General features: G+C 61.7%; 51 protein-coding genes and 1 pseudogene (2 of these 52 only partly in view). 15 read left to right on the forward strand and 37 right to left on the reverse strand.

Going from position 1 to position 57220, the window contains the following annotated elements:
- The 4 genes from VSR68_RS27485 to VSR68_RS27500 form a co-directional block, all read right to left on the reverse strand.
- On the reverse strand, positions 1-1481 hold the 5' portion of the coding sequence (locus tag VSR68_RS27485; RefSeq protein WP_342942861.1) for a polysaccharide biosynthesis tyrosine autokinase. The gene continues 745 nt to the left of window position 1, outside the view; only the first 1481 of its 2226 coding nucleotides appear in the window; its start codon is at positions 1479-1481; the stop codon falls past the left edge of the window.
- A gap of 112 nt (positions 1482-1593) precedes the next feature.
- Positions 1594-2769 (reverse strand): polysaccharide biosynthesis/export family protein, encoded by a 1176-nt coding sequence (locus VSR68_RS27490; RefSeq protein WP_342942862.1) that lies wholly within the window; start codon positions 2767-2769, stop codon positions 1594-1596.
- The gene (locus tag VSR68_RS27495) at positions 2763-3206 is read right to left on the reverse strand and encodes a low molecular weight phosphotyrosine protein phosphatase (protein WP_342942863.1); all 444 of its coding nucleotides are present in this window, start codon (positions 3204-3206) and stop codon (positions 2763-2765) included. The genes VSR68_RS27490 and VSR68_RS27495 overlap by 7 nt, the downstream gene beginning before the upstream one ends.
- A gap of 106 nt (positions 3207-3312) precedes the next feature.
- Positions 3313-4701, reverse strand: coding sequence for a UDP-glucose/GDP-mannose dehydrogenase family protein (locus VSR68_RS27500; protein WP_342942864.1), 1389 nt, complete (start codon positions 4699-4701; stop codon positions 3313-3315).
- A 537-nt stretch (positions 4702-5238) separates the two neighbouring features.
- On the opposite strand from VSR68_RS27500, the gene VSR68_RS27505 reads away from it, so the two are divergent.
- Positions 5239-6342 (forward strand): OpgC domain-containing protein, encoded by a 1104-nt coding sequence (locus tag VSR68_RS27505; RefSeq protein WP_342942865.1) that lies wholly within the window; start codon positions 5239-5241, stop codon positions 6340-6342.
- Between the two features lie 87 nt (positions 6343-6429).
- On the opposite strand, the gene VSR68_RS27510 is transcribed toward VSR68_RS27505, so the two are convergent.
- Entirely contained in the window at positions 6430-7515 is a 1086-nt protein-coding gene (locus VSR68_RS27510; RefSeq protein WP_342942866.1) for an AI-2E family transporter, read from the reverse strand.
- Between the two features lie 443 nt (positions 7516-7958).
- On the opposite strand from VSR68_RS27510, the gene VSR68_RS27515 reads away from it, so the two are divergent.
- On the forward strand, positions 7959-8273 hold the full coding sequence (locus VSR68_RS27515) for a DUF3331 domain-containing protein (RefSeq protein ID WP_342942867.1): 315 nt from the start codon (positions 7959-7961) through the stop codon (positions 8271-8273).
- A 98-nt stretch (positions 8274-8371) separates the two neighbouring features.
- Here VSR68_RS27515 and VSR68_RS27520 read toward each other — a convergent pair whose 3' ends face one another.
- The 5 genes from VSR68_RS27520 to VSR68_RS27540 all read right to left on the reverse strand — a co-directional run bounded on the left by VSR68_RS27520 (position 8372) and on the right by VSR68_RS27540 (position 12993).
- Positions 8372-9364, reverse strand: a complete 993-nt coding sequence (locus VSR68_RS27520; RefSeq protein WP_342942868.1) for an alpha/beta hydrolase — start codon at positions 9362-9364, stop codon at positions 8372-8374.
- Positions 9365-9416: 52 nt separating this feature from the next.
- A complete protein-coding gene (locus tag VSR68_RS27525) occupies positions 9417-9908 on the reverse strand; it encodes a thioesterase family protein (protein ID WP_342942869.1) in 492 nt (163 codons plus the stop codon).
- Between the two features lie 87 nt (positions 9909-9995).
- Complete coding sequence (locus VSR68_RS27530; protein WP_342942870.1) at positions 9996-10961, reverse strand: L-carnitine dehydrogenase; 966 nt, start codon at positions 10959-10961, stop codon at positions 9996-9998.
- Positions 10962-11003: 42 nt separating this feature from the next.
- Entirely contained in the window at positions 11004-11933 is a 930-nt protein-coding gene (locus VSR68_RS27535; RefSeq protein ID WP_342942871.1) for a 3-keto-5-aminohexanoate cleavage protein, read from the reverse strand.
- A gap of 97 nt (positions 11934-12030) precedes the next feature.
- Entirely contained in the window at positions 12031-12993 is a 963-nt protein-coding gene (locus VSR68_RS27540) for a choline ABC transporter substrate-binding protein (protein WP_342942872.1), read from the reverse strand.
- Positions 12994-13298: 305 nt separating this feature from the next.
- On the opposite strand from VSR68_RS27540, the gene VSR68_RS27545 reads away from it, so the two are divergent.
- Positions 13299-14291, forward strand: coding sequence for a GlxA family transcriptional regulator (locus VSR68_RS27545; protein ID WP_342942873.1), 993 nt, complete (start codon positions 13299-13301; stop codon positions 14289-14291).
- 67 nt (positions 14292-14358) lie between these two features.
- Here VSR68_RS27545 and VSR68_RS27550 read toward each other — a convergent pair whose 3' ends face one another.
- The 3 genes from VSR68_RS27550 to betC all read right to left on the reverse strand — a co-directional run bounded on the left by VSR68_RS27550 (position 14359) and on the right by betC (position 18287).
- Positions 14359-15501, reverse strand: coding sequence for a porin (locus VSR68_RS27550; protein ID WP_342942874.1), 1143 nt, complete (start codon positions 15499-15501; stop codon positions 14359-14361).
- Between the two features lie 230 nt (positions 15502-15731).
- Positions 15732-16697 (reverse strand): choline ABC transporter substrate-binding protein, encoded by a 966-nt coding sequence (locus VSR68_RS27555; protein WP_342942875.1) that lies wholly within the window; start codon positions 16695-16697, stop codon positions 15732-15734.
- A gap of 48 nt (positions 16698-16745) precedes the next feature.
- Entirely contained in the window at positions 16746-18287 is a 1542-nt protein-coding gene (gene betC, locus VSR68_RS27560) for a choline-sulfatase (protein WP_342942876.1), read from the reverse strand.
- Positions 18288-18431: 144 nt separating this feature from the next.
- On the opposite strand from betC, the gene VSR68_RS27565 reads away from it, so the two are divergent.
- Both VSR68_RS27565 and purU read left to right on the forward strand, forming a co-directional pair.
- Entirely contained in the window at positions 18432-19358 is a 927-nt protein-coding gene (locus tag VSR68_RS27565) for a choline sulfate utilization transcriptional regulator (protein ID WP_342942877.1), read from the forward strand.
- A 150-nt stretch (positions 19359-19508) separates the two neighbouring features.
- A complete protein-coding gene (gene purU / locus VSR68_RS27570) occupies positions 19509-20393 on the forward strand; it encodes a formyltetrahydrofolate deformylase (RefSeq protein ID WP_342942878.1) in 885 nt (294 codons plus the stop codon).
- Positions 20394-20506: 113 nt separating this feature from the next.
- Here purU and VSR68_RS27575 read toward each other — a convergent pair whose 3' ends face one another.
- The 11 genes from VSR68_RS27575 to VSR68_RS27625 form a co-directional block, all read right to left on the reverse strand.
- Positions 20507-22162: an APC family permease gene (locus VSR68_RS27575; protein ID WP_342942879.1), complete on the reverse strand. Its 1656-nt coding sequence runs from the start codon at positions 22160-22162 to the stop codon at positions 20507-20509.
- 135 nt (positions 22163-22297) lie between these two features.
- On the reverse strand, positions 22298-23161 hold the full coding sequence (locus VSR68_RS27580; protein WP_342942880.1) for a glycine betaine ABC transporter substrate-binding protein: 864 nt from the start codon (positions 23159-23161) through the stop codon (positions 22298-22300).
- 832 nt (positions 23162-23993) lie between these two features.
- Entirely contained in the window at positions 23994-25163 is a 1170-nt protein-coding gene (locus tag VSR68_RS27585) for a hybrid-cluster NAD(P)-dependent oxidoreductase (protein ID WP_342942881.1), read from the reverse strand.
- A gap of 60 nt (positions 25164-25223) precedes the next feature.
- Entirely contained in the window at positions 25224-26504 is a 1281-nt protein-coding gene (locus VSR68_RS27590) for an aromatic ring-hydroxylating dioxygenase subunit alpha (protein ID WP_342942882.1), read from the reverse strand.
- 39 nt (positions 26505-26543) lie between these two features.
- Complete coding sequence (locus VSR68_RS27595) at positions 26544-27323, reverse strand: electron transfer flavoprotein subunit beta/FixA family protein (RefSeq protein WP_342942883.1); 780 nt, start codon at positions 27321-27323, stop codon at positions 26544-26546.
- The gene (locus VSR68_RS27600) at positions 27320-28498 is read right to left on the reverse strand and encodes an electron transfer flavoprotein subunit alpha/FixB family protein (protein ID WP_342942884.1); all 1179 of its coding nucleotides are present in this window, start codon (positions 28496-28498) and stop codon (positions 27320-27322) included. Before VSR68_RS27600 ends, VSR68_RS27595 begins: the two co-directional genes overlap by 4 nt.
- A 3-nt stretch (positions 28499-28501) precedes the next feature.
- Positions 28502-30421 carry a (Fe-S)-binding protein gene (locus VSR68_RS27605; protein ID WP_342942885.1) on the reverse strand — a complete coding sequence of 640 codons (1920 nt, stop codon included), beginning with the start codon at positions 30419-30421 and terminating at the stop codon, positions 28502-28504.
- 2 nt (positions 30422-30423) lie between these two features.
- Positions 30424-32487, reverse strand: a complete 2064-nt coding sequence (locus VSR68_RS27610) for an NADH:flavin oxidoreductase (protein WP_342933199.1) — start codon at positions 32485-32487, stop codon at positions 30424-30426.
- Positions 32488-32539: 52 nt separating this feature from the next.
- Positions 32540-33073 (reverse strand): DUF5943 domain-containing protein, encoded by a 534-nt coding sequence (locus tag VSR68_RS27615; RefSeq protein WP_342942886.1) that lies wholly within the window; start codon positions 33071-33073, stop codon positions 32540-32542.
- Positions 33074-33103: 30 nt separating this feature from the next.
- A complete protein-coding gene (locus VSR68_RS27620) occupies positions 33104-34075 on the reverse strand; it encodes a dipeptidase (protein WP_342942887.1) in 972 nt (323 codons plus the stop codon).
- A gap of 48 nt (positions 34076-34123) precedes the next feature.
- A complete protein-coding gene (locus VSR68_RS27625) occupies positions 34124-35398 on the reverse strand; it encodes a serine hydroxymethyltransferase (protein ID WP_342942888.1) in 1275 nt (424 codons plus the stop codon).
- Positions 35399-35948: 550 nt separating this feature from the next.
- Here VSR68_RS27625 and VSR68_RS27630 point away from each other — a divergent pair.
- Together VSR68_RS27630 and VSR68_RS27635 are read left to right on the forward strand one after the other, a co-directional pair.
- Entirely contained in the window at positions 35949-36965 is a 1017-nt protein-coding gene (locus VSR68_RS27630) for a GlxA family transcriptional regulator (protein ID WP_342942889.1), read from the forward strand.
- Positions 36966-37141: 176 nt separating this feature from the next.
- Positions 37142-39685, forward strand: a complete 2544-nt coding sequence (locus VSR68_RS27635; RefSeq protein ID WP_342942890.1) for an adenosylcobalamin-dependent ribonucleoside-diphosphate reductase — start codon at positions 37142-37144, stop codon at positions 39683-39685.
- A 284-nt stretch (positions 39686-39969) separates the two neighbouring features.
- On the opposite strand, the gene VSR68_RS27640 is transcribed toward VSR68_RS27635, so the two are convergent.
- Complete coding sequence (locus VSR68_RS27640; protein WP_342942891.1) at positions 39970-41334, reverse strand: hypothetical protein; 1365 nt, start codon at positions 41332-41334, stop codon at positions 39970-39972.
- Positions 41335-41592: 258 nt separating this feature from the next.
- On the opposite strand from VSR68_RS27640, the gene VSR68_RS27645 reads away from it, so the two are divergent.
- Positions 41593-41811, forward strand: coding sequence for a hypothetical protein (locus tag VSR68_RS27645; RefSeq protein WP_342942892.1), 219 nt, complete (start codon positions 41593-41595; stop codon positions 41809-41811).
- Positions 41812-41889: 78 nt separating this feature from the next.
- A complete protein-coding gene (locus VSR68_RS27650) occupies positions 41890-43815 on the forward strand; it encodes a potassium transporter Kup (RefSeq protein WP_342942893.1) in 1926 nt (641 codons plus the stop codon).
- Positions 43816-43907: 92 nt separating this feature from the next.
- Here the strand turns inward: VSR68_RS27650 and VSR68_RS27655 are convergent, their stop codons facing one another.
- Positions 43908-44450, reverse strand: coding sequence for a DUF488 domain-containing protein (locus VSR68_RS27655; RefSeq protein ID WP_342942894.1), 543 nt, complete (start codon positions 44448-44450; stop codon positions 43908-43910).
- 142 nt (positions 44451-44592) lie between these two features.
- Positions 44593-45174: a hemerythrin domain-containing protein gene (locus tag VSR68_RS27660; protein WP_342942895.1), complete on the reverse strand. Its 582-nt coding sequence runs from the start codon at positions 45172-45174 to the stop codon at positions 44593-44595.
- Here VSR68_RS27660 and VSR68_RS27665 point away from each other — a divergent pair.
- Positions 45156-45572 (forward strand): hypothetical protein, encoded by a 417-nt coding sequence (locus VSR68_RS27665; RefSeq protein WP_342942896.1) that lies wholly within the window; start codon positions 45156-45158, stop codon positions 45570-45572. The two genes, VSR68_RS27660 and VSR68_RS27665, sit on opposite strands and share 19 nt — an antisense overlap.
- A gap of 319 nt (positions 45573-45891) precedes the next feature.
- Entirely contained in the window at positions 45892-46185 is a 294-nt protein-coding gene (locus VSR68_RS27670; RefSeq protein ID WP_342942897.1) for a hypothetical protein, read from the forward strand.
- A 140-nt stretch (positions 46186-46325) separates the two neighbouring features.
- Here the strand turns inward: VSR68_RS27670 and VSR68_RS27675 are convergent, their stop codons facing one another.
- Together VSR68_RS27675 and VSR68_RS27680 are read right to left on the reverse strand one after the other, a co-directional pair.
- Positions 46326-46970 (reverse strand): FMN-dependent NADH-azoreductase, encoded by a 645-nt coding sequence (locus tag VSR68_RS27675; protein ID WP_342942898.1) that lies wholly within the window; start codon positions 46968-46970, stop codon positions 46326-46328.
- Positions 46967-47404, reverse strand: coding sequence for a GNAT family N-acetyltransferase (locus VSR68_RS27680; RefSeq protein WP_342942899.1), 438 nt, complete (start codon positions 47402-47404; stop codon positions 46967-46969). The genes VSR68_RS27675 and VSR68_RS27680 overlap by 4 nt, the downstream gene beginning before the upstream one ends.
- A gap of 90 nt (positions 47405-47494) precedes the next feature.
- Between VSR68_RS27680 and VSR68_RS27685 the strand changes: the two genes are divergently transcribed.
- Positions 47495-48928: a PLP-dependent aminotransferase family protein gene (locus VSR68_RS27685; RefSeq protein ID WP_342942900.1), complete on the forward strand. Its 1434-nt coding sequence runs from the start codon at positions 47495-47497 to the stop codon at positions 48926-48928.
- A 77-nt stretch (positions 48929-49005) separates the two neighbouring features.
- On the opposite strand, the gene VSR68_RS27690 is transcribed toward VSR68_RS27685, so the two are convergent.
- The 6 genes and pseudogenes from VSR68_RS27690 to VSR68_RS27715 all read right to left on the reverse strand — a co-directional run bounded on the left by VSR68_RS27690 (position 49006) and on the right by VSR68_RS27715 (position 52677).
- On the reverse strand, positions 49006-49467 hold the full coding sequence (locus tag VSR68_RS27690; RefSeq protein ID WP_342942901.1) for a DUF3331 domain-containing protein: 462 nt from the start codon (positions 49465-49467) through the stop codon (positions 49006-49008).
- Positions 49468-49685: 218 nt separating this feature from the next.
- Positions 49686-50396 carry an SDR family NAD(P)-dependent oxidoreductase gene (locus VSR68_RS27695; protein ID WP_342942902.1) on the reverse strand — a complete coding sequence of 237 codons (711 nt, stop codon included), beginning with the start codon at positions 50394-50396 and terminating at the stop codon, positions 49686-49688.
- Between the two features lie 248 nt (positions 50397-50644).
- Positions 50645-51190 carry a carboxymuconolactone decarboxylase family protein gene (locus tag VSR68_RS27700; RefSeq protein WP_342942903.1) on the reverse strand — a complete coding sequence of 182 codons (546 nt, stop codon included), beginning with the start codon at positions 51188-51190 and terminating at the stop codon, positions 50645-50647.
- Between the two features lie 36 nt (positions 51191-51226).
- Entirely contained in the window at positions 51227-51862 is a 636-nt protein-coding gene (locus tag VSR68_RS27705; protein WP_342942904.1) for a nitroreductase family protein, read from the reverse strand.
- A 127-nt stretch (positions 51863-51989) separates the two neighbouring features.
- A pseudogene (locus VSR68_RS27710) lies at positions 51990-52097 on the reverse strand (carboxymuconolactone decarboxylase family protein); the annotation flags it as partial.
- A gap of 274 nt (positions 52098-52371) precedes the next feature.
- Positions 52372-52677 carry a carboxymuconolactone decarboxylase family protein gene (locus VSR68_RS27715; RefSeq protein WP_342942905.1) on the reverse strand — a complete coding sequence of 102 codons (306 nt, stop codon included), beginning with the start codon at positions 52675-52677 and terminating at the stop codon, positions 52372-52374.
- Between the two features lie 85 nt (positions 52678-52762).
- Between VSR68_RS27715 and VSR68_RS27720 the strand changes: the two genes are divergently transcribed.
- Together VSR68_RS27720 and VSR68_RS27725 are read left to right on the forward strand one after the other, a co-directional pair.
- On the forward strand, positions 52763-53725 hold the full coding sequence (locus VSR68_RS27720) for an AraC family transcriptional regulator (protein ID WP_342942906.1): 963 nt from the start codon (positions 52763-52765) through the stop codon (positions 53723-53725).
- Between the two features lie 225 nt (positions 53726-53950).
- Positions 53951-55357, forward strand: coding sequence for a PLP-dependent aminotransferase family protein (locus tag VSR68_RS27725; RefSeq protein ID WP_342942907.1), 1407 nt, complete (start codon positions 53951-53953; stop codon positions 55355-55357).
- A gap of 168 nt (positions 55358-55525) precedes the next feature.
- Here the strand turns inward: VSR68_RS27725 and VSR68_RS27730 are convergent, their stop codons facing one another.
- Positions 55526-56146 (reverse strand): hypothetical protein, encoded by a 621-nt coding sequence (locus VSR68_RS27730; protein WP_342942908.1) that lies wholly within the window; start codon positions 56144-56146, stop codon positions 55526-55528.
- Positions 56147-56380: 234 nt separating this feature from the next.
- On the opposite strand from VSR68_RS27730, the gene VSR68_RS27735 reads away from it, so the two are divergent.
- Complete coding sequence (locus tag VSR68_RS27735) at positions 56381-56914, forward strand: hypothetical protein (protein ID WP_342942909.1); 534 nt, start codon at positions 56381-56383, stop codon at positions 56912-56914.
- Between the two features lie 176 nt (positions 56915-57090).
- Here VSR68_RS27735 and fdhA read toward each other — a convergent pair whose 3' ends face one another.
- On the reverse strand, positions 57091-57220 hold the end of the coding sequence (fdhA, locus tag VSR68_RS27740) for a formaldehyde dehydrogenase, glutathione-independent (protein ID WP_342942910.1). The gene runs 1070 nt beyond the window's last position; only the last 130 of its 1200 coding nucleotides appear in the window; its start codon lies beyond the right edge, outside the window — the gene reads right to left on this strand; it ends in the stop codon at positions 57091-57093.

Raw genomic sequence — 57220 nt, forward strand, 5'->3', positions numbered from 1 at the left:
ACCATTCCGCAAATCGGCAGCTGGAACAGACGTTCGATCTCTTCAGGATCTTCGATTCCCTTGAAAAGCTTCCTTCGAACAAGGATCACCGCAACACCAAGAATCAGACCCAATATGGTTGCAGCAGACAAGATCGATGGCTTTTTCGGCTTAACCGGAGTACCGGGCCGAAGTGCCATGTCCATGATCTGCGCATTCCCTCCAGTGCCCGCCTTTTGAACCGACAGTTCTTGCTCGCGCGTAAGCACCAGTTCGTAAATCTCAGCAGCCACCTTGGCGTCACGCTGCAACTGCACAGCGCGCACTTCGGCCTCCGGCAAACCGCGAAATCGATCTGCATAGCGGTCACGCTGTGCTACGAGTTGAGTAATCTGTTCACGCGCTGCTTTTAGTACCGGATGGTCATCGCCAAAACGCTGGCGAAGTGCCGCCATTTGCAAACGCATTGCCGAAATCTGCTGTTCGTATTCCACGCTCCCCATGAGATAAACCTTAGCTTCCTCTTCAGCGCTAATCGAACCTGCTTGCCGCTGATACTGCGCCAGCGCGATTTCTGCCTTATCCAGATCGGCCTTCAGTCGAGGCTCTTCGGCCTTCAGAAACGACAGCATATTTTGAGCATTGATCTGCTTGCTCTGCACGTGCCCCCTGAGATACGTCTGCGCCAACTCATTAGCTACGTCTGCTGCGAACCTCGGGTCCGCGCTTTCCACGAACACGTTAACGAGTCCCGTCAGCTTTCCCTGTTCCTCCACATCCACAGACTTCTGAAACGTGTCGACCGCGTCAACGTCATTCAAACGCGTAACGGAAAATCGGGAGCCCGGTCGTGCGATAAGTCGCTTAACGAGAATCGTGACGCCATTAGCGCTCGCGGCCTGTCCGATCTTGCCATGGACCAACAAATTGTCATCTGGATCTCGGAATTCGTATTGCCCGCCATCTCGGGCGATCAGGGTCAAACTTTTACCCTCAAGCACAGGTGGCACTTCGACCTTCTCCACGTCGACCACTTCGCCTCCCCACGTAAAGGAAGACAAACCAAACCATGCATGCGCGGGCTTCCCGGGGCTTGCGAGCCCGGAAACAAATCGACCGATAACTGGAACCAGTTTCGGTTCTACAGTGAAATCGAGCTTGAACTTCTTGACAACAGCGCCCATTACATCACGGCTTTCAATGATCGCAATCTCCGCGTCGGTTGGAAGCGGCGCCATCGCACTCGCGACACCACTCAACTGCGTCAATGCTTGAGCCGTGTCGTCGGCCTGTTCGATTTTTATCAATGCGTTCGCCCGGTAGACCGGTTTTACGACCAGCAAGTAAAGTCCGACGAAAGTGATCGTCACGATCGCAATGCCGACGAGCCACCAGACATCTTCGACGATGACACGTACCAGATCACCAAGAATGATCTCTTCCTCCGCATCAATGCGCGCTTCGGGATTCGAATTTCCATTCCTTCGTACTTCGTTATTCACAGCTTCATCCAAATGGATTGCGATTGGGAGGTCAGCGGGGTGCGTCGACTTTTCGGATCAGCAGCATGCACTGGCTCGTTTCAACCACAACCCAGTACGATAATCAGAACGCTTAGCGCGTAAGCTGCTTCAGATAGAAAAGCGTTTGCAATGTCGGCAATACCTGCTGCAAAACGCGATTGAACGTGGTCGATGCTGCCGTTCCAACATAGACGACATCCATTGACTGAAGCTGCAACTGTGTCGACAGCATGACAGATTCAGGCTGCGTCATATCCAGGCGATATACTTCCGGCGTTGTAGGCCTCTCTTTCATGCCTCGCATCACATAAATCTGGTGAGGGTTTGCGTCGGAATCCAGAATTCCTCCAGCCTGCGTAAGTGCGTCGGCGATTGTCATGCGCCCTCGATACATGGGTAACGGCGTCGGTGTTTTTACCTCGCCCATAACGAACACGCGGCTGTCGATGCGGTCCGGGACATTGATGACATCGCCTGCCTGCAGCCTGACGTCCTGTGTCATATCGCCTTGATCGAGCATCCTGTTTGCGTCGAGCACGTAGAGACGCTTCTTTCGCACGAGGCGGACTCGCTGCAGATCGGCGTCCGCAGCAGTGCCACCCGAGCGCGTGATCGCGTCGACTAAAGTAAGCGGCACGTCGCTGATGGCCAATGGCCCAGGTGCTTTCACCTGTCCTGTCACTTGCACCTTCTGGCTGCGGAAAGAAAGAACACGAACATCGACCTGCGGATTCCTGACGAAGGGGACCAGGCTCGCTGCTATCTGATCGCGAATCTGACCAACCGACTTTCCGGCGACGTGCAAACGGCCTGCAAATGGAATAAAGACGGTTCCATCAGCCGCGACGGTCTGCCCGTAAGGATCTGCTTGACCCGGTAGCGCGGTGGTATATGGTTGCTGTAATGCACCGGCAAGCGTTTGAGTCGTGTTACCGCCGGAAGAGAACGTGGTCGCCATCGGCGTGGTAAGTTCCGGGTGATCCCACACTGAAATTCCAAGAATATCCGGCGATGCAATGCGATAAACGTAGTGATCCGATGTTGCGAGCGGGTCGACACCCGCGCTCTGCGTACGCTCGGCTTCCAGGCGTTGCTGAGCCTGCTCGCTGACCACCTCCGCATCGATTATCTTCACTGGATACACCTCAGCAGGTTGGCCGGACGTTTGCGTTTCGAGGCGCGAGGTGTCGATATAGTTTCCCGGCGCGGTCACGCAACCCGACAGAAGAGGCACGGCGACGAGGCCAACAAGATATCGTTTCAACATATACGGTCAATCCAACCCGCCGCCAATCGTTCAATCAATGACAAGGTCTCGCGATATGACGATTCAGCTTTTCCATGAGGATCATTAACATCGACCCTTTCCCAATTGCCCAGTGCAAACACCTTCCCACGAGAGGTACGCTCCAGAGCTTCAATCTGCGCGATCTGACGCCGCTCCGCGACGAGTACGAGATCCGCGTCGCGAACCATCGCGGCGCTCAGACGCCGTGAGTGGTGCTTGCCAATGGGTAGTCCACGCTCGATCAGCAAGCTTTCCATTACTGCATCCATTCGCATTCCATCGAAAGCGCGAATGCCAGCCGAGCGATAGACCACGCGTTTGCTGGAAGTTCGTTCATGCAATGCCTTGAAAACCACCTCTGCCGCAGGTGAACGACAAATGTTTGCGTAACACACAATCAATACATTGGAAAACATGGACTTTGCTTACTGCTCAACTCAAGATCGACTGACACGTGGCGGAGCAGAAGTCAAGAAATCAACTCCTTACTTGTCTGATTAGATAGTTACTTAATGATCCTAACTATGTACTGCAAGTGACGCGCGGCCGCCCAATTGCGTGGTACTCGATCCCCGCATCGAATGCCACAAATGGTTCGTAAAGGTTGCGGCCGTCGAAGATCAACGGCGTCTTCAGTTCGGCCTTCATATGCACGAAGTCCGGGCTCTTGAATTCCTTCCATTCCGTGACGATGACGAGGGCATCGGCGCCCGCCAGCGTCTCGTCCTGCGTGCTCGTGAAGTGCAGCCGTGCCTGCTGGTCGGGCACGCCGGCGAGATCGAGCGCAAAGACGCGCTTCGCTTCCGCCGTCGCAACGGGGTCGTATGCGCGCACCGTCGCGCCGCGCGCGAGCAGTTGCGCGATCACGCGGCGGCTCGGCGCCTCGCGCATGTCGTCGGTGTTCGGCTTGAACGACAGGCCCCATACGGCGAACGTGCGGGCGCTCAGATCGTCGCCGAGCGCTGCCGTGATCTTGCGCACGAGCACTTCCTTCTGTTCGTGATTCACCTCTTCGACGGCTTCCAGAATGCGCAGGTTGTGCCCCATCTCGTTCCCCGTGCGGATCAGCGCCTGCACGTCCTTCGGGAAGCACGAGCCGCCGTAGCCGACGCCCGCATACAGGAAGTGATAGCCGATGCGCGGGTCCGAGCCGATGCCGTGGCGCACGGCCTCGATGTCCGCGCCGACCGTGTCGGCCAGATTCGCCATTTCGTTCATGAACGAGATGCGCGTGGCGAGCATCGCGTTGGCCGCGTACTTCGTGAATTCGGCCGAGCGCACGTCCATGTACAGCGTGCGGTCGTGGTTCCGGTTGAACGGCGCGTAAAGACGGCGCATCTTCTCGCGTGCCTTGTTGCCGTCTGCGTCGTTGTCGATGCCGACCACGATGCGGTCGGGCCGCATGAAGTCGTCGACGGCGGCGCCCTCTTTGAGGAATTCCGGGTTCGAAACGATCGAGAAGCGGTGCTGCGGGCTGCCCGCGAGGCCGCGCTTGTGCAGCTCTTCGTCGATGACAGCACGCACGCGCTGCGCGGTGCCGACTGGCACCGTCGACTTGTCGACGATCACCTTGAAGCTGTTCATCGTGCGGCCGATATTGCGCGCCGCTTCGAGCACGTATTGCAGGTCGGCGGAACCGTCCTCGTCGGGCGGCGTGCCCACCGCGATGAACTGGACCTCGCCGTGCGCGACGCTCGCCTCGACATCCGTCGAAAACGTGATGCGTCCCGCCGCGCGCGAACGCGCGATGATCTCGCGCAGACCCGGCTCGTGAATCGGCATGCCGCCGTTATTCAGGATGTCGATCTTGCGTGGGTCCACGTCCAGACAGAAAACGTCGTTGCCGACCTCGGCAAGACATGCGCCTGTGACGAGACCTACGTAACCCGTGCCGATAATGGTGATTTTCATACGCGCCCAGCCACCCCTTGCATTCATAGCGACGCCAACAATGCAAGCAGATCGCTCGTCCACTTCTCAGACAGAAAAAAGCCCGAACCTTTGCCCGCGCCAACGCGTTCGACTTCGCAGCCTATGGCAGGTTGACGAACTGCACTCCACACAACCTCAAAGCGGCGCCAAGCGTACCTCGTCCCGCCCCATCCTTCCGGCCAATACCCGAACCGTTTTCGCCAATCCCATCTCGATTTTTGCGAACCCGCCCCACCACTTCTCCAACAAAACCGCAACCAGGAGGAACTCTGAGAGATAATGGCGGTCCATTTCGGGTCGTGCAGGCGATTCAGTGGCCGGTGCCCAATGCTGAAAGAGGTCAGCGGAGCCGCCACGAACAGCCGCGCAAACGCGCAAAAACGCGCCATCAGGCCATGCCGCGAACGCGCGCCAGGCGCGCGCACGCAAGCACACCCCACCCATTTCCCGCCTCACCGAAACCGCGCTGCGCGCCGCCCGCGCACCGTTTCGCGGAGGCGCTTTGCCATCACACGCATGCAGACATCAAGAAACCGTCTGATCGAGCTGGACTTCTTCCGAGGACTGGTTCTTCTTTTCATCGTCGTCGACCATATCGGCGGCAGCATTCTGTCGCGCGCCACGCTGCATGCGTACGCGCTGTGCGACGCAGCCGAAGTCTTCGTCTTCCTCGGCGGGTTCGCGACGGCGACGGCCTATGCGTCGCTCGCGAAGCGCCACACGGAAGCCGACGCGCGCAACCGTTTCTTCCGGCGCTCGTTCGAGCTGTATAGGGCATTTCTGATCACGGCTGTCCTGATGCTCATCGCGAGCGCGGTGATGAGCGCGTTCAGCATCGACGCGCCCAACATGACCACGACCGATCTCGACGACATGATGGACACGCCCACGACCGTGCTGCGCGACATCCTGCTGTTCCGCCGTCAGCCTTATCTGGCGTCGGTACTGCCGATGTACGCGCTCTTCGCGTTCGCCGTGCCCGTGGTGTTGCCGCTTGCACGCAGCAAGCCGTGGCTGCTGCTCGCGGGCAGCCTCGCCTTGTGGTCGATTGCGCCGTGGATGCTGCCGCATCTGCCCGTCGCCGAAGACGCGCAATGGGACTTCAACCCATTCGCATGGCAGTTGATATTCGTGACTGGTGTGATCGCGCAGACGCAGCCCGTCTATCAGCGCGCAAGCGCGCATCGCTATGGCTGGATCGTGACGGCGCTCGCGTGCGCCGTGGTCGGCGCGGCCGCCTGGTACAAGCTGTTTGTCGAAGCGGCTCCGCTCGATGGCAGTCTCAAGCAGAATCTGTCGTGGCTGCGCGCCGCGAACTTTCTCGCGATCGCGTGGCTCGCCGCGAACATGGTGCGCATCGGCTGGGCAAAGACGATCGCGCAGCGCCTGCCGTGGATCGGGCTTGTGGGCCGCAAAGGTCTGCTGTGCTTCATCGCGGGCACGGTAATCTCGCTGGTCGTCGACTCGCTCCTGTACACAGCCACCGACGGCTATCTGAACGTCCCGCTTGGCCTCATCGCCGATGCCGTCGCGATCGGTTCGCTGTTCGCAGTCGCGAGAGTGTCGGTGCCGATCTCGCGCGTGCTGACCTTGCGTCTACGCCGCTCGGGGCCCGCATGACTGGACCGATCACGCGGTCAAGCAAGTCACCGGCTAAAGCGGCATCGCAAAAGCACGCGCCATAAAGCGCAGAAGCGAATCGCTGGCTCATCGCTCGATCCACTCGGTCCACAGCACCATCAGCACTGTCATCAGTGCGGGGCCGACGAACAGACCCAGCAGGCCGAACGTCTCCGTGCCGCCGAGAATCCCGAACAGCACCAGCAGAAACGGCAGCCGCGTCGAATTGCCGATCAGCATGGGGCGCACGAAGTGTTCGGCGATGAACACGACGATAAAGCCGAACACGGCAAGTGCAATTGCAGGGACGATCGTCCCCTGGATGATGAAGAGCCACAGCGCCGCGCCGCAGAACACGACGGGCGCGCAAAACGGCAGCATCGCGGCGATCGCCGTGACGAACCCGAGCAGTGCTGCGTGCGGCACGCCCGTCAACATATACGCGACGAACAGCAGCGCGCCCTCGCCGATGCCGACGACCACGAGTCCCGACACCGTCCCGCGCACGGCCGCCGCCATCCGCTCGACGAGATGCAGCCCTTCGTGGCCGAACGCGCGCTGGACACCCTTCATCAGCGAGCCGGACAGCCTCGGACCTGCCTGAAAGATCACGAACAGCGTGACGAGCATGAAGCCGAACAGCATCAACGCATGCGCGGCGCGCGCGCCGAAATGCCGGCCGAACGTCACGACGGCGTCGCCGTGCAGGCCTTTGATCGCGGGCGAGTCGCGCAGCGGCTGCGCGAGATTCGACTCCCACCACGCGCCGATCTGCGCCGCGCCGAACGGCAGATGCAGGACGAAATCCGGCACGGGAATGCCGTTCTCGTGCACGGTGCGCATCCACTCGATCACGTCGTGCGCTTCGTTCGCGGCCTGCGCGATGCCGATCCCGACGGGCAACAGGAACAGCAATCCAATGACAATGGTCAGCACGGTCGCGATCAGCGTCGTACGCCCCTTGAAGAAGTCGTGCTGTTCGACCCGATGAAACGCCGGCCACAGCGCGATCGCGATCACGCAAGCCCACGCGATCGCGGGCACGAAGTCGCGTATGACCCAGATCGCCAGCACCACCATCGCGGCATAGAGCGTGGCCGAGGCGACGCGCTGCATCTTGCGGCGATCGGGCGTGTCGGCCCCGGACGGGACATCTGGCGGACGTTGATTCATGTGACCTCGTAGAATGAGCGGACTGCGTGGGCCGCCCGCATGAGTGGCCCGCCCGCTCAAAGATAGCGCGAATGGATGACGGACCCGGATGAAAGACCAAGGTGACGGCCCCGGGACGGACCATCGCAGCGAGCACGCGGGATACCTGCATCGTGCCCGCGTCGTGCGCGACGCCGCCCCGTCGAGGCGCACATCATAATGGATGCCGCGCGCGCCCATCCACGCTGTCCGGCGATGCCGCCCTTTTCTGCCGCTGGTACAACAGTTCGTTGCGGATTTGCATGTAATGGCAATGACAGCCCGCAAAGCGGCCTGTTACCGTCCGCGTAAACGCCAACCATCAGATTATTGCGGAATCGGGAACAGTGTTTCTACGCGGGCACAATGGCTCTCACGCGCGCGCGGGACTAAATTCGGCACACACCACAACTACGGAGCCGACCATGACGACCTTGGAGTGTTTACCGTTGATGGGCGCCAACGGGTTGCGCATCGAGATACTCGAGCACTCTGACACAACGCTGATCATTCGCTGGGTCGAGCCGGGCCGCTGTCATTATGGCGAGCAGCGCTGGCGCCGCCGCTCGGCGCACTCGTCGGGCACCTGCGCCGTGTCGCGCCGCAAGATCCGCCGCGGCGACGCCGTCTTCAAGCCCGCCGAGCGCCCCGCTCCCGCCAATGCATCCGCGATGATCGCGGCCGAAGTGCTCGAACACGCACTCGCCGCCGAAGAACTCGAACACGCGCTCGCCGCATAACCAACGTTTCAGGCAACAATCGAACTCACGGGTTCTTGCTCAGAACAAGCCGCATCGCACGCTAAAGGATCGCGTGCGACAGGCCGTTGTTGTATCCGCTAGCCTGCTGCGTGGTCGGCAAGGAAACGGCACACCTCGCCGTGCATCCATTGCACGCCGGGACTGGTCGCCAGCGCGCGCCACGAGCCATGCACAAGGCCATTGCCGACAGGTGCATGCGCCTGCCCGCCCGCCGCGCGGATGCGTTCCGCGAACACGCGCGCATCGTCGCGCAACGGATCGTGCTCGACGCCGATTGCAAGCGTCGGCGGCAATCCATCATAACGTGATGCTTCGAGTGGAATCGTCCACGCAATGCGCGCCGAAACGCTTGCGCGCATGCCGTCAATGCCGCTGTTCGCGTTGAGCGCTTCCGTGCCCGCTTGATCGCCCCAATACAACGCGCTGTAGCGCCGCACATCGGCGAGCGTGAGCATCGGCGCATCGGCTTGCGTCTCGCGCGCGGGCGATTGTGGTTCTACACCCAGCATCGGATAAACCAGCGCGAGACCGCGAACGCCCTTCACGCCGTCGTCGCGCAACCGCATTGCGACACTCGCCGCGAGCGTCGCGCCCGCGCTGTCACCCGCGAGTTGCAGCGATGTCGGCAGCGGACCGAACGGCAAGCGGCCATCGAGCGCGGCGCGCGTGACGGCCAGGCAATCGTCGTGAGCGGCGGGCGCGGGATGCTCGGGCGCGAGCCGGTAATCGACGGCGATGACGCACAGGCCCGTGTCCGCCGCGATGCGCGCAGTGATCAGATCGTGGCTCGCGAGCGAGCCGACGACGAATCCCCCGCCGTGAAAATAAAGCACCGTGCCCGGCGAGCGCTCGCGTTCGAAGGGCACATACAGGCGCAACGTGAACGTGTGCCCATCGGGCGACGTGAACGGCGCATCGTGCGTGCGCACGCCATCGGGTAACGGCGGCGTGAATGCGGCGGCGAGGCGCTCGTACATCGCCCGCTGCTCGACGATCGTCGATGCCGCGCGGTCGCTCGGATAAAGCGCTTTCGTCCGTTCAACGAATGCCACGATTTCAGGTTCGAGCATGACGTGCACTCCGTTTGTGCGTTGCCCGATTATGCCCGCGAATGCCAGCGCATTACTTGCGGGTCGGCACGGGCAAAGCGATCACACGGCCAGCGTATTGCGCGGCGGGCAACGCGGCCTGCACATCGACGAGCGCACGCACGCGCACCTCGACATCGCTATCGAACACAGCAGAACGCGGCCCGCTCGTATCGACGTGCAGCAGCATCTGCTCGCCCGCCGCGACGGGTTCGTCGCGCTCGTCCGCGAACATTTCGAGGTACAGGTGCATGCGCTTCGCGTCGTGCGCGAGCACGCGCATTTCGACTCTCACTTGCGCGCCTTCCTTGATTTCATGCAGGTAATTGATGTGCGCTTCGAGCGTGTAGATCGAGCGGCCGCGCGCGTTGCGCACAGTGTCGTCGAGGCCGATCTGGTCGATCAGCGCATCGGTGGCGAAGCTGAAGATCAGCATATAGAACGCGTCGCGCAGATGGCCGTTGTAGTCGACCCATTCGGCGCGCACGACGTCGTGATATGCAGGCAATTCCGCGTGTCGCGGCATGGCGGTTGTCTCCGTCGCGTGAACGTTTTTCGTCAGCGCGGGGAATCTCGCATCGATGCCCCGCACGTGCAGCCATATTACGCGACGTTATTCGTCGGGATGCAAGCCGTGCCGCGCTTTCGCTTCGGCGATCGCGGACAGCACGTTCGTGATGCAGTCGTCGCGATAGCGTTCGAGCTGCTTGATCGAGCGCGGACCGAGCTGCTCCGCCGTGCCGTCGACGACACGATCGATCAGCTCATCCGTCAGCTTCGGCGCGACGAGCTTGGTCCACGGCAATTCGAGCGCAGGCCCGAATTGCTGCATGAAATGACGCATGCCCGCGTCGCCGCCCGCAAGCGTATAAGTGAGGAAGCTCCCCATGAACGACCAGCGGATGCCCGCACCGAAGCGGATCGCATCGTCGATTTCGCCCGTCGTCGCGACGCCTTCGTCGACGAGATGCAGCGCCTCGCGCCACAGCGCTTCGAGCAAACGATCAGCGATAAAGCCGGGCACTTCCTTGCGCACATGCAGCGGCCGCATGCCGAGCGAACGATAGATGCTCGACGCCGCATCGATGGTCGAAGGCGCCGTGCACTCGCCGCCCACCACTTCGACGAGCGGCAACAGGTACACGGGATTGAACGGATGCCCGACGATGCAGCGCTCGGGATGCAATGCTCGCGCATAGAAGTCGGTCGGCAACAGCCCCGACGTCGACGACGCGATGATCGCATCGGGCTTCGCCGCGCGGCTGATCTGCTCGTGCAGCGCGAGCTTCAGTTCTTCGCGCTCGGGCGCGCTTTCCTGAATGAAGTCGGCATCCGCGACGCACGCTTCGATCGTCTTCACGAAACGCAGGCGATCCTGCGAAGCGCCCTCCGCGAGCCCGACGCGTTCGAGCGCGGGCCATGCGTTCGCGACGTTGTCGCGCAACTGCTTCTCCGCGCCCGGAGCCGGGTCCCACGCCACCACGTCGAGTCCGTGCGCGAGCGCACGCGCGACCCAACCGCTGCCGATCACACCCGCGCCGATTGCTGCAAATGTCTTGATGTTGGTGATGACTGCCATTGCCGACGATCCTCTGTAATTGTGCAAAGCCTTATCTGAACTTCACGCGAACTGTTCGACGGCGCGCTTTTCGAGCAGCCGTTCGCCGCGCGCGGGCAAGCCGAGCTTCTTGCGGCCTTCGGCAGGCGTGAGCGCACGGCCGCCCAATCGCTCGATGACCTCGACTGCGCGCGTGACGAGCGAACCGTTGCTCGCGGGAACACCTTTGTCCAGCCAGATGTTGTCTTCGAGACCGACGCGCACGTGGCCGCCCAGCAGCATCGCTTGCGCGACCATCGGCATCTGCATGCGCCCGATGCCGAAGCCCGCCCATTGCGCACCGTCCGGCAGGTTGTCGACCATCGCTTTCATCGTCGTCGTGTCGGCGGGCGCGCCCCACGGAATGCCGAGACACAACTGGAACAGCGGCGGCGCGTCGAGCAGCCCTTCCTGTAGCAATTGCCTGGCGAACCACAAATGGCCCGTATCGAAGATCTCCAGTTCGGGTTTCACACCCAATTCCTGAATGCGCTTTGCGCCCGCACGCAATTGAGCGGGCGTCGATACGTAGATATAGTCGCCGTCGCCGAAATTGAGCGTGCCGCAATCCAGCGTGCAGATCTCCGGCAACAGTTCTTCCACGTGCGCAAGACGCGTGAGGCCGCCCACGAGATCGGTATTTGCGCCGAAGCGCATCGGATCTTCGCCGGGCCCGATCTCCAGATCGCCGCCCATGCCCGCCGTCAAATTGATGATGACGTCCGTGTTAGCCGAGCGAATGCGGTCGACGACTTCCCGATACAGATTCGGATCGCGGCTGCCGCGTCCCGTTTTCGGATCGCGCACATGGCAATGGGCGACTGTCGCGCCCGCTTTGGCGGCTTCGATTGCCGCATCGGCGATCTGTTTCGGCGTGACGGGAATGGCGGGATGCTTGCCGACGGTGTCGCCTGCGCCCGTGACGGCGCAGGTCACGATCACTTCATGGTTCATGCGTGCAAATTCCTGTTAGAACGAAAGAGTCGGAATGAAAAGTACTTGTCTTGCTCTAAAGACGAAGCTTTAGCAATCGAGCTTTAAAAACGTTGGCTCAAAGACCCAGATAAGCCTTGACGGCGGGCAAGCCGTCCTTGCCGTCATACGTCTTTACGCCGGCGAGCCATTGATCGAGTACTTGCGGGTTCTGTTTCAGATAGGCCTTCGCGACGTCGGCAGGCTTCTCCTTTTTCATCACCGACTGCATCACGACGTTTTCGATCTGCGTCGTAAAGCGAAGATTGCTGACGAGCTTTCCCGCGTTCGGGCAACGCGTCAGGAAGTCGGGCGACGTGAGCGTATAGACGCGCGCTTCGCCGTCGTTGGGACCGAATACGCCTTCGCTGCCGCTCAGGTACTTCATGTCGATCTGAATGTTCATCGGATGCGGCTGCCAGCCGAGGAATACGACCCACTTCTTCTCGCGCACCGCGCGCTCGACGGTGACGAGCATGCCCGCCTCGCTCGATTCGATCAGCTTGAAGCCGCCGAGTCCGAACTGATTGGTCGCGATCATCTTCTGGATCGCGGCATTCGCGCTGCTGCCCGGCTCGATGCCGTAGATCTTGCCGTCGAGTTCCGCGCGATGCTTTGCGATATCGGCAAAGGTCTTCAGTCCCGCGTCGTATTCATAGGTCGGCACGGCGAACGTGGCTTTCGCGCCCGTCAGATTCGGCGGCTGCAACACGTTGATCGATTTCGACTCGATGAACGGCGCGATTGCTTTTTCCTGCACGGGCCACCAGTACCCGAGCGAAACGTCGAGCTGCTTGCTCTTCAGTCCGGCAAATGAAATCGGCACGGAGGCGACCGTCGTCACGGGCTGATAACCCAGCCCTTCGAATACCGTCGACGCAAGCGCCGTCGTCGACGTGATATCCGTCCAGCCGATGTCGGCGAAATGGACGGCGCGGCAACTCGCCGGGTCTTGCGCGAGCGCGGGCTGCGAGAGCGTCGCGAGAAGGCCCGTGACAAGGCCGGCAATACATGCGGTAACGACTTTGATGCGCAACTTCATGACGATCCCCTTCGACACGATTCGCAGCGTGTCCTCTAGCTGGTGAGACGACCGGAAAACAACTGGTGTGAAGCAAAGGTACAGGTCCATATTCCCCCAAAATCGACCCCTAGCGACCCGTTCTTGCTTGCGCGCGACCATGAGGGAAAACCAGCATGCAACTTGCGGTGCGTGCGGCGGGCGCCCGTTTGTGCGCCGCGCAATCGCGATGCGGATTTTTGGCGCGGCTTGCCGCATAGCACGACACTTGCTACGCTCGCCGGATTCGACGAATCCGCTTCACCTGACATCGAGAAGATCGAGCGATGCCCGAAGACATTTCGTTCCTGCTATTGCCGGGCTTTTCGGCCATCGGCTTCATGTCGGCCATCGAGCCTTTGCGCGTCGCGAACCGCTTTCGCGAGAACCTGTATCGCTGGCACATACTGAGCACTGACGGCGCGCCCGTCGCCGCGAGCAACGGCATTTCGCTGAACGCGGAAAGTGCATTCGCCGATGTCGATCACGCGCAAACGGTCTTCGTGGTCGCGGGTTTCGAGCCGCTTGTCTGCTACAGCCGCGCGCTCGGCGACTGGCTCAAGCGTCTGGACCGCGCGCACGCGACGCTCGGCGGCATCGACACCGGCGCGTTCATCCTGGCGGAAGCGGGCCTGCTGCGCCCGACCGACAGCGTAACCCTGCATTGGGAAGCGCTCTCCGCGTTTCGCGAGCGCTATCCGGCCGTCCAGGCGAGCGAAGAGCTATTCGAAATCGGCGAGCGGCGCATTACGTGCGCGGGCGGCACGGCATCGATCGACATGATGCTCGACCTCATTGCGCGCAGCCACGGCGCGGCGCTCGCCTCGTCGATCTCCGAGCAGTTCGTGGTGAGCCGCATACGGCAGCGCTCCGATCATCAGCGAATGGAAATTGCCGCGCGTTATGGCGTGCACAACCGCAAGCTGATTCAGGTAATCGGCGTGATGGAACAGAATATGGAAGAGCCGCTGACGCCCGCCGACCTCGCACAGGAAATCGGCGTTACGCGCAGACAGTTGGAGCGGCTTTTCTGCTCGTCGCTCAAGGACACGCCGACGCATTTCTATCTGCAATTGCGGCTCGATCGCGCGCGAGAGCTTTTGCGGCAAACGGATATGTCGATTACGGCGATCTGTGTCGCGTGTGGCTTCGAATCGCCGTCGCATTTCTCGCGCACGTATCGCACGAGGTTCGGAGCAAGCCCGCGCGATGATCGCAGGCCCGTGCGTCCCAGTGCGGGTGGCGTGGTAAGTACGACGCGGGAGAATGCTTTGCCTTGAAGCAGGCTTACGTCCGCGACGGTCTATAAGGTCGTTAAAAGAAAAGGCCGTCGCGGAATAAATGGATTTAGAACGAATGCCTCATGCCGATCCGCACATCGGCTTGTGTCGTCGTTGTCGATGGCGTGAAGCTATAGCCGATCACCGCATCGACGCCATTCGAAGCCTTCAGATAGTCGCCCGAGATATACACGTCCGTCCGCTTCGACAGCAGATAATGCGCGCCGAGCGAGCCCTGGTTCCAGTGATGGCCTTCGAAGTTCGTGTACTGATAGCCGCCGATCACGCTGAACGCCGGCGTGACCTGCCAGTCCGCGCCGCCTTCCGCTACCTTCATATGCGACGTGACGCCAAGCCCTTTGATCGTCGTGTACGTGAAGTTGCCCATCAGCGTCACGTTGCCGATCGCATAGCTGGAGCCAACGCCGAAAGCGCCCTGCTTGTCGACTGGAAACGGATTGCTTGAAAAGAGATCTGTTCGCGCTCCTGTCGCCGGATCGACGGTGACCACTGGCTGGCCCAGGAACGTATGCACGCCGATCATCGCGTACGGGTCGAACGCGTAGATGCCGTGCGGATTGTTCAGTTGCGTATAGGCCGCGCCCGCTGTGAACGAGCCGTTCGCATAATGCGCGCCGACGCTCCACGCGCTGTCCTGATGGAAATTGCCCGCGACATTGCCGAACGAGTACATGCCGCCGAACATGAACCCCGCGAATTCATTCGACAGGAACTTCACCGAATTGGGCAAACGGTCGCCGTTGAAACGATCGAAGTCGCCCTGGTGAATCGCATAGCCGCTCGCCCATGCCGAGACGTTGTACAGGTACACCATCTCTTCCGTCATATCCAGCTGATTGCCGAACGACAGCGTGCCCCACTGGTTCTTCAGTCCCACATAAGCCTGGCGCCCGAACATCGTGCTGCCAAAGCCCAATTGACCATTGCCGAGGTGAAAGCCATTCTCAAGCACGAATACCGCTTGCAAGCCGCCGCCCAGATCCTCCGTTCCTTTGATGCCGAAGCGGTTGCCATACGAGATGCCATCGTCAAACTTCACGACGTGCGAGCCGCCTGTGTTGTTCACGTACGTGATGCCCGCGTCGATGATTCCATACAACGTGACGCTGCTTTGTGCGTGACTCGCATTCGAAACTCCGGCGAGCGCGAACGCGACGCCTGTCAGTGCTGCGGCATTCAGCTTTTTCATTGTGTCGTTCTCTCTTGCCTGGCTATGAGGATATAGGGGTATAGGAATGCGAAGCGAACTCCGCGTCGTGTGCCAATTGCACGACGATCAACGCACAGTACAAATCCATATTTCGAGCAACTCGACCAAACACGACACACTTTGTTCCCGCAGCGACATGCGCGACAAAACAAAAGCGCGCGTCCCATTGCAGAACTGCGCGCCTCTATTCGAGTGCAGAAAATGCCGCTTTAGTGAATGCCAAGTTGTGCCTGCACGGCCTGCAATCCATCGGCGCCGCTTGTCGTCGTCACGCCTTTGAGCCACGTGCTTAACAATGCGGGGTTGCCTTTCAGCGCAGTCATCGCCGCCGTATTCACATCGACCTTGTTTTGCAGCACATTCGCAATGATCTGGTTTTCTATGTCGACGTTGAACGTCATCTGCTGAAAGAGCTTCGCGAGATTCGTGCACTGCCCCGCGAAGCCCGCGCGCGTGACCGTGTTCACCGTTGCGCCGCCATAGTTCGGGCCGAAGTACGCATCGCCGCCTGACAGATAGGTCAAATGGAACTTCGTGTTCATCACATGCGGTTCCCATGCAAGGAATACGATCCACTGCTTGTCGCGTACCGCGCGCTCGACCTGCGTGAGCATGCCCGTTTCACTCGATTCGACGATCTTCCAGTCGCCGAGTCCGAATGCCTTGTCGGCGATCATCTTCTTGATGTTCTGATTGGCGGGCGCGCCCGGCTCGATCCCATAGATCTTTCCGTTGAACTGATCCGCATGCTTGACGAGATCGGCGAACGAATGCACGCCCGCTGCCGCGACATAATCCGGCACGGCCAGCGTGAACTTCGCATTGACCAGATTCGCGTGCAGCACGTCGATCGAATGCTCGTCGACGAACGGCTTGACCAGCGGACCTTGCGCCGGCATCCAGTTGCCGAGAAACACGTCGATCTGCCCTTTCTTCAAGCCCTGGTACGTGATCGGAACGGATAGATTCGACACGTTCTGCTGATAGCCCAATGCCTTGAGCAGCACTCCCGCCACGGCATTCGTCGCGTCGATGTCGGTCCAGCCGGGATCGGCCATGCGGACCTGCGTGCAGGTTTGCGGCTCTGCGGCATGCGACGATCCCGTCAAGGCTGCGCCGAACGCTGCTAGCGTCAGCGCGGCCTTCACAAGCGAACTTCTCCAGCGTCTGTTCATCGTGGGCTCCCGTAGTGAGTGTGTCGTGTTCGGTCGTGCTGAGTCCCGTCAACGCGCGACGACGCGCGGATAACGCGCCATTGCCTCGAGCGTGTCGAGTTCGATGTGATTGCGCATATAGCGCTGGCTCGCGTCGGTGAATGGCTGCCAGTCCCATGAGCGAATCGCGCCTTGCGTAGTCGCTTCGAAATGAAAGCGCCGGCGCCGCTGGCTCGCGAGCACCGATCGATGCAGCGCAGGCACGTCCCAGCGCTGCGCGATTTCCTGGCGAAATGCGTCGATCAATTCGGCCGCCACAGGTTCTTGCGCAAGGTTTACGCGCTCGTGCGGATCGTCTGCGAGGTCATAGAGCTGATCGGGATCGACGGGCGTATGAATGAACTTGTACCTGCCGCGACGGATCATCAGCAGCGGTGCAATCGCGCCTTCTGCGAAGTACTCGACTATCGCTTCGTCGTGCCCGCCGTCGTCTTGCAGATGCGGCACCAGGCTGCGTCCGTCGACGGGATCGGGCCATTCGGTCGCGCGCGCGCCCGTCGCCAGTTCGACGAGCGTCGGCAGCAGATCGACATGCGACACCGACGCGGCCACGCGATGCGCGCGGTACTGCTTCGGCGCATGCACGATCAGCGGCACGCGCACGCCGCCTTCGAAGCACGTCATCTTGTACCAGAGCCCGCGCTCGCCGAGCATTTCGCCGTGATCCGACGTGACGATGACGATCGTGTCGTCGGCGAGCCCGGTTGCGCTGAGCGTATCGAGAATCGCGCCGAACTGCGCGTCGACATACGACAGCGCGCCGTAATACGCGTGCCGCGCATTGCGAATCTGCTGCTCCGTCGGCGGCGTCAGGTCAGCCTCATAGACATCGCGCAGACGTTTCGAATGCGGATCGCTCTCTTCACGCGTCAGTGTCACGCGCGGCATGTCGATCTGCTCGTCGCGATACAAGTCCCAGTACTGCCGCGGGATCGCATACGGATCGTGCGGATGCGTGAGCGACGCGACCATGCAGAAGGGCCGCGCATCGCCGCCCGCCTCGCGCTCACGCACGATGTCATACAGCTTCTGGCGCGCCGTGTACGTCACTTCGTCGTCGAAATCGAGCTGGTTCGTGCGCACGCACGGGCCCGCATCGAGCACCGAGCTCATGTTGTGATACCAGCTCGGCCGCACATCCGGGTGTTCCCAATCGGGCACCCAGCCGAAATCGGCGGGATAGATATCGGTCGTCAGGCGCTCTTCGAATCCGTGCAACTGATCAGGACCGCAGAAATGCATCTTGCCGGAGAGAATCGTCCGGTAGCCCGCTGCACGCAGATAATGTGCAAACGTCAGCGTTTGCGCGGGCAATTCGGCGGCGTTATCGTAAGCACCGATTGCGGCGGGCAGCTTGCCCGCCATCATTGAAAAACGCGCGGGCGCGCACAGCGGGCTCGCGCAATAAGCCGAGTCGAATACGACGCCTTCATTCGCGAGCGCATCGATGCGCGGCGTCAGCGAAACCTGATTGCCATACGCGCGCAGTGCAAACGGCGTCATCTGATCGGCCATCAGGATAAGGATATTCTGCTTTGTATTAAGGCTCATGGGCGGGGCGGATTAGAATCGAAGGATTGCGCTTTGTTGTACGGCGATGCATCAACGTAATGACTCGCCGCATGCACATCACTATTGCCGCTCATTAAATCCTTGTGAAGGCGGCGCACGCTTATCGGCCCATAAGGGAATGTTATGCCGGGACCAGACCGCCTTCCACCGATGCAAACGCTCACGGCGTTTGAATCGGCCGCGCGCCTCGCGAGCTTCACGGCCGCCGCGCGCGAACTCGGCTCGACGCAGCCCGCCGTCAGCCAGCGCATCGTGCAGCTCGAAGAAGAACTCGGCACGCCGCTCTTCGAGCGCGGCCATCGGGGCGTGACGCTCACGCCGGAAGGCACGCTGCTCTATCAGGCCGTGCGCAGCGGGCTCGATACGATCCGCGAAGCGACCGCCGACATCCGCGCGCGCCGCGCCACGGGCTCGTTGACGATCCTCACCGATGCGGGTTTCGCGACCTACTGGCTGATGCCGCGTCTCGCGCGTCTGAACACGTCGATGCCCGGCGTCAACGTGAAGATCGTCACGTCGCAACTCGGCTACGACCCGCACCGCGATCACGCCGACATCGCGATCGCGTTCGGCGACGGCCATTGGCCGCCCTGCACGTCGACGCGCCTTTTCCCCGAAGCGGTCACACCCGTCTGCTCGCCCGCGTTTCGCGACGCGCATCGGCCCGTCATGTGCGCCGAAGATCTCGCGAATCTGCCGCTGCTGCATGTGCAGCCCACCGAACCCGAACGCTGGCTCGCGTGGCACACATGGTTCGCCGCATACGGGCTGCCCGCGCCGGAACAAAGCCAGGGCATGATGTTCAACAGCTATTCGCTCGTCGTACAGGCCGCGCTGATGGGCCAGGGCGTCGCGCTTGGATGGACGCCTCTCACCGACGAACTCGTCGCGTCGGGCCAGCTCGTGCGCATGCTGGAGACGCCCGTCACCACGGAGCGCGGCTACTACCTCGTCTGCCCGCCCAGCCGTCCCGCGCCCGCCGCCGTGCCGCTTTTCCGGCGCTGGCTGTTCGATGAGCTGATCCATGTGATCGAGCACGCGCACGCCTGACGCTCCGATACTACGAGCACGGCGCATCGGTTCTATGCGCGCGCAAATTGGGCTGATTTACTTGATCATCCCGCTTGCTGCGCCGCGATGCGCTGCACGACGTCCGGCACGGCCATGCGGGAATCCCACATCGAAATACAGAGGACTCGCATGCCCGCCACCGATCGCCCCAAACAGTTCGCGCTGACCCTTTCGTGCCCGAGCGCTGCCGGCCAGGTCGCCGCCGTCGTCGGCTTTCTCGATCGGCACCATTGCTATATCGACGAGCTGACCGTATTCGACGACGACATCAGCTCGCGTTTTTTCGTGCGCTGCGTGTTTCATGGCGTGGCGAGCGAGCGCGCGCCCGTGTCGGCGTTGCAGATCGACACGTTGCGCCGCGAGTTTCACCCGATCGCCGCGGACTTCGACATGACGTGGTCGATGCACGATCTCGACGCGCGGCCGAAGGTGCTGATCATGGTGTCGAAACTGGAACACTGTCTCGCCGATCTGCTGTTCCGCTGGCGCATGGGCGAGCTGAAGATGGACATCGTCGGCATTGCGTCGAATCATCCCGACTTCGAGCCGCTTGCCGCGCAACACGGTCTGCCCTTCCATCATTTCCCTGTCACGGCCGACACGCGTGCGCAACAGGAAGCGCAGATTCTCGACCTGTTCGAATCGTCGGGAGCCGAGTTGATGATTCTCGCGCGCTACATGCAGATTCTGTCCGATGAAACGAGCCGCAAGCTCGGGGGCCGCGCGATCAATATCCATCACTCGTTCCTGCCCGGCTTCAAGGGCGCGCGGCCGTATCACCAGGCGCATGCGCGCGGCGTCAAGCTGATCGGCGCGACGGCGCACTTCGTCACCGACGATCTCGACGAAGGCCCCATCATCGAACAGGAAGTGCAGCGCGTCGATCACTCGTACGGCCCGGAGCGCATGCTCGCCGTGGGCCGCGACGTCGAGTGCATCACGCTTGCGCGCGCCGTGAAGGCGTTCGTCGAGCGGCGCGTGTTCATCAATGGCGATAGAACTGTCGTGCTTTAAAGATGCTTCAACGGTGCTTTAAAGGCCGCTGAACGCATTCGAAGAGAGCGCGCCAAAAAGCAAAGGCCGCCGCGTTGCAATCGCAAACGCGGCGGCCAATCAATGCTAGAGAATCAGAAGAACGGTTTCGCGAGGTAGTGCGAGAACCACACGACGAAGACCGCGAGCAACAGCGCGGCATACGGCAGCAAGCCTCGCAGACCAGCGGGCCGCACGCCACCCCGCCATTCCATGTCCTGCGCCATGCGCGCGGGAAAACGTCCGCGATCCTGCCAGTAATGGCGGAACATGAACACAGGCACGATCAGCAGCATCGCGATCAGACCATTGCGCATCGTGCCCACGCCCTGCAGATCCGCGCCTGCGCCGATGAACGCGAGATCCAGATAGCCGCACAGCGCGCCCGCTGCGAGCAGCCATGTCGGGCAGCGGAACGGACGGTCCGCGTCCGCGCGATCGAGCCGATGAATCCAGCCCGATTGCAGGTTCAGGAACACGAAGATCATGTAGCAGACGTTCGAGATCGACAGCACCGTCATGTAATCCGACATCAGCAGCAGAACCAGATTGAAGCCGAGATCGGTCCACATTGCGCGCGTCGGCGCGCCGTGCTCGTTGACATGCGACAGGTACTTCGGCAACCAGCCGTCGACGGATGCCTGATACAGCGTGCGCGACGAGCCCATCATCGATGTCATCACGATCAGCAGGATCGTCAGCATCAGCATGATCACGACCACGTCGAACACGATCGCGCCGCCGCCGACCATATGCGCCATCGCCGCGGCCACGCCCGTGCCGTCCGCGATCTTCGGATCGAGCATGCCCTTCGTGCCCAGCACGCCCTGGAACGCGAGTGGCACGAGCGTCATCACGAGCAGGCACGCCATGCCGGACCAGAAGATCGCCTTCACGGTGTCGGTGCGTGGATTGCGGAACTCGCGCGTATAGCAGACAGCCGTTTCGAAGCCGTACGCGGCCCAGCCCGCCATGAACATCGCGCCGAACGCCATCGTGATGCCCGAGCCGTTCCACGAGCCGAACACCGATGCCGTGAGATTGCCCTGCGCGTCGTGCCCGAGCGGCATCAACGGCCACAGATGCGCAGCGGGCACGTCGCCCGTCACGAACGGCACGATGCCGACGATCAGCAACGGCGCGAGCGAAGCGATGCCCAGAATGCGCTGCGTCTTCGCGGCCTTCGATGCGCCGCTATGCTGAAGCTTGAACGTGATGAGTAGAAAGATCGCCGCGACGATGAACGTCGCGTTGATGCGCAGCGAAAGCCCTTGTTTGATGAAGCCGAGATCGAGCAGCGTCAGACGCCACGTGTTGATCGCGGCATCGGGTGCATAGAGACTCGACAGCGCGTAATTGGCGGCGAGCCCGGTGCCCAATGCCAGCATCGGCGACCACGCGAGCCAGTTGCACCACACCGAAACAGGCGCGATGGTCTTGCTGTAGCGCACCCAGGCCATCGCGCCATACACGGATGCGCCGCCCGACTTGTGCGGAAAAAGCCCTGAAATTTCGGCGTAAGTGGCGCTCTGAATGAGGCCCATCAGGATCGCCGCGACCCAGATGGCCCATGCCGGCTGACCTATTGTCGCCGATACGCCGCCGATCGTGAACAGCACGCCGCCCGGCACACCGCTCGTCACCCAGAACGCGTCTTTCCATGTGAGGCCGCGTTGCAGCGAGTGGCCTTCATGCGCGGCGCCGTCTGCTGCGCCTTCGATACTGCGCGTGCGCAGTCCTGTCTGATCCATCCAGAGTCTCCCATTAGAGGACCTGCGCGCTGGCTGGAACACAATCAACCGGATAAAACATCGGCGATGCGAATGCGCGCGCAGCGCATCCGCATCACCGTAAAACGCTCGTCAGAACGCGTTAGAGAAGGACGGTCATTGTGCTCCGCCCAGCCAGCTGCTCACGCGGTCGCCGTGTGCGGCGATCCACGATCCGGCTGCATCGGCAGGCTTGGCGCCGTTCTCCGTCGCCAGCATCACGCTGTCGATTTCGCCCGGCTTCCATTGAAATTTCTTCAGAAACGCGACCACTTGGGGAGCCTTCGTATCGAGGCCCGGATTGACGACGCTATCGACATGCTCGGCTTCGCCATACACCTTCTTCGGGTCTTCGAGGAACTTCAGCTTCCACTTTGCAAACATCCAGTGCGGAATCCACCCCGTGACGATCACAGGCTTATTGGCATTCATCGAGCGCGCGAGTTCCGCGGTCATTGCACTGCCCGAGCTCGGCATCAGCTGGTAATCGAGGTTGTAGGCCTTGATCGCATCCGATGTTTTCTTCATCACGCCCGCGCCCGCGTCGATGCCGACGATACGGCCGCCGAAATCCGCCTTATGCGCTTCGAGATCGGAGATGCTCTTCTCCGGTACGTCGGCGGGCACGATCAGGCCGATCTTCGCATCCGTATAGTTGGCGCCCAGGTCCTGCACCTTGCCCTTGAACTGATCCCAGTACGCGCCGTGCGTGATGGGTAGCCACGCGGACAGCGTCGCGTCGAGGTCGCCGCGCGCGACGCCCTGCCACATGATGCCGGCTGCGACGGGCACGAGCTGTACGGGATAACCCAGGCGCTTCTCGATGATCTGCGCGGCAACGTTCGATGTTGCAACGCTGTCGTCCCAGCCTTCGACGTAACCGATCTTGATCGTCGGCTTGGTGTCGGCGGCTGCCGTTCCGATCGCGCTCATCGTTGCGATCAGCGCCCCGCACAACATCAGTTTCTTCAGGTGCTTCATGGTCGATCTCCTTGTGCCCGCACGCGCGGTATAGCTTTTAGAATCGCCAACCAGAATGCATGAGGTGGTCGGCTTTGCGACGTTTATTTGTCTCTATGCGACTTGTTTTTGGTTTTTTGTCTGCGACGCTGTTTGGTTTTTGTGGCTTGCCGCTGGCATCCGCGTTGCGCCTCGCGGCGCGAGCGTTGCCCCTGTGCGGGGCGGCACCTACTTTTCTTTGCAGCGGCAAAGAAAAGTAGGCAAAAGAAAGCCGCTCACACCGCCAATGCTCTGTATTACCCACGGGCTCTCAACGTCCCCATCCTTCAACCGGCAGCAAGCCAGCCCATACTCGTTGCCACCGCACTACTTAAGCGCCTCACCTGCTTCATGCGCCTGCATTGCGGCCCGCGACATCGAATATCCCCAGCCCCTTTGCGGCAAACTGTGTGTAGGCAATCGCACCACACACGACACCCTCACTATGAATGCGGTCACATGTGGGGGCGACGCCCTATACGACACTGCAACCTCATTCACTACCGACATGCGGCGCTGAAACGTTCGATGCCCTTAGCCGTGCCACACGTGCATGAAGCGGTGAGGCGTTTAGCCGGAACGTTGGCAACAAACATCAGCGAGCACACTGCCGTATGAAACACAGGGACGTTGAGAGCCCGTGGGTAATCGTCAAGCACTGGCGGTGTGAGCGGCTTTCTTTTGCCTACTTTTCTTTGCCGCTGCAAAGAAAAGTAGGTGCCGCCCCGCACAGGGGCAACGCCCGCGCCGCGAGGCGCTAAAGCGGATGCCGGCGGCAGGCCAAAAAACCCAAACAGCGTCGCAGACAAAAAAATCACTTGTCCACGATGAGATCACTCAACGGCTTGCTGCAACACAACAACACCATCCCCTGATCGATCTCACGCTGACGGATGCCGCCGTTGTGCTTCATGTCCACCTGCCCCGACACGAGCTTCACCTTGCACGTGCCGCACATGCCCTGCGTGCACGACGCCGGCAGACGCACGCCCGACTGGCGCGCGGCATCGAGAACATGCTGTGACGAAGCACACTCGATCGTACGGTTGCTGCGCGAGAAGCTCACCGAGTAAGTCTGCGTGCCGTTAGCCGCACCGTCCCGTCCATTCGCACTCGCCTTCTCTTCCGCTTCGAGCACTTCAGCCGCGACGTCCGGCTCGCTTTCGATCAGCGTCTCGAACGAGAAGCTCTCTTCGTGATACTGCTTGCGACCGAAGCCCGCTTCGTCGAGAAGATCGCGCACGGCCTTCATGTACGGTGCAGGGCCGCACGTGAAAATCTCGCGCTCCATGAAGTCCGGTGCGATCAGCTTGAGCAGCGGCAGCGTCAGAAAGCCGGTGATGCCAGGCCAGTTCGTGCGGTTGCCGATTCGCTCGCAGACGAACGACGTTCTGAAATTGGCCTGATTCGCCGCAATCAGATCGAGCTCGCGCGAGAAGATGATGTCATCGGGCGTGCGCGCGCTGTGCACGAACACGATGTCGCGATCCTCGCTCAACTCGTGATGCGCACGGCTCATCGACATCAGCGGCGTGACGCCGGAGCCCGCCGACAAGAACAGATACTTGCGCGCCGGATGCCGCGCGCACGTGAATTCGCCCGCCGGTCCGAGCACGCGCACGCGTGCGCCCTGCTGCAGGTTGTCGTGCAGCCAGTTCGACACCTTGCCGCCCGGCACGCGCTTCACGGTGATCGAAATGGTGTGCGGCCGCGTCGGCGAAGACGAAATCGTGTAGCAACGGTTGATCGTCTCGCCTTCGATATCGAGTTCGAGCGTAATGAACTGTCCCGGCTCGAACATGAACGCACGGCCCTCCGGCGAACGGAAGAAGAAGCTCTTCACGTCGTGCGTTTCCTGGCGTACCTGGCAGCAGACGAGCGTTTCCTCGACATCGCTCGTCCAGCGCGCCGGCAACGCGCTCCAGAATTCGGGCTTCGTCACGCGGCTTTCGACCGGTTCGAAGGTTGCTGCATCGCGCATCATTGCTTGCTCCACTTGCCGCCAGGCATCCCGTTGGTTTTCTTCAAAGCCCGGTTCAATGCCTTAGACGGCCTTGATGTTGATCGTGCGCTGTTCCGAAGCGGAATCGTCGATGTGCGCGGCAAGGCGTTGCACATACCAGTCGCTGAACTTCTCGACGAGCCCTTCCGTGTACGGCGAATACGGACCCGGCTCATACGCGCTGCTCGACGCGCCGCGCTGCGAGAACTCGACGAGCGCGCGGTCCTGGTCGTTGGTCGCGTTCCACACGGCCGTGAGGTTCTTCACGTCGTAGTCGACGCCCTCTTGCGCATCCTTGTGCACGAGCCACTTCGTGCGCACGAGCGTCTCGCCCGACGACAGCGGAATCACCGAGAACGTCACGATGTGATCGCTCATGAAGTGATGCCACGAATTCGGCTGCGTCCAGAACGACAGGCCGCCCAGATCCGCCTGCTCGAATTCGCCGAGCAGCACCTTCGACGCAACCTTCGCATCGAGCGTCTGCGATTCGCCGCTGCGATCGAGCGGCAAGCGCTGCGTGCGGAAACCCGTCACGTCCAGCAGACGGTCGATTTCCAGAGAAGGCAGATCCAGTTCTTCCCACTGCTTCGCGCGCTCGACGCAGGTGCGCTCGAACGCATCCATGCCTTCGGCGTTGGCGGGCGAGCGCTGATAGCCGAAGCCGTATTCGTACAGCGAAATCGTCAGCTCGGGATGGTTCGCGACGCAGTGGTAGCACTCGCGGTTGTTCTCCATCGTGAGCTTCCAGTTGCCCTTTTCGATGATGTCGATCTGCGCGGCGATCTTGCAGTTCGGCAGATCGTGCGGCAGCAGATACGGCTCCATCGCCGCGCGCATCACCGAAAAATCGACGGGCGGCTTGTCGGCGAGGCACACGAAGATCAGACCCGCGAGGTTCTCGACATGCACGCTCTTCAGGCTGTGCTTGCAGCGGTCGAACTGCTCGCCCATGTGCTCCGCGAACATCAGGTCGCCCGTCAGGCTGTACGTCCAGCTGTGATACGGGCAAACGATATTGCCGACGGAACCCTTGTCCTCGTTGCACAGGCGCGCGCCGCGATGGCGGCACACATTATGGAACGCGCGCACCTGCATGTCGTCGTCGCGCACGATCAGAATCGAGTCGTTGCCCAGCTCGACGGTGACGTAATCGCCCGGCTCCGGAACATCCGGCTCGACGGCGACCTGAATCCAGTGCTGGCGGAAGATCGCGTCCATATCGAGCGCGAAGATTTCGTCGCTCAGATAGAACGGTGCTTCGAGGCTGTAACCCTTCTTGCGCCGATCGACCAGCGCGCGAATGTCTGCCGATACTTTCATGTGTGCTCCGGGGTGCGAGGCCGTGTGGTGCGGCGCAAATCAGTAATCGATGAGTTGATGCTCGCGCAAATAGCCGAGTATCACTTGTGCTTTTTCGACCGAAGTCCCTTCAATTACGACGCTTCCGCCACGACTTTCCGTCGTCGTCGCGGACAGCATGCGGGCATGGCCCGAGCGCTTCTCGGCGGCCGCGAGGCGCACCGGTTTGCGCGTGACGGGCGAGACCGTCCATTGCGCGGCTTCCGCGTCGGCGCCCGCTTGCGCGCGCTGCGGCTGGATCGTGCCCGCGCGCAGCCGCGCGTACGCGTAGCGCGGCGTGACGGTCGCGAGCGGATGCACGGCGACGAGCGCGGGCAACGCGACTTCCACGCGGCGGCGCACGCCCTTCGGCAAGAATTGCCGCACGGTCGCGCGGCCGCCTGCCACTGTCACGTCGACGGCCGTGCCGACGAGCGGATACGCGAGCGCGTCCGCGAGCCGGTAAGGCAGCATGCCGCTGTCGAAAGCGCCCTCCGCGCACGTGCCCGTCAGCACGAGGTCATAGCCCTTCAGGCGAGCGGCGAGCGCGCTCACGGCGTCGTCGTTGTCGCCGCACGTCAGCACTTCGACGCGCTCGGCGCCCAGCGCCAGATACTCTTCGAGTGCGGGATTACCCGGATCGCCCGCGTGCATCACATCAAGACGGGCGGCGTGCTGGCTCGACAGTTGACGGCCGATTTCGAGCGCGGCGGCATCGTTGCGGCTATAGCGCGCGACCCCGCTCACAGGATGCTTGCCGACCGACACGAGCACCGCGATTTTTTCGAGCTTGCCGTTCATGCCGCGACTCCTTCGACGATGGGCTTCGTAATGGGCGCAGCGGCAGAAGAACGCGCGGCCCGTGCGCGATCGATCTCGTCGATCAGCGACGCGATGGTCGCTTGCGTATCGCCGATGATCGTCAGGTTCGCGCGCTTGACGATGGGCGCGCTGCCGTCCAGATTCACCGCGATCACATGGCGGCAATCCTTGATGCCCTGCAAGTGCTGCACCGCGCCCGAAATGCCGAACGCGATATAGACGCTCGCCTCGACCGTCTTGCCCGTCGCGCCGATCTGCTTGTCGCGCGTGAACATGCCGTTGTCGACAGCGACGCGGCTCGCGCCGATCGCCGCGCCGAACGTGCTCGCGAGCTTTTCGAACGCGGCGACGTCGTTGACGCCGTTGCCCGCCGAGACGATGAAGTCCGCTTCTTCGAGCGCGACCTGTGCGGCGTCGATTTCCTCGATGCCGAGATCGCGGTAGGCACTATTCGATGCGGTATCCGTTTGCGCGAGCGCCGGTATCTCGATGCGCTCGCCCGCGCCGACGAACGGCAGACGCGTATCGACTGCGCCCGCTGCGAGCAGGATCACATCGGGCAACGCGCGCGTCGCGTAGGCCTTCTTCGCCTGCGCATACGTCGACACGGACTTCGCGTCGATCTGCACGACGTGCGTCGCGATGCTCGCGCCCGCAAGCGCCGCGTAACGACGGCCGAGATCGCCGTCGCCTGTCGCGTTGTCGGGTATCAGGATGTGCGCGGGCGTGAGCTGCGCGACGCAGGCGGCCACGGCCTGCACTTCGCGCTCCGGCGCAAACGCGCGGCGGTCGAACGACGGCAGCTCGATCACCTTGTCCGCGCCGAGCGCCGCCGCGTCGTCCTTCAGTTCGCCGAGCACCAGCAGCGCGACTTGCGTCGCCGCGTCCGCGATCAATGCGGCAGCGGCCAGCGCCTGACGCGCGTGATCGTCTAGACCGCCGCGATCGCTGTGTGCGACGACGAGCAGCGTGTGTTGCGGCGCCTGCGTCGTGCGCAGCCCTTTGGCGGCCGTGTGACCGTGCGCGCCGGCGTGCAACGCGTCGTCATACAATGCACCCGCCACATGCTCCGCGCCCAGCGTGATGCGCTTCAGTCCTGCCGACGTGATGACGAACGGCCGACGCGGATCGATACGTTTGATGGTTGTATTCATCGTTCACTCCAGCGCTGCCGCAACGAGTTCGGCCACATCGAGCACTTCGGGACGCGGACCGACCACGCCTTCGAGCATCGCCGTGCAGTTCGGGCAGCCCACCGCGACCACTTCCGCACCGATCGCACGCGCATCGGCGATGCGGATATCGGGAATGCGCTGCTTGCCGGGGATGTCCGTCAGCGGCGCACCGCCGCCACCGCCGCAGCAACGTCCACGCTTGCCGTGCCGCTCCATCTCGACGACCTTGATGCCGATCGTCTTCAGCAACTGGCGCGGCGCTTCCGTCTCGCCGTTGTAGCGGCCCAGGTAGCACGGATCGTGATACGTGATCTTCCTGTCGTTGAATGCACTGACGGCTTTCGTCGACAGCTTGCCGCTCGCGACCAGTTCCGCGAGAAACGTCGTGTGATGCAGCACGTCGTAGCGACCGCCGAGCGCGCGATACTCGTTGCGCAGGCTGTGCATCACGTGCGGATCGGCGGTGACGATGCGTTTGAAGTTCAGCGTGGACAGCGTGCCCATCATCTGCTTCGCCATGCGCTGGAACGTGGCCTCGTCGCCGAGACGCCGCGCAACGTCGCCCGTATCCGTTTCCTGCGCGCCCAGCACCGCGTAATCGACGCCCGCCTTGTTCAGCACCTTGACGAGCGAGCGCAGCGTGCGCTGATAACGCATGTCGAACGCGCCTTCGCCGGCAACGAGCAGCACATCGACAGGCTTGCCCGGCTGCGCAACAGGCGAACTCAGATCGACCGACCAGTCGTAGCGCGCCGCCTTGTCATAGCCGCCTGCCGTGCCCGTCTCGCGCAGATTCGCGAGCACTTCGGGGCCCTTGCCCGGCACGGTGCCATGCACGAGCGTCTGGTTGCGGCGCATGTCGACGATGGCATCGACGTGCTCGATCAGCATCGGGCATTCGTGTACGCAAGCACGGCACGTCGTGCAAGACCACACGGTATCGGCTTCGATCAGGCTCGATATGATCGGGCGCTGCGGCTCGCCGCCGTGCTGGCCGACCTTGATGCCGGGCGTCGGGCTGCCCGCGTAGGCCGCGTCCGTGCCGCCGACCATGCCCGTCACGAGATCCTGGATCAGCTTCTTCGGATTCAGCGGCTGGCCTGCCGCGAATGCCGGACATGCCGCTTCGCACTTGCCGCACTGCACGCACGCATCGAAGCTCAGCAACTGATTCCAGCGAAACTCGACGGGCTTGCCGACGCCATACTCGTTCTGTTCGAGCACGGGCGCTTTCAGTGCCGTCGGCGGAACGATCTGCTCTTTACGCACTTCGCCTTCCGCAGCAAAGCGTTCCTGACGCGGATGAAACGCGAGATGCAGGAGACCCGCGAGCGCATGCTTCATCGGACCGCCGCGCGCCGCGCCGAATGTCATCGCGAACGCACCCGCCGCGATCAGCAGCGCGAAGACGATCGCGAGCCCGCCCGACATCGCCGATGCCGGCAGCAGCGTGTACAGCAGCAGACCGAGCGCGAACGAACCGAGCAGCCACGGCAGCGTATTCCACGGACCACGCGACAGACGCGCGGGCACATCCTTCGCATGACGGCGCCGCCATACGAACACGGCGCCCACCAGCATGATCAGCGCGGCCAGAAAGATCAGCCGGTCGAGCCACGGCGAATACAGCGCGAGCCCGTAGTTGACGAAGACGAGTGCGAATGCCGCAATCGCGCCGCCTGCCGTGGCGATGTGCGTCTTCGCGATGTACGGATCGCGCGCCACGACATGATGCAGATCGACGAAATAGCGCTTCGGGATGGTCAGCAGATTGGTCCAGCCGAATGCGCCGGCTGCCGTTGCCCGTCCGAGACGCCAGTAAGCCGCCCGTTTTGCGACCGCGAACGCAAGGCCGGCGACCGATACCCACAACAGCGCGGTAATGAGAAACGCCGGGCTCATCGTCAAAAGTCCTTGCAAAGGCGCAGCGCGTCATAGATCGCGCCGTGAATGTTGTGCATCGAAATGCAATCGCCGACACGGAACAGCAGGAAGCGTCCGTTGCCGAGTTCTTCGGAGAGCGACGGCTGCGGTTCGGCGGCGAACAGTTTTTGCACGTCGACCTGGCCGCGATTCACTGACTCGGGCTTGAGCTTCCAGTAAAGCGCGTCGTTCGGCGTGCTGCCGTTTTCGATCACGACCTGATCGACGGCGCGCTCTTCCTGTTCTTCCGTGTACTCGTTGCGGATCACGGCGATCTTCTTGCCGTCCTCTTCGTACACACGATCGAGCCAGTAGTTCGGCGTATGGATCACGCCCTGCGCGTAGAGGCGCCGGTAGAAAATCGGGAACGTGGTGCCGCCGACGTCGTCGGCCACTTTCACGTCCGGCGTCACGATCTCGACCTTCGAGCCGCGGCTCGAGATGAAATCGGCGACACCCGCGCCCGCATGCGTGCTCACGCCGTCGTACACGAGCACGTTCTGCTTCGGCTCGACCTTGCCCGACAGGATGTCCCACGAACTGACGGCCAAACCTTCGTCGACGCCCCATGCGGGCACCTGATGCGTGAAGCTGGAACCGCCTGTTGCGAGCACGATGATGTCGGGCTTCTCGGCGAGAATCATCTTCTCGTCGGCTTCGACTCCGAGACGCCGGTCGACGCCCAGGCGCTTCGTTTCCATGTCGAACCAGCGCACGATGCCCGCCATCTGCTCGCGTTGCGGCGCTTTCGCGGCCAGCATGATCTGGCCGCCGACGGCATCGCTCTTCTCGAACAGCACGACATCGTGACCGCGCGAGCGTGCGACGCGCGCCGCTTCGAGTCCCGCCGGGCCCGCGCCGACCACTACGACCTTGCGGCGCGGCCCACGCGTCTTTTCGATCACGTGAGGCATCGTCGCTTCGCGCGAAGTCGCCGCGTTCTGCACGCACAGCACGTCGAGCCCGTTGTACTGACGGTCGATGCAATAGTTCGCGCCGACGCACTGCTTGATTTCGTCCTCGCGGCCATCGCGGATCTTGATGACCATGTGCGGATCGGCGATCTGCGCGCGCGTCATGCCGACGAGATCGACCATGCCGTTCGCGAGCAGACGCTCCGCTTGCCCTGCGTCGCGAATGCTTTGCGCGTGCATGATGGGCAGCTTCACAACCGATTTGATGCCCGCCGCGAGATGCACGAACGGCTCGGGCGGCAGCGCCATCGGCGGCATGCAGTTCGCGAGCGTGTTGTGCGTGTCCGCGCCCGAGCCGATCACGCCGATGTAATCGATCAGGCCCGTCTCCGCCATCGCCTGGGCGATTTCCTTCAGCTGTTCGTGATCGAGGCCGTCTTCATGGAACTCGTCGCCGCACATGCGCAAGCCCACGCAGAAGTCCTTGCCGACCGCTTCGCGCACGGCGTTCAATACTTCGACGCCGAAGCGCAGACGGTTTTCGAGCGAGCCGCCCCATTCGTCCGTGCGGAAGTTCGTGCGCGGGCTCCAGAACTGATCGATCAGATGCTGGTGCGCGGCCGAAATCTCGATGCCGTCCATGCCCGCGTCCTTCACGCGCTTCGCAGCCGCCGCGAAGTCGCCGATGATGCGGCGGATCTCTTCCACTTCGATGATCTTCGCGTTGCCGCGATGCACGGGCTCGCGCACGCCGGAAGGCGTCATCAGATGCGGCCAGTGCTCGCCATGAAACGCGGAGCGGCGGCCCATGTGCGTCGCCTGAATCATGATCTTCGCGCCGTGCCGATGCATCGCTTCCGCGAGACGCGACAGCGGATCGATGATCTTGTCCGTCGACAGATTGACGGACTTCCACCAGCCCTGCGGACTGTCGATCGACACCGGGCTCGACCCGCCGCACACGGCGAGGCCGACACCGCCCTTGGCCTTTTCCTCGTAATAGCGGATATAGCGGTCCCCGGGCAGACCGCCCGGTTCGGCATAGACCTCGGCATGCGCGGTACTGACGATGCGATTGCGCAGCGTCAGCTGATTGAGCGTCAAGGGTTTGAACAGATTGGGGTAACGCATCGCAAGCGACCTCGGGCGGTGTTCGGTTCAGGCTCTGATATGCCGTGCAGTGTTAACGTGCAATCGGCGACACTTCAAATACGCAGTGATCGTGATGCTCGGCTGCGCACTGCACTTCTTTCGACTGCGCGCGCGGCGCGTTCTTGCCGCCGTCGCTGGTGTCGTTCACCCAATCCATTGCACCCGCGAACCAGCCGGCGAACATGTAGCAAAGCTTGCCAACCTTCCCCGGCTGCGCGAGCACGAACGACGAGTGATGCAATTCGATCTTCGCGCGCGCCGTCGACGGATCGGCTTCGACGATCTTGAAGAGGCCCCAGCCGCGTTGCGACAGACGGTTCAGGTAATGCTCGAACACGGCCATGCCAGTGATGCCATGCTGCTTCGCTTCCTTGTCGCACCAGTGATAAGCGGACTTGTAGCCGGCCTTGTAGAGAATCTCGGCGTAGACGTCGCGGCCGAGCGCTTCTTCGACGGCCGTATGATTGTTCGTGAAGAAATGGCGCGGCACGTACAGCATCGGCAGCGCGTCGGTGGTCCAGACGCCGGTGTTCGGATCGACATCGATGGGCAGTTGCGGTTGCATCGTGGGGGTTCCTTGTCTTGTACGTTTGGTTTAGACGTTCCAGACTTCGCCGAAGAAGCGCATCCAGTTCTCGCCCATCACTTTCTTGATGCGGGACTCGGCCCAGCCCGCGCGTTCCATCGCGGCCGTCAGGTTCGGGAATTCGCCGATCGTGCGGATGCCTTCCGGATTCACAACCTTGCCGAAGTTCGTCAGACGACGATAGCGGCCCTTGTCATGCGTGATCCAGTCGAAGAATTCGGTGCTATAGCCCTGCGTGAAGTCCGTGCCGATACCGACCTTGTCTTCGCCGATCACGTCGATCACATAGTCGATCGCTTCGAGATAATCGTCGACGGTCGCATCCGGGCCTTTCTTCAGGAACGGCGAGAACATCGTCACGCCGACGAAGCCGTTTGCATCGGCGATCTCTCTCAACTGCTCATCCGTCTTGTTGCGCGGGTGATCCTTGAGACCCGACGGGCAGCAGTGCGAGTACGTGACGGGCTTCTTCGAGCAGGCGATCGCATCCGACGACGTCTTTGCACCGACGTGCGAGAGATCGACCAGAATGCCAACGCGGTTCATCTCCTGGATCACTTCGCGGCCATAGCCCGAGAGGCCGCCGTCCGCTTCATAGCAGCCGGTGCCGACGAGGTTCTGCGTGTTGTAGCAAAGCTGCACCACGTTCACGCCGAGTTCCTTGAACACTTCGATATAGCCGAGGTTGTCCTCGAATGCATACGAGTTCTGGAAGCCGAAAATGATGCCCGTCTTGTTCTCTTTCTTTGCGCGCAGAATGTCGTCGGTCGTGCGCACCAGCGTCAGGATCTCGCTGTACTCGCGTATCTGCTGCTTCATTTCCGCGATGTTGTCGACGGTCTTCTGAAAGTCTTCCCACACGGAGACCGTGCAGTTGACGGCCGTGACGCCGCCCTTTCTCATGTCCTCGAACACCGAGCGCTCGAACTTCGAAATGTTCAGGCCGTCGATGATGATGCTGCTCTCGTGCAGGTTGCTCATGCTTGACTCCGTAGCTGTGGTGTTTGGGGACGGCGCGTTTGCGACCGCTCAGTAGATCGGGAAGCGCTCGCACAGCGCGAAGATTTCCTTGCGCACGCGCTGCTCGGTTGCGGCATCGCCATCGGGATGCGAGCGCAGCGCGTCGAACACTTCGAGAATCAGCCGGCCGATCTCGCGGAATTCGGCGACGCCGAAGCCGCGCGTCGTGCCCGCCGGCGTGCCCAGGCGAATGCCCGACGTGACCGTCGGCTTTTCCGTATCGAACGGAATGCCGTTCTTGTTGCAGGTGATGCCCGCGCGCTCCAGCGCCTGCTCGACCTGCGTGCCCTTCAAGCCCTTCGGCCGCAGATCGACGAGCAGCAGATGGTTGTCGGTGCCGCCCGTCACGAGATCGACGCCGCCTTCCTTCAGCACCTCGCCCAGCGCCCGAGCGTTGGCCAGCACGTTGTCGATATACGTCTTGAAGCTGTCTTCGAGCGCTTCGCCGAACGCGACCGCCTTGCCCGCGATCACGTGCATCAGCGGACCGCCCTGCAGACCCGGGAACACAGCCGAGTTGATCTTCTTCGCGATCTCTTCGTCGTTGGTGAGGACGAAGCCGCCGCGCGGACCACGCAGCGTCTTGTGCGTGGTCGACGTCACGACGTGCGCATGCTCGACGGGATTCGGATGACGGCCCGCCGCGATCACGCCCGCGATGTGCGCCATGTCGACCATCAGCTTCGCGCCGACGCTATCGGCGATCGCGCGGAAGCGCGCGAAATCGAGCACGCGCGGATAAGCGGAGAAGCCAGCGATGATCAGCGACGGCTTGTGCTCGTGCGCGAGCTTTTCGATCTGGTCATAGTCGATGCGCATCGTCTCGCGGTTCACGCCGTACTGGACCGCGTTGAACCATTTGCCGGACAGCGCGGGCTTTGCGCCGTGCGTCAGGTGGCCGCCCGCATCGAGCGACATGCCGAGAATCGTATCGCCGGGCTTCGCGAGCGCGAGCATCACGGAGCCGTTCGCCTGCGCACCCGAATGCGGCTGCACATTGGCGAAGCCTGCGTTGAAGAGCTTCTTGATCCTGTCGATCGCGAGCGCTTCCACTTCATCGACGAACTCGCAACCGCCGTAGTAGCGCTTGCCCGGATAACCTTCCGCGTACTTGTTCGTCAGCACCGAGCCTTGCGCTTCGAGCACCGCGCGCGACACGATGTTTTCCGACGCGATCAGTTCGACCTGCGACTGCTGGCGTTCGAGTTCCTTGAGCACCGACTTGCGCACGGCTGCGTCGCGTTCGGCGAGGGTCTGCGAGAAGAAAGGGTTGGCGTTCGACATGGCGTCCGTTAGAAGTCCGTTGATGACTGGAAAGCGAAAAGAGTTGTGCGAGGCCGGCTGTCCAATTCCGCGCTATCCCTTGACTGGACTGGCTTTGCACCACCTCCACCGACGGCTCTATTCTTGTCTTTCGCCCGATTCGTCAATTTACGATTTCAGACGCGTTCTTTACCTTTTCCGCCATGGAGGTCCGTTTTGGACAAGTGATCGACCGTGCTAATTGGTCCAGCCAATTCGCTGAATAGAAGTGGATCTAAAGAGGCGATAGAGTTGCGCTCAAGTTGTCTTAAAGCGCCCGTTGAATGGTGCAATGCAACGTTTTATCGCCGGCAAAACGTGCGGATGGCACTGCTGGCGAGCGCGAGAAGCCCGCGCGCAGTGCGGAGAATGCACAGCGGCAGTGCGGCTTGACCCATGCATTGAGCAAAACCCGTTTGTAGCCAGGGTTTAGCCGTATGGCATGCTTGTTGCCCCCGATCTCAGAATAAGAAGGCCGAATTGCCCCACCCCCGGCCGCAATAAAACATCGAGCTGAAGGAACGCCCGAATCATGTCGCCAGATCGAACCGCGTCGTTATCGCACTTCGCGTTCATGCCGCTGCCCAACTTCACGATGATCGCCTTCACGAATGCGATCGAAGTACTGCGCATGGCCAATTATCTGAGCGGTCAGTCGCTCTACAGGTGGTCGATCGTCAGCCCGAACGGCGGCCCGGTCACGGCAAGCAACGGTCTCTCAGTCGATACGGGCCCCGCCGAATGCGTCGGCACGCCGGACATCGTGTTCGTCTGCGGCGGCATCGACGTGCAGCGCGAAACCACGCCCGAACATCTGTCGACGCTGCGCCGCTTCGCGCGCGCAGGCGTCGCGCTGGGCAGCCTGTGCACGGGCACCTATGCGCTCGCGAAGTCGGGACTGCTCGCGGGCTATGCGTGCGCGATTCACTGGGAGAACATGTCGGCGCTCAAGGAAGAGTTTCCCGACACGCGCTTCCTCAAGGAACTGTTCGTGATCGATCGCGACCGCGTCACGTGCACGGGCGGCGTCGCGCCGCTCGACATGATGCTGAACCTGATCGCCGCGCGTGTCGGCACGCCGCGCGTCACGCAGATCGCCGAGCAGTTCATCGTCGAGCACGTGCGCGACAACAGCGCTCAACAACGGATGCCGCTGGTCGCGCGGCTCGGCTCGGCGAACAAGTCGCTGTTCGAAGTCATCGCGCTGATGGAGAACAACATCGAAGAGCCGTTGTCGCGCGAAGAACTCGCGCGGCTCGCGAACATGTCGCAACGGCAATTGCAGCGGCTCTTCCGCGAGCATCTCGGCATGACGCCGACACACTACTATCTGACGTTGCGTCTGCGCCGCGCGCGCGAACTGCTGCTGCAGACCGACATGTCGATCATGCACATCACGATGGCGTGTGGCTTCCAGTCCGCATGCCACTTCAGCAAGAGCTATCGCGACGCATTCGGCACGGCGCCCACGCGCGAGCGCCGCAAGCAGGTTGCACCGCTCGCGCATCCGGTGTTGAGCGGCCTCGCGACCCTTCCCGCCCACGCCTGAGCGCGTGCTTTCGCCGCAAGCTATCCAGCGGGGCTTTGCGCTCGGGCAGGCATACGGCCTGCTCGCGCTTCGTGGCGTTTGCAGCATCCCGTTCGCTGCGCTATGGTGAGGCTCAACGCGGCGCGGCGTCGCGCAGTTCGCGCGAATCGCTGGAGCGCCGCCCTTCGAGGCTGCTCATGGCTGACACCGACAACGATCTCACTCCGCTCGATTCCACCTCCATCGCGCCGCAGCAATTCTCGCTCGACGTGCTGCTCGAAAAATACGCAAAAGGCGACGAACGCACGGCCGACGACGTGTACGAACGCGTTGCGCGCGGCGTCGCGATGGCCGAGCCCGAGGCGTTGCGTCCCGTCATCGAGGCCCGCTTCGCCGAGAACCTGAAGAACGGCGCACTGGGCGCGGGCCGCATTATGAGCGCGGCCGGCACGGGCATCGCGGCGACGCTGATCAACTGCTTCGTGCAGCCCGTGGGCGACAGCATTCAGGGCGTCGACGAGCAGGGTCTGCCGGGCATTTACGTCGCGTTGCTGCAGGCAGCCGAGACGATGCGGCGCGGCGGCGGCGTCGGCTATAACTTCTCGGCGATCCGGCCGCATGGCGCGCGCGTGAAAACCACGAGTTCGTCGGCATCGGGTCCGTGCAGCTATATCGACGTGTTCGATGCGTCGTGCCGCACTGTCGAAAGCGCGGGCTCGCGGCGCGGCGCGCAAATGGCCGTGCTCGACTGCACGCATCCCGATCTGCTCGAGTTCATCGAAGCCAAGCATTCGAAGGGCCGCTGGAACAACTTCAACGTGTCCGTCGCCGTCAGCGACGAGTTCATGCGCGCGGTCGAAAACGACGAGATGTGGCAGCTCGTGCATCGCGCCGAACCGTCGCCCGCGATGCGCGCGGCCAATGACGTGCATCAGCGCGAAGACGGCATGTGGGTCTACAGCGAGCGGCGCGCGAAAGAGATCTTCGATCGCATCATGCGCTCGACCTACGACATCGCGGAGCCCGGCATCGTCTTCATCTCGCGGATGAACGAGGACAACAATCTGCGCGCCGCCGAAACGATCCGCGCGACCAATCCTTGTGGCGAGCAGCCGCTGCCGCCTTATGGATGCTGCAATCTCGGGCCGCTCAATCTCACGCGCTTCGTGATCGATCCGTTCGCGCAGCGGCACGGCGGCAAGCCGTCGTTCGACTGGGACGCGCTCGCCGAACGCACGCGCATCCATGTGCGCTTTCTCGACGACGTGCTCGACGTGACGCTGTGGCCGCTCACGCAGCAATACGACGAGTCGCGTGCGAAGCGGCGTATCGGCGTGGGCTTCACGGGCCTGGGCGATACGCTCGTGATGATGGGCTTGCGCTACAACTCACAGGAAGGCCGCGACTTCGCCGTGCGCATCGCGCGGCTGATGCGCGACGAAGCGTATCGCGCATCCGTCGAGCTCGCGCGCGAGCGCGGTGCGTTTCCGCTCTTCAACGCGAAGCAATATCTGGAAGAAGGCACGTTCGCGTCGCGCCTGCCCGACGACGTGAAGGAGTCGATCCGCAAGCACGGCATCCGCAACAGCCACCTGCTCTCCATCGCGCCGACGGGCACCGTCAGTCTCGCGTTCGCGGACAACGCATCGAACGGCATCGAGCCCGCGTTCTCTTGGACGTACACGCGCATGAAGGTGATGGCGGACGGCAGCCGCGAGCAGTTCGCCGTCGAAGATCACGCGTACCGTCTTTATCGCGAGCTGGGCGGCGATGTCGGCAGTCTGCCCGAGTACTTCGTGAGCGCGCTGGAGATGTCGGCGCGCGATCATCTGGACATGATGGCCGCCGTGCAGCCGTTCATCGACACGTCGATTTCGAAGACGGTCAACGTGCCTGCCGATTACCCGTTCGATGCGTTCGAAACCCTCTATTTCGATGCATGGAAAAGCAGGCTCAAGGGCCTCGCGACGTATCGCCCGAACGAGACGCTGGGCGCGGTGCTGAGCGTGACGCAGGAGCCCGCGGCCACGCCCGCCGATGCGCTCGCCGAAATCGATCTGGACCCGCTGCGCATCGCGATCGATCATCGGCCCAAGGGCGAGTTGCCCGCGATCATCGAGAAGGTCGAATACCTGACGGCAGCGGGCAAGAAGTCGCTGTATCTGGCCGTATCGTTCATCGAAGTGACGGGGCGCGTGGGCGGCGAGGAAGTGACGATCGAGCGGCCTATCGAGTTCTTCATTCCAGCCGGCCAACGCGACGAATCGCAGCAATGGATCACGGCAACGATGCGGTCGCTGTCGCTCGCGGCTCGCGGGGGCTTTGTCGCGCGCAATCTGCAGGACTTGCGCAAGGTTTCATGGGATCGCGGCCAGGTGCGGCTCGGCGAAGTGCAGCGGCTCGACGGCCATCGCTCGCCGCGCTGGCACGATTCGGAAGTCGCGGCGCTCGCGTATGCGCTCCAGCAGATCTTGCACCGGCGCGGCTTTCTCGATGCCGAGGGCAATCAGGTGCCGTCGCGCCTGCTCGCACGCTTGCCGCGCGGCCAGGCGAATCCAAATGCGTCGAGCGCCGACAATACGCTCTCGTCCATCGAAGAGGGATCGGCGGAAGAGCGCGGCGTTCAGGCACTGCATACGATGCACGGCCGCAAGTGCGGCAATTGCGGCGCGAATGCGGTGATCCGCAAGGACGGCTGCGACTTCTGCACGGCGTGCGGTGAAATCGGCGCGTGCGGCTAGCCGAAAGAACGGGACAACCGAAAAGGTTGTGGGGACACCATAAGTTCAAGTAGGCAAAGCAAAAGGTAGCCGTGATGAGGCATGGGTTATCACGGCTACCCTCATTCCTGGACGCCATATCCGATCGGATCGGCGATCGTTGATTCATAGATGTCGCGCCTGTTAGTTTTGTGGCCATGTGCGATCGGTCTTTCGACCGTCGTGAGACCGATTCGAGCGGGACGGGCGTGTCCTGCCGATGCCGCTCGACCCGCCATGCGATGGATTTTCATTGTCGGTGCGACTCACGGTCCAAAGCTGAACGCGTAGATCCTGTCGTCGCCTGCGATATAGAGCCGTCTGTCTGCCGCCAGAATGGTCGCGAAGTGCCGCAGGCCAGGCATACGGTCTTCGTTTCCACCGCCGGCAAACACGGGCTGGCCATTGTCTCCCCGGAAGCCGTGCAGTTTGTTGTCGCCCTCCGCGCCCGCGATCCACACGATGCGATCTGCGGTGCCGTTGCTGGTCGTCGTAATGGGACTCCCCGCACCGTCCACCCGGGCACACCAGGCGGTGTTGATGCCGCCGCGTGATGCCGCGACGATCCGCAAGACGATCAGCCCCGCTCCGCCCTGCCCGCCAGGGCAAGCGACGCCGTTGCCATGAAACGCGATGTACACGCCCTTCGGCGCCGGATATGACGCCGGTCCCGTTCGGGTCGACGCGCTCGATACCTGCTGCACGTCAAGCGCACCACCCACGCCGCCCAGCTTGTCCCGATCGAGCATGTAGGCCTTGCCATCCTTTCCGAGCGCAACGATCAGCCGCCGCCCGTCGACGTCGACCGGCATCGGATTGGCGCCGCCTAGGTCGAGGTCGCTATCATCGAGTTGATGCCAGTCGGCGGGCGCAAACGTGTCGCGTCCGCTCACGGGCGGCTTCAGATCGGTGGCAAGCCGAACGACAGCTTCGCCGTCGGCCCAGGTCTCGACGCCGCTGGTATTGCCCGTCGCGACGAACAGCGCCCCGTCGGCCACGGCGATGCCTCCTGGCGCCCAGATGCCGCCCTTGGGCCCGCGCGTCATCCAGCCGGCAAACACGCCGGGGCTGTCGAGGCGCAAGCCGACCACCCAGCCGTGATAGTTGCCGCAGTCGCCAAAATTGCCGCCGTACGGGACGAAGAGCCGGCCATCGACGATGGCCAGCGCGCCTCGCTCGCTCTGCACGCGTGAATCGAACGACATTCCGCGTGCCCGCAGGCCGGCCGCGATGTCCACGGGCCAACCGCGCAGCACCGAGCCATCGCGCAAAGACAGGCCATACACGAGATGCGCCGGCTCGCCGTGACGGTCGACCAGCGCGTCGACGTAAAGCTTGCCCGCAGCGGGATCGATCACCGGCGTGCCCGTCACGCCAACGGGATCGACGTTGCCGCACGGCAATGCGGAGCGCCGCACGGAAGGCCCGAGCACAGTACGCCAGACGACACGGCCCGTTGTTGCATCGAGCGCATAGACGGTGTTCGTCTGCGTTGCGGCGATCAGCAGTCCGGCCGCCGAACCGGGCGGGCGCCAGTAAAGAGGCTGGGCATAGACATGGCCATCGACCTTGCCGTCGAAGCGGGCGTCGCGATGGAGGTGCGAAGCGCTTTGCCACGTCAGGCCGGGCACGATGTATTGTCCGCTTCGATCGTCCGTGCGGTGGTAGCCGGGAACGGTGTCGACATCCTGTGCGCGAGCCGCGCTCAGACACGCGCAAGCGCATGCAATGCAGAGGACGAAAATCCTCAAGACCGGATTAGCGACAGACACATGCGTCTCCCTTGCTCATCCTTTCGGAACAGCCACTAGTCTGCGGACACCTGGCTCGGCCGGCCCCGCACGAAAATGGAAAACCGCTGCCTTGCACGACGACGTTGCAGCCGATGCATGCCCGATGTGTTCCGCCGGGCGACACCACCGCGCATCACGTTGACCTGCGCCTTCGGTGCCAATGAGCGACGCGCCCGTATCGTCCGGAGATACCTGGAGCATCGCCGCAGCCGCACCTCGTTTTTTGTGCGCAGTTCCTATACTTTTAAAACCATAGCGCGTAAAGGCACCATGGACCAGCAAGCCCCTGGCGAATTTCGCATCGTCCCACGATGATGAATCGTACGACCGTGCGCAGCGGCATCGGCCACGTGAGGCCGTGTCACTGCCACGCGACAGAATCAGGAGGAAGGCATGGGACACTCCGCCCCCACGGCAACGGAAGCCCATCAGATCGGCGCGCCCGGTGAGCACCGCAAAGCCCTTCCGGCGCTCTCGCTTGCCGCGCTCGGCGTCGTCTATGGCGACATCGGCACGAGTCCGCTGTACACGCTTTCGACCGTCTTCGATTCAAACAACGGGCTACCGCTTAACGCATTCAACATCGTCGGCATCGTCTCGCTGATCTTCTGGTCGCTGATGGTGGTCGTTTCGCTCAAGTACGTGGTGCTGGTCCTTCGCGCGGACAATCACAGCGAAGGCGGCATCATGGCGCTGCTCGCGCTTGCCGCTTCTTCGGTTTCGTCGCGGCCACGGCTGCGCCGCGCGTTGCTCGTCGTCGGCGTGATGGGGGCCGCGCTCTTCTTCGGAGACAGCGTGATTACGCCGGCAATCTCCGTACTGAGCGCCGTCGAAGGCCTCGAGGTCGCGGCGCCGATGCTGAAGACATTCGTGATTCCCGTGACGCTGGCGGCGCTCATTGCGCTCTTCATCATGCAAAAGCATGGCACGAGCGGCATCGGCGCGGTGTTCGGTCCCGTGATGGTGTTGTGGTTCGTCGTGATCGGCATCGTGGGACTCGTCAACACTTTCGCGGCACCCGTCATTCTGATCGCGCTCAATCCGCTGCAAGGGCTCGGCTTTTGCCTGCATCACGGCTGGCTCGCGTTCATCGCGCTCGGCGCCGTCGTGCTGTCCCTGACAGGCGCCGAAGCGCTCTACGCGGACATGGGACATTTCGGCAAACGCCCGATTCGTGTCACATGGTTCGGCATCGTGTTTCCGGCTCTCGCGCTCAACTATCTGGGCCAGGGAGCACTCCTGCTTGCCCACCCCGGCGCGCTGGAGAGCCCCTTCTATCACCTGTTCCCGCAATGGGCGATTTTCCCGATGATCGTTCTTGCGACGATAGCGACCGTCATCGCTTCGCAGGCTGTGATCTCCGGCACCTACTCGATGACAAAGCAGGCGATGCAGCTGTCCTTTCTGCCTCGCATGAACGTGGTCCACACATCCGAGCAGGAAATCGGCCAGATCTACGTGCCTGGCATCAACTGGGCACTGCTTGCCGCCGTGGTGGCGGCCGTGGTCGGCTTCGGCTCGTCGACCGCTCTTGGCGCCGCATACGGCATCGCGGTCACGGGCACCATGCTGATCACCACGTTGCTGACGTTCTTTGTCGTCCGCTACGCATGGCACTACAACTGGCTGCTGTGCGTGTTCGCGACTGTTTTCTTCGTCGTGATCGATGCGACGTTCTTCGCCGCAAACCTGTTGAAGATCGTCGCGGGCGGCTGGTTTCCGCTTGTCATCGGCGCGGTGATGTTCACGATCATGGCGACCTGGGGGCGCGGCTGGGAAATGATGATGGCCGAAGCACGCGTGCGCGCCGGCACGACGCCACTCAAACAATATCTGACGTCGCTGCTTGCGCGGGCTCCGTTGCGTGTCGGTGGCACGGCGATTTTCCTGACGCCCAACCCCGACGCCGTGCCGCATGCGCTCGTCAATAACCTGAAGCACAATCAGGTGCTGCATGAATGCATGGTATTCCTGACGGTGGTCACGAAAGAGATACCGTGGGTGCCCGACAGCGAACGCGTGAAACTGCAGCCGCTAGGCCCAGGCTTTTATCAGGCGACCGTCACTTACGGATTCAAGGACGAAGTCGATCTGCCGAAAGCGCTCGCGGAGTGCACAGCGGAGGGGCCTGCGTTCGAGCCGTCCGCGACGACGTGGTTCCTGAGCCGCGCGACGGTCGTGCCAAAGCCGGGCAGTGGAATGGCGCTATGGCGCGAACGGCTTTTTGCCGTGATGTTGCATAACGTCGGCAATGTTGCCGCTTTCTTCAGACTGCCTGCGAACCGTGTATTCGAAGTGGGCGCACGAGTAGAGATCTAGCTTACGGGTATCCTTCGGTTGCCTTTCCAGCATGGCCCGCTTCGCGGTGCAAGCGCATTCGATTCTCTTCGAATCGTGCCCGCATATAGCGTTCAGTGTTCCGGCTGCGATGGATAGATCAGCGCTCCGTCAAGCTGCGGTTGCGCTCCGGGTGTCATCGTCGCTGGCTCCACGCGACCGGCGTTCATGATATGCAGCACGGTCTCGCCGTGCTGCAGCAGGTAGTCCGCGATGATGCGGCGATGGCATCGCCACCACACGGCTTCCGAACACATGATCACGCACCTTTGCTGATGGCCGAGTTCGAGCAGCTGCGCGAAGGCGTCGCGAAATGCGGCGCTCATCGCATAGTCCGCATAGTTGCGAAAGGCGGGATGCGTCCAGTAGCCATTGGGTGACGGCGCGTCGCCCTTCGATCGGCTGCGCCGCCCGCCCAGTCCCGCAAGGTGGATGTAATCCATGTGCTTGCGACTCAGCGCGTCCGGCAACGTCTCACGATTGAATTGCGGATTCGTGCGAGAACGGGGAATGCTGCGCACATCGACTACTGTCTCGATCTGTGCGCCCGTCAACAGCTCGATGAATTCGCCCAGTGGGCGAGTCGAATGGCCTACCGTGTAAAACGCATGTGGCATCGATGTCTCGCGCAAGTGATCGCGGCGATGCGTTCAGTGTACAGAATTCCCTCTTCGGGACTTGCCGTTCAATGAGTTGATGCGCCTGCGCGCGTATGGCCGGCGCCGTTGACCGTCGTCGCACGGCATGTTCCATTCGCGCTCATGCCTGCGCATCCGGAATTGTCTGAACGATCAGAGAAAACAACCGCTCGAAATCCTCGTCGAGCTTTGCGCCTTCGAACGGGTCGCGGTTTGCGCCGAATGCTTCATCCAGTTCAACCCAGTCTTCTGTCGTAAGCAATCGTTGTGCGGCGGGAAGGATCATTTCTTCTTCGAGCCGCATATGGTGTCTGTAAAACGCGGCGTACTCGTCCACCATCGCGCGCAATGTCGCAAAGGCGGACTCGCCTGTCAGTTCATAACGGGTCAGCGCATGTTCTATGTTTTGTATTCGCGTTTCGCCCTCCACGTGCTGCGCTTCCAGTTCGGCGATCACCTTGTCGAGTTCTCGCGCGCGATGCCACAGGCGCGCAAACAGGTATTGATCCTCCTTCGGATGATGTACTCGATCAGGATACTCACGGATGTAGTACAGCATCGCCCGGAAGACCATCAGCCCGGGCGTCTTCCCGCCAGCGCCAAGCAATTCGACGAAACGCTGCATGCCCGCGATGACGACGGAAAGCTGCCGATGCTCTCGCATGATGACCTGGACAGCGCTTCTTGCAGATGGTGTTTGCATGTCACTCCTCCATCGACTCATCGCTGCCGCGCCCTTACGGCCCGGAGTACCTGGAGTACCCGGAGTACCCGGAGTACTCGCGCCGCTCGACCCTAGGCGCGCCCGACCAGCGGACGATAACGGGAGAACGCTTCCGTGCAGCGACTCATGACAGCGTCATGGATGAGACGCCGCGCATTGAGGACATCATCGGACGTCTCAGGCTCGATGGATTGATGCTGATCAACCGCAGCGATGGACAAGCAGTATCGACGAGACTTGTATTGCCTCCATTGCATTTGCAGCACGGCAAGAGAGATCTGGAATCAAGCCGTCGCGGGTCGCTGCCTTTGATACCGTCGATGCGCTGCTGGTCCGTACCCGCGCTGGTGCGACTCGATCGGACGCGTTTTTTCTAATGCTTTCCGGGTCACGCCCAATACTTTAAAAGCCGAAATTCACCCTTGCGAACAATGCGCTTAATTATCAGCGACGGCTTTCCTAAACTTGTGCTCAGTTGCCGGGGGCTCGCTCGCACGCTGTCTATTCTTTCGAGGAACGGCTCGCGTGTCTCGTTGACGACCCTGAGCGACGACCTGTGGTTCGCTTCACGTGTACCACTGCAAACGGCCGCGCAAATGTGATCGCCACGACCCGTGGCGCAGAACGAGCGCCATTGAGAAAAACAGACGGACCGTTTGCGTCGGAATTTCCAGTCCAAACGAGGAGGAACGGGTCATGAACAAGGCAAGCAGCATGTCAATCGCGGCCGTCGTCGCACTCACGCTGTCGGGCAGCGTTTACGCGCAGAGCAACAACACGCTGGCAACTCCGAGCACCGTGTCACCGGCAGCCAATACAACGAGCGGCTACGGCACGCCGGCTGCCACGAGCTCGGACAGCGGCGCAGGCACCGCGTCGGCGAACTCGAGCCAGCAAAAGAGCACGAGCGATAATTCGACACCCGGCACTAGCGCTTTCGGGGCTAACAACACGCTGGCCACGCCAAGCACGGTGTCACCCGCCAAATAACCGCGTCAGATCGATCGGCTTGCTGCCGATCGATTCTTCCTGCGACTGACCGACGGCATACAACGACTTGAACTACGCGAAGTGCGAGCGTGCTCCACACATTACGCGATGCACTCGTGATGAACTGCAGCGGCGATGGGTTAAACGGCGGAAGGGATCGTTTGTCCGAAAGACGCCTCACGTAGCCACTGCCCCGCCTTCGTCTCCACGATGGAAAACGGTTCATCCGCAGAGGCGAGGCCCGTCGCGTGCATGAACGTGACGTCCTTGAGTCCGATCACGTCGAGCGCCGCTTTCAGATAAGGACGGAAGAAGTCCGGCTGGAACGCAGACTCGCGAAACATCGCGCCGCCGGCAGTCACCGCGACGAATGTCGGCCGGTCGCGCAACAGGCCAACCTTGCCGTTCTCCGTTATCTTGAACGTCACGTCACGACGAATCACGAGATCGATCCAGTTCTTCAGCACGGCGGGCACCGTGAAGTTGTGCACGGGCGCGGAGATCCAGAGCATGTCTGCATCATCGAGCTCCTGAATCAAATGGTCCGAAAGAGCGAGTGCCGCGCCGAACCGCGCCTTCGCTTCGGCAATGGGCAAAATCAGCGACTCCGCGTACTCGGCCGTGATCGGCGGCAGCGGCTCCGCGCCGAGATCGCGCCGGATGACCTGGATGTCTCGCCCGAAACGCTCGGCCATCGCGGGCAGCACATGATGGGCGAAATGCCGGCTCGTCGAGTTCTCGCGCCGTGGGCTGCAATCGAGTTGCAGCAACTTGAGACTTTTCATTGCAGATCCATGCTGAAGTGAAGACCGCGGGCCAACAAACCAACCCGGAAATAGAAACGTTGTGCCCGTGCATTGGCGAGCGCCGTGTCGAGCACGAGCCGGTTGCAGTTGTCCGCGCGGCCAAGCGCGCGCAATTCGCCGAGCAGGCGTTCGCCATGCCCTTGACCGCGCCCCGCTTCATCCGTGATCAGGTCGTCGACGTAGATGAACCGGCCGTGAATCAGGTTGTCGATGCGTCGGTAGCCGGCGAGCGCCACAGGCTTGGTGCCGTCCCATACTGCAAGCAGCCGGTAGCCCTGTGCGCGTTGCACCGCGACATGAGCGAGCCACTCTTCGGATGATTGCAATTGCGGACGCAGTTGCTGCATGACGCCGAAACATGCCATCACATCGGCGTCTGTTTCGGCATGTCGGAGAATCGGTGCGTCTGTCATGATGCCGATGAACGGAGGTTGGTGTAGGCTTCAGTGTCGTCATTCGGTGACATAGTTGACAGGGACATTTTCTTTGCTTTGGACCAGGCCATGACCCAGCCGATGGCCCGCACGGCGGGGCCCATTCACGAGCAGATCTACGCGCGCTTTCGCTCGATGATCGAACAGGGACAACTGAGTCCCGGCCAGAAGGTGTCGTCGTTGCGCGCGCTGGCCACCGAGCTCGGTGTCGCGCGCGGCACCGTGCAGGTCGCCTACGACCGCCTGCTCGGAGAAGGCTACCTCGTTGCCCGAGGGCCTGCGGGGACATTCGTTTCGGAGCACACGGCTCCCGCCAGACCCGCTCACGCGAAGAAGGCGCCCGTCACCGCACGCCCATTCGAGCGCCCGTCAGCGCCCGAAACGATCATCGATATGGAAGGCGGCAATCCCGCGCCGCTCCAGATGGGCCTGCCTGCGCTCGACGAATTTCCGAGGAAGCTCTGGGCGCGACTGATGACGCGGCAGGCGCGCAAGGTGGGATCGCTGAACAAGCCGCCGCCAGCGGGATACATGCCGTTGCGCGAAGCGCTGGCGGCCTATCTGCACCGCTCGCGCGGCGTCGACGCACACGCCGCGCAGGTCTTTATCGTTCCCGCTTACACCGCGAGCCTGGCCTTGATCGTCGATGCACTCGGACTGTCACGCGAGAGCGCGTGGATCGAACATCCGTGCTATCCGCCGACCGCGCAAACGCTCGATCGCATGGGTCTGCGAGTCTGCAACGTGCCCGTCGACGAACATGGCCTTGACGTCGGTTTTGCGCGGAAGCAGTTCGCAAATGCGAGGCTTGCTGTGGTGACGCCGTCGCATCAGAGCCCTACGGGCGTTGCCTTGCCGCTGCAACGGCGCGTCGAACTTCTCGATTGGGCGGGCGCGCACGATGCATGGATCGTCGAGGACGACTATGACGGTGAATATCGTTATCGCGGCCATCCGTTGCCCGCGTTGAAAAGCATGGACGCATGCGGCCGGGTGATCTACTGCGGGACGCTCAGCAAGGTGTTGTTCCCTGGACTGCGGCTGTCATATGTGGTCGTCGCGCCGAACCTCGTGCCGCAATTCGAACTGGCGTGCAGGCGGACCGTGCATGGCGGTTGTCCCGAACTCATGCAGGCGGTGGTCGCCGACTTTATCGCCGAAGGCCACTTTTCCCGGCATATCAAGCGAATGCGGACGCTCTACGCACGCCGGCGCGCGATGCTCGCCGAAGCGCTCGCGCCCTATGCGGCGGATGGCTTTGTCGTTCATCTGCAGGACGGCGGCATGCATCTGCTGGTCGACGTGCGCGAAGATCTCGACGACATCGCGCTCGCCAAACGGGCGCGCGTCGCAGGCTTCGCCGTGCATGCGCTGACGACATGGCGCAACGGCTCGCCGGGGCGTCGCGGCCTGTTGATGGGATTCACGAACATCAGCAGTCAGGCGCAGGCGCAGCGTCTGGTGACGGAGCTGTTTCGTACATTCGATCTGCACGCCGGATAGCCGGGCTCATCCGAAGCCATCGTCGCGCGGAAACACAATGCAATTCACCCTATGCTTTTGTCTGGTTGTGAGCAACGCTAGGCAGCGCCCAATGCCTGTCGCGCCGACACACCGCTGCGGCAAACATCATTCACGACATAGGCAAGGATCATCCGGTTGCATTCCGGAGAGAGATTGCCTTGCTGCGTCAGAGGTCGAAAGACTTTGTCGCCATATCGAATCCGTCTGCCCGTCAACAGGCAATACGAATCGATGCGTGCCCGTCCCAGTCGCCATGTCTGTCCAGAGTAATGGCCCAATGTCGCGTCGCTCCAGCATACGCTCACCGTTTCCGACGACAGCCGCTCGACAATTGAAAAGCGAGCGGGGACCGCTTCGGCAACGACAGGCTCAAATGCCCTGGTCGCCGCGCGACCGCTCCGGCGATACTTCTTGTTGCGGACGCACGTGTTCGCAGTGGCCTCCGACGCAAACGGCTTCGGTGCCAAAAGAGCGATCAGCGCGCGTCGAACGATATTGTCCTCATCTCGACAGGTCATAGATTCACCTTTTCAAAAGTACTCTGCTCATCGGAGAGAGTCGCCAAGGGAATTGACGATGAAGCGACGTCGACAGACGTATGTTCGTCGGTGCGAATCTCCCCTATGAGCTGGAATTTCATCGCGCAGCGTGGATCGCGCGCCGGTGGCCTCCCAGGTGATTCCCCGCCCCCGCTGAGCAGCAAGACAGGTCGCGACACGATCACTGACGGCGCATCTCAGCGGCCAGCACTTTGCCCGCCGTCGACGTGCAGGATCTCTCCCGTGATGAACGGCGCCGAATCGAGAAAGAGGATGGCGTCGGCAATATCGCTTGTTTCACCCACGCGTCCGATAGGGTGGAAAGCGCCCAATGCTTCATAAGTTTCTGGCGCGTGCATCGGCGTCTTTATAATCCCTGGAGCGACGGCGTTCACGCGAATGCCCTTCTTCGCGTACTCGATCGCCAGTGACTTCGTGGCAGCGTTGACGCCGCCCTTCGTCAGTGCCGCCAGAACCGAGTAGATCCCGCTAATTGCTGCGTGGTCTATGCTGGCTGTGACGCTCACCACGTGGCCACTCGAATGCTTTTCCATCTCGGCGATCGCGAGTTGTGTGATGTGATAGAACCCCGCCATGTTCACATTCATCACGGCAGCGTAGTCTTCGGCGGTGTGTTCGGTGAATGGCTTTCCGATGTAGATGCCGGCATTGTTCACCAGCGTATCGATCCGGCCAAATCGTGCGACGCCTTCGGAAATGACACGTTGGGCGGTTAACGGATCGCCGATGTCACCTGCGATGCTCAGGACGTTCTCGTCGTCCGACAGCTTGATCGAACGTGAGGTCGCGACAATGCGGTAATCGACCTTTCGGAATGCCTTTACGACTTCAGCGCCGATGCCTTGTGACGCGCCGGTGACGACAACAACCTTCTGTGACCTGTTCATGCTTTACCCAGAAAAATATGTTTCGCTTCAGTGCCGATCGTCGACACATCCCGACGTAGTACCGCGCTTGCGATCCCGTCACGGTGCAATGCTGATTTGATGTGAAAGTGCCCTAGCGTTGTCGGCGCATACGAAAAGCCCGGACGTGTTCCCAGATCTCTCTTCGGTGCATCCGGGCTTTGCCGTTAGGCCTGCATCACATCAAACCTCGCGGGACCCTCGGCGAGGGTCCATGCGACCGATAGAGTTCAGATCGCGCCAGCCGGCGTAACGGCGGGAAAGTCCTTCTCCGGATCGAACACGTTGTTGAAAAAGTTCGTCAGGGAGTACATAGCCACCAGCGCGACAATCTCCATGACGTTCGCATCGGTGTAGCCGGCATCGCGGACGGCTTTCAGATCGGCGTCAGTGACCTGGCCGCGGGCCTCGATGACCTTGCGTGCGAACTGGACGGCGGCGTCGCGCTTCGCGTCGCTGGCATGGCCCTTACGGGCGAGAATGATTTCATCGGCCGGCAGCTGGGCCATATGCTTCGCCGTAAAGCTGTGAACCGTCAGGCAGTAGTTGCAGCCATTCACTTCGGAGACAGCGAGGCCGATGCTGTCACGCGTCTTCACGTCGAGTGCCTTGCTCAGGGAGCCGAGCAGCGTGGCCCATGCGTTGAACGCGATCGGGCTCTGCGCGAACGTTGCCATCATGTTCGGGGTGAAGCCGATGTTCTTGCTGAACGCATCGAGAGTCGGCTTCGATTCGGCCGGCACCTGGTCCGGCTTTAGAGCGGTACTTCTTGGCATGTCAGTCATCCTTAAGGTTACGGGTTTTAGGAACACTTATACGAGATCCAGCACATCGGCCACCGGACGGCGCGGCTTCTGCGCCCAGTTTCCCGGACGCTCCGCGCCGATGGACAGCAGCATGACGGGCACTTCGTCCTTGGCCAGTCCGAATTCGCGGTGCACCGCTTCGGCATCGAAACCGATCATCGGCGTCGAACCCAGGCCCAGCGAGCGCGCCGCGTAGATCATCGCCGCCGCGCCGAAGGTGCCGGTGCGTACGGCCTCGTCACGCTGGCGCTGCGGGTAGTCCTTGTACAGATCGCGTGCGGGGTTTTCCCACTCCGGCACCATCGCGGCGGGCATCACGCCCGCTTCCACCAGCGGAGCCAGGCGTTCCGGTATGACGCTGGAATCGGCCAACTGGCCACAGACGATGAAGGTAACGGCAGCATCGGTGACGGCGGGCTGGTTCCAGGCGATCGGGCTCAGCCGTGCCTTGGCTTCACGCGTGCGCACGGCGATGAAGCGCCAGTTCTGCAAGTGGAAGGATGTCGGCGCAGAGGTGCCGATACGCACGAGCTCGCGGATCTGGTCGTCGCTCAGGGTGGCGGCAGGGTCGTAGTACTTGGCGGCGCTGCGGCTCAGGATGCATTCGATGACGGCGTTATTCACGGTGGTTCCATTGCTCATGGTGATTCCTGGTGAAGGGATAAGTTGAGGTGCAAGAGTGCTTTCGCTCTCGAACACTGCAATCGTTGCTTCGCAATCCTAATATTGCACGTGCAGTCTGCGCGATGCGCGTGACCGACTCGGCTCACGCAATGGCGGCACGCTCACGTTCGTCAAACAGACCGACGGCTTCCGGCCATGCCTGTATCAGCGCCAGCTTTTCGACCTTTACGCCTTTCTTCAGCAGATCGCGCGTGCGCCCTTCGCGCCTCACAGATCAGTTGGTTGTGACGGTTTCACCCATCCCGTGTCCAGCAGCGGACATCGTGACGGTGAAGGCAACGGCTGCGCCGGCAGCAGCGAGGACAGACCGAATGTCCATAAAAATGCTTCTCCTTATGGCCTTTGTATTGTGGCCGCACTATGGGCCACAAGTAAGAACCAGGAATGAACATTGTTTATGCACCATGACCGGATGACCAAGCCGCTGCAACCAAGCCGCTGCACATTGCCGCGCTTGACTACCGCGCTTAACCCCGGAACAGATGTGTAGCGTGTGTGACGGCGCCGCCTGCACGAATGGCCGCCGCCACGAGCGCGGCCTCCGACAGTTGCGCTTCGTTGGCGCCTGCGTCGCGCGCGGCTTTGGTGTGCAGTTCAATGCAGTAGGGACACTGCGTCGTCAATGCGACGGCGACGGCAATAAGCTGCTTCTGTTGCACACTCAACGCGCCTTCTTCAAAGACCGCCTTGTCAAATGCCCAGAAGGTTTTCATCGCTTCCGGTGCGTTTTCGTCCAGCTTCTTGAGTCGGCTAAGATGCTTCATATCGAACATGGGGTTCTCCTGTAATGATTGGCCTGCATGCTTATAGTAGAGAGGCGCTCGTTCCATTTGGTCTCGATTTGGTTCTAATTCGTCCATGACTAGTCACGCTATCTTTGAGCTTCCCGTCCTCGAACGCTTCCTTGCCGCACTGGACATCGGCGTGGCGAATTTCACCCTGTGCGACATTCGCGACGGTTGGAGCGCCCGCTTCGACGCCTGCGCAACGGCAACCCTTCACTACTGCATGGAAGGCAGAGGCGTACTCGTGACGCAAACGGGCGAGCGCGTCGCGCTGACGTCGCACAGTTTTGTGCTGTTGCCGCCTGGCATCGCTTACGCGATCGAAAGCGGCAGTCCGTCGCCCAGCACCGAAACGAACCACGGACGTATCAAGGACTGGCCTTCGCGAGAAACGGTGCCGACAGTCCTGGCGGGTGAAGGCGCGGCCGGCATCGCCACGGCATGCGGTGAATTGAAGCTCGATACGAATCACGGCACGGACCCATTCAGCGCGCTGCGTCGGCCGCTGATCGCGCAGTTCGACGGGCAGTCGGGTTTGAAGAACCAGTTCGTCATGCTGCTGGCAGAATGCGCGCAGCCGGGGCTCGGCTCGCGGGCACTGGTGGAAGCACTGCTCAAGCAGTGCTTGATCATGGTGATGCGGCGGCAGATCGACGCTGGGGGAACAGAGCTGCCCTGGGCGACAGGCTTTGCCGACAAGCGGCTCGCAGGCGCGCTCGAAGCAATCTTTGAGCGCGCGTCATCGCCGTGGACCGTGGAGCGGCTGGCCGACATCGCCGGCATGAGCCGATCCGCGTTTGCTGCCCAGTTCATGAAGGCATTCGGGCAGCCGCCTATGAGCATGTTGAAGCTCGTGCGGCTACGAAAAGCGGCCGAGTTGCTGGCGACGACCACGCGTCCGGTCGCTGAGGTCGCGAGGATGGTCGGATTCACGAGCCGAAGCAACTTCTCGCAGGCGTTCCACGCAATGCACGGCATGGACCCGACCGCTTTCAGGCGTCGTCCGCGCGTGGGGAACCGCCACGCCGGACAATGACTTGCCAGGAATGTCGGGGATGGCATGCTCGAAACTGGGTGTGACGGTTTAACCCATCCCGTGCGCAGTAGCAGGCATCGAGATGATGAAGGCAACAGCTGCGCCGGCGACACCGAGAACAGATCGAATGTTCATGAGGATGCTTCTCCTTATTGCCCTTGCATCGAAGCTGCACTCTGGGCCGCAAGAACCAGGAATGAACATTTTTTTATGTACCATGAACGGATGACCAAGCCGCTGCAAATACAACTCGATCGGTCTGCGAAGACGCCATTGGCCGAGCAGATCCGCCAGGCAATCAGCACTGCAATTGAGAGCGGCGTGCTTGCGGCGGGAGCACGTCTGCCATCGTGGGTGGACCTCGCAGCCCAACTTGGCGTTGCCCGGGGAACGGTGCGCCTGGCATACGACCGACTCGCCGATGCGCAACTTATCGTTGCTTCCCGGGCGACGGGGACGCGAGTGGCGGATCGGCCGCCCGCTCCCGTTCAGGTGGAAGAACGGCCTGATCCGGGGTCGTTCATGGAGACATACCGGGAACTCACCGCTGGGCCGGCGATTTTCCAGATGGGCGTGCCTGCACAGGAAACGCTACCCGCAAGACTTTTCACAAGAGTTCGCTCATTCGCTCTGCGCGCGGAATCCAGCGCATCAGCCATTTATCCCGATCCCCGGGGCGAACTGGAACTGCGGCGCGAGATCGCTGCCTATCTCGCCATTTCGCGCGGCGTCACGTGCTCGCCCGCCCAGATCGTCATCACGAGCGGGTTTAGCGGCGGGCTCGGACTGACACTGCGTGTACTGGGCCTCGAAGGCAAAAAGGCGTGGGTGGAGAACCCGGGTTTTCCGTTCACCCGACACGGGTTGGAACTCGCGGGTCTGTCACTTTCGCCGATACCGGTCGATGCGGAAGGGCTCAATATCGATTACGGCTTCCAACATGAGCCGAATACCGATCTGGTTGTCATCACACCCGGGCAGCAGGCACCGCTCGGTCCCACGCTCTCGCTCGCCAGGCGTCTGCGCCTTCTCGACTGGGCTGCGAAAGAAGGCGTCTGGATTCTTGAAGACGACTACCTGAGCGAGCTGCAACTGACGGCACGCGCCGCGCCGGCACTCGCGTCGCTCGATCGTGGCCAGCGCGTCATTCATGTCGGCTCCTTCAGCAAAACGATCAGTCCAGCACTGCGATTGGGATTTGTTGTCGCGCCCTTGCCGCTTGTATCCCGGTTCGCAGAGGTGGCAGCGTGCCTGGCTCCGGCGCCTTGGCTGTCCGTGCAACTCGCGACGGCGCAGTTCATGCGCGACGGACACTACATGCGCCATCTGAGACGGATGAAGCGCCTTTATGCCGCTCAACGCGACGCGTTGCTCAAATGCCTCGATGAGCGTGCTCTCGAGACAACGACTGCCGGCTTGGCCGTACTTGTGCGATTGCCCGACGGCGTGTCGGACATCTCCATTGCGAGAGCATTGTTGGCGTTTGGATTGGGTCCCCCGCCGCTGTCACCCTGGTATGCGTCGCCGGCCTCGGCGAGATCGGGACTTTTGTTGGGTATCGCGACCTCACCGGAGAGAAACCTCGCCACATCCTGCGACCGGCTGCATGAGGTGATAAAACGCTATACATGAAGCCGCAAGGCCACGTGAGAGCCTGATCCGCCAGCGGCCGCTCTTCTACCTCCTTCAAACATCCTGGATACTCACGCCACCGATGGAAAGTCCAGCTACAGCCTGGCGTATTCGGCCGTCGGCCTGTAGCAGCCTTCGGGTTCGATCCCGCGACGTCACCCTGTGACGCTAGCGTGCCGCCTGATTGTCATATGCGCTGTTTAACGCCGCTTGAATGCTAAACATGCCATTCGTGAAGCGAGAATCGCCCGGCCGTTTCGGCAACAAGGCCAGAAGTCCCTTCATCGCATACAGCATGATGAGCGCGCCCGTCAGATCGCCGACAAACATGCTGAACAGGCTTTCGAAGAAGTTCTCCGTCGTACCCGTCAGTGCGAACCACAGGTGATGTAACAACGGATTCGCGACCGAATACGCAAGAGCAAGCACAAGAAGCCGTTTCGGTGTGAGGTTCGTCAACGATGCACGCAAACCGTAGTATTCCCTCGCGAACCGGTAGACCAGATACGGAGCCGCTGACCCGAGTATCGCACCAGCGATCGCTCTCACCGGGTCATGCGGAAACCAGTAAAGAAAGTCCGTTAGAAGACCAGCAAGCAGCAAACCAAGAAAACCATCGACACCAACCAGCAACGTGCTCAAAAGCCGTACGCCAGAAGGAAGGAATATCCAGTTGATCCCTCGCACAAACGACGTATGAGTAAACACCTCCTGGTTGATCCACAGTGACACCACGAACGCGATCACGGTGCCGGTGATCGACCAGAAATGCAAACGTAAGCTGGACATTGCTGGGAACTACCTTTTTGGTTAATTTGCCGAATCATAACGTCCGTCTGCCGTCCCGCGAACACAAGCCTTGTTCTCAGCCGATGAATCGAACTTGCTCATCGTGTTATCCTGACCCCTATAGCATTGATTTATCAGGTTTAACATCTGGAGTTATCCGCAAACCCACAAGGCATTGAAAGAACTAAAATGTAGTATCAATGTTTAGACAGGCAAAGCCTCTGCCGAGCCAGGTTGATCCGCAGTGTGATCATTTCCGTTGTTCATCAGGTCCTCTTCGCGACGCGCCGCAATCTCCCCAACTGTATTGCGGGGGCGTTGCTTCTTCTGGTCAGCGGCACGTTGTTCGCTAAATCCGCCGCCACTGATCACGCCCGTTTATTGCCCGAAAGGGAACCTACATCCATTCTCTTCTATTCGTATCCGCAAATTCCGGCGACGGCTTATGCGCCGCAACGGCGGTTGCACCGATACGTCGTCGCGAGCCCATTGCATATGGGCGCTGCGGCTTACGGGCTCTATGACCGGTACAGCATCGCGCCGGATTACGGGCGCTTCCGCTTCGGACAGCGCCTGTCCAGGCTCGACGGCCTTCAGACGGGCCAGGCGCCGGGTTCGCCTGACTATGGACTCACTGCCGATCCTCAAAACGGCCCTTCAGGTTCATCGACCGACAGCGACGAATGGAGCTTCAGAGCGAATCCGCTTTTGAACCTCAATCACTCACACGAAAGAGGCGCGACGTTTTCCATTCGACACGACTTCTGAATTCGATTGAAGACAATTGAGGGCAATCGAAGGCAATTTAAACCGGCACGCGCAGAGCAAAAAAAGCTGCGTTTCCTGTAGAGGAAAACGCAGCATCGTCCAAAACGGGACAGAGGAGACTTCGACCTGCTACCCGCTCGTTGCAGGCGAGCGCGCCCGCAACGAACGCACCTGCACTAAGCGGCTTTCAGCAAACCATGCGGATCGATGACGAACTTGCGCGGCGCGCCGCCATCGAACTTGCGATAACCGTCGGGCGCATCGTCCAGCGACACGACCGTCACGTTGACGATGTCCGCGATCGGC

Origin of the sequence: Paraburkholderia phymatum, from assembly GCF_038900715.1 — a bacterium.
GTDB lineage: Bacteria > Pseudomonadota > Gammaproteobacteria > Burkholderiales > Burkholderiaceae > Paraburkholderia > Paraburkholderia phymatum_A.

What these genes read in the sequence shown, in the direction of transcription:
- VSR68_RS27700 (WP_342942903.1), bottom strand. Translation starts at nt 51,190, where the DNA reads ATGCCAAGAAGTACCGCTCTAAAGCCGGACCAGGTGCCGGCCGAATCG.
- VSR68_RS27525 (WP_342942869.1), bottom strand. Translation starts at nt 9,908, where the DNA reads ATGCCGCGACACGCGGAATTGCCTGCATATCACGACGTCGTGCGCGCC.
- VSR68_RS27615 (WP_342942886.1), bottom strand. Translation starts at nt 33,073, where the DNA reads ATGCAACCGCAACTGCCCATCGATGTCGATCCGAACACCGGCGTCTGG.
- VSR68_RS27610 (WP_342933199.1), bottom strand. Translation starts at nt 32,487, where the DNA reads ATGCGTTACCCCAATCTGTTCAAACCCTTGACGCTCAATCAGCTGACG.
- VSR68_RS27680 (WP_342942899.1), bottom strand. Translation starts at nt 47,404, where the DNA reads ATGACAGACGCACCGATTCTCCGACATGCCGAAACAGACGCCGATGTG.
- VSR68_RS27635 (WP_342942890.1), top strand. Translation starts at nt 37,142, where the DNA reads ATGGCTGACACCGACAACGATCTCACTCCGCTCGATTCCACCTCCATC.
- VSR68_RS27625 (WP_342942888.1), bottom strand. Translation starts at nt 35,398, where the DNA reads ATGTCGAACGCCAACCCTTTCTTCTCGCAGACCCTCGCCGAACGCGAC.
- VSR68_RS27545 (WP_342942873.1), top strand. Translation starts at nt 13,299, where the DNA reads ATGCCCGAAGACATTTCGTTCCTGCTATTGCCGGGCTTTTCGGCCATC.
- VSR68_RS27620 (WP_342942887.1), bottom strand. Translation starts at nt 34,075, where the DNA reads ATGAGCAACCTGCACGAGAGCAGCATCATCATCGACGGCCTGAACATT.
- VSR68_RS27585 (WP_342942881.1), bottom strand. Translation starts at nt 25,163, where the DNA reads ATGATGCGCGATGCAGCAACCTTCGAACCGGTCGAAAGCCGCGTGACG.
- VSR68_RS27575 (WP_342942879.1), bottom strand. Translation starts at nt 22,162, where the DNA reads ATGGATCAGACAGGACTGCGCACGCGCAGTATCGAAGGCGCAGCAGAC.
- betC (WP_342942876.1), bottom strand. Translation starts at nt 18,287, where the DNA reads ATGAGCCTTAATACAAAGCAGAATATCCTTATCCTGATGGCCGATCAG.
- VSR68_RS27685 (WP_342942900.1), top strand. Translation starts at nt 47,495, where the DNA reads ATGACCCAGCCGATGGCCCGCACGGCGGGGCCCATTCACGAGCAGATC.
- VSR68_RS27535 (WP_342942871.1), bottom strand. Translation starts at nt 11,933, where the DNA reads ATGAACCATGAAGTGATCGTGACCTGCGCCGTCACGGGCGCAGGCGAC.
- VSR68_RS27540 (WP_342942872.1), bottom strand. Translation starts at nt 12,993, where the DNA reads ATGAAGTTGCGCATCAAAGTCGTTACCGCATGTATTGCCGGCCTTGTC.
- VSR68_RS27660 (WP_342942895.1), bottom strand. Translation starts at nt 45,174, where the DNA reads ATGCAAACACCATCTGCAAGAAGCGCTGTCCAGGTCATCATGCGAGAG.
- VSR68_RS27720 (WP_342942906.1), top strand. Translation starts at nt 52,763, where the DNA reads ATGACTAGTCACGCTATCTTTGAGCTTCCCGTCCTCGAACGCTTCCTT.
- VSR68_RS27605 (WP_342942885.1), bottom strand. Translation starts at nt 30,421, where the DNA reads ATGAGCCCGGCGTTTCTCATTACCGCGCTGTTGTGGGTATCGGTCGCC.
- VSR68_RS27520 (WP_342942868.1), bottom strand. Translation starts at nt 9,364, where the DNA reads ATGCTCGAACCTGAAATCGTGGCATTCGTTGAACGGACGAAAGCGCTT.
- VSR68_RS27600 (WP_342942884.1), bottom strand. Translation starts at nt 28,498, where the DNA reads ATGAATACAACCATCAAACGTATCGATCCGCGTCGGCCGTTCGTCATC.
- VSR68_RS27510 (WP_342942866.1), bottom strand. Translation starts at nt 7,515, where the DNA reads ATGAATCAACGTCCGCCAGATGTCCCGTCCGGGGCCGACACGCCCGAT.
- VSR68_RS27530 (WP_342942870.1), bottom strand. Translation starts at nt 10,961, where the DNA reads ATGGCAGTCATCACCAACATCAAGACATTTGCAGCAATCGGCGCGGGT.
- purU (WP_342942878.1), top strand. Translation starts at nt 19,509, where the DNA reads ATGCCCGCCACCGATCGCCCCAAACAGTTCGCGCTGACCCTTTCGTGC.
- VSR68_RS27730 (WP_342942908.1), bottom strand. Translation starts at nt 56,146, where the DNA reads ATGTCCAGCTTACGTTTGCATTTCTGGTCGATCACCGGCACCGTGATC.
- VSR68_RS27675 (WP_342942898.1), bottom strand. Translation starts at nt 46,970, where the DNA reads ATGAAAAGTCTCAAGTTGCTGCAACTCGATTGCAGCCCACGGCGCGAG.
- VSR68_RS27565 (WP_342942877.1), top strand. Translation starts at nt 18,432, where the DNA reads ATGCCGGGACCAGACCGCCTTCCACCGATGCAAACGCTCACGGCGTTT.
- VSR68_RS27590 (WP_342942882.1), bottom strand. Translation starts at nt 26,504, where the DNA reads ATGAAAGTATCGGCAGACATTCGCGCGCTGGTCGATCGGCGCAAGAAG.
- VSR68_RS27670 (WP_342942897.1), top strand. Translation starts at nt 45,892, where the DNA reads ATGAACAAGGCAAGCAGCATGTCAATCGCGGCCGTCGTCGCACTCACG.
- VSR68_RS27645 (WP_342942892.1), top strand. Translation starts at nt 41,593, where the DNA reads ATGCCCGATGTGTTCCGCCGGGCGACACCACCGCGCATCACGTTGACC.
- VSR68_RS27500 (WP_342942864.1), bottom strand. Translation starts at nt 4,701, where the DNA reads ATGAAAATCACCATTATCGGCACGGGTTACGTAGGTCTCGTCACAGGC.
- VSR68_RS27705 (WP_342942904.1), bottom strand. Translation starts at nt 51,862, where the DNA reads ATGAGCAATGGAACCACCGTGAATAACGCCGTCATCGAATGCATCCTG.
- VSR68_RS27650 (WP_342942893.1), top strand. Translation starts at nt 41,890, where the DNA reads ATGGGACACTCCGCCCCCACGGCAACGGAAGCCCATCAGATCGGCGCG.
- VSR68_RS27555 (WP_342942875.1), bottom strand. Translation starts at nt 16,697, where the DNA reads ATGAACAGACGCTGGAGAAGTTCGCTTGTGAAGGCCGCGCTGACGCTA.
- VSR68_RS27515 (WP_342942867.1), top strand. Translation starts at nt 7,959, where the DNA reads ATGACGACCTTGGAGTGTTTACCGTTGATGGGCGCCAACGGGTTGCGC.
- VSR68_RS27715 (WP_342942905.1), bottom strand. Translation starts at nt 52,677, where the DNA reads ATGTTCGATATGAAGCATCTTAGCCGACTCAAGAAGCTGGACGAAAAC.
- VSR68_RS27505 (WP_342942865.1), top strand. Translation starts at nt 5,239, where the DNA reads ATGCAGACATCAAGAAACCGTCTGATCGAGCTGGACTTCTTCCGAGGA.
- VSR68_RS27580 (WP_342942880.1), bottom strand. Translation starts at nt 23,161, where the DNA reads ATGAAGCACCTGAAGAAACTGATGTTGTGCGGGGCGCTGATCGCAACG.
- VSR68_RS27630 (WP_342942889.1), top strand. Translation starts at nt 35,949, where the DNA reads ATGTCGCCAGATCGAACCGCGTCGTTATCGCACTTCGCGTTCATGCCG.
- VSR68_RS27595 (WP_342942883.1), bottom strand. Translation starts at nt 27,323, where the DNA reads ATGAACGGCAAGCTCGAAAAAATCGCGGTGCTCGTGTCGGTCGGCAAG.
- VSR68_RS27690 (WP_342942901.1), bottom strand. Translation starts at nt 49,467, where the DNA reads ATGACCTGTCGAGATGAGGACAATATCGTTCGACGCGCGCTGATCGCT.
- VSR68_RS27490 (WP_342942862.1), bottom strand. Translation starts at nt 2,769, where the DNA reads ATGTTGAAACGATATCTTGTTGGCCTCGTCGCCGTGCCTCTTCTGTCG.
- VSR68_RS27695 (WP_342942902.1), bottom strand. Translation starts at nt 50,396, where the DNA reads ATGAACAGGTCACAGAAGGTTGTTGTCGTCACCGGCGCGTCACAAGGC.
- VSR68_RS27550 (WP_342942874.1), bottom strand. Translation starts at nt 15,501, where the DNA reads ATGAAAAAGCTGAATGCCGCAGCACTGACAGGCGTCGCGTTCGCGCTC.
- VSR68_RS27655 (WP_342942894.1), bottom strand. Translation starts at nt 44,450, where the DNA reads ATGCCACATGCGTTTTACACGGTAGGCCATTCGACTCGCCCACTGGGC.
- VSR68_RS27495 (WP_342942863.1), bottom strand. Translation starts at nt 3,206, where the DNA reads ATGTTTTCCAATGTATTGATTGTGTGTTACGCAAACATTTGTCGTTCA.
- VSR68_RS27725 (WP_342942907.1), top strand. Translation starts at nt 53,951, where the DNA reads ATGACCAAGCCGCTGCAAATACAACTCGATCGGTCTGCGAAGACGCCA.